Annotated in this window: 58 protein-coding genes (1 of these 58 running past the window's edge); 24 read left to right on the top strand and 34 right to left on the bottom strand. The window is 41.9% G+C overall.

Going from position 1 to position 57,671, the window contains the following annotated elements; translation table 11 throughout:
• Nucleotides 1-143, top strand: partial view of a hypothetical protein gene (locus ACMHKH_RS00290; RefSeq protein WP_413518685.1) — the end only. 247 nt of this gene lie to the left of the window's left edge; only the last 143 of its 390 coding nucleotides appear in the window; its start codon lies off the left edge, out of view; the stop codon is at nt 141-143.
• A 90-nt stretch (nt 144-233) separates the two neighbouring features.
• Entirely contained in the window at nt 234-686 is a 453-nt protein-coding gene (locus ACMHKH_RS00285) for an NINE protein (RefSeq protein ID WP_413518684.1), read from the top strand.
• 84 nt (nt 687-770) lie between these two features.
• Here the strand turns inward: ACMHKH_RS00285 and ACMHKH_RS00280 are convergent, their stop codons facing one another.
• Together ACMHKH_RS00280 and ACMHKH_RS00275 are read right to left on the bottom strand one after the other, a co-directional pair.
• The gene (locus ACMHKH_RS00280) at nt 771-1,052 is read right to left on the bottom strand and encodes a DUF503 domain-containing protein (RefSeq protein WP_413518683.1); all 282 of its coding nucleotides are present in this window, start codon (nt 1,050-1,052) and stop codon (nt 771-773) included.
• A 94-nt stretch (nt 1,053-1,146) separates the two neighbouring features.
• Nucleotides 1,147-1,515, bottom strand: a complete 369-nt coding sequence (locus ACMHKH_RS00275; RefSeq protein WP_413518682.1) for a hypothetical protein — start codon at nt 1,513-1,515, stop codon at nt 1,147-1,149.
• Between the two features lie 220 nt (nt 1,516-1,735).
• Between ACMHKH_RS00275 and ACMHKH_RS00270 the strand changes: the two genes are divergently transcribed.
• Entirely contained in the window at nt 1,736-1,945 is a 210-nt protein-coding gene (locus tag ACMHKH_RS00270; protein ID WP_413518681.1) for a hypothetical protein, read from the top strand.
• 26 nt (nt 1,946-1,971) lie between these two features.
• Here the strand turns inward: ACMHKH_RS00270 and ACMHKH_RS00265 are convergent, their stop codons facing one another.
• Together ACMHKH_RS00265 and ACMHKH_RS00260 are read right to left on the bottom strand one after the other, a co-directional pair.
• Nucleotides 1,972-2,592: a GNAT family N-acetyltransferase gene (locus ACMHKH_RS00265; RefSeq protein ID WP_413518680.1), complete on the bottom strand. Its 621-nt coding sequence runs from the start codon at nt 2,590-2,592 to the stop codon at nt 1,972-1,974.
• An 88-nt stretch (nt 2,593-2,680) separates the two neighbouring features.
• Nucleotides 2,681-4,318, bottom strand: coding sequence for an FAD-dependent oxidoreductase (locus ACMHKH_RS00260; RefSeq protein ID WP_413518679.1), 1,638 nt, complete (start codon nt 4,316-4,318; stop codon nt 2,681-2,683).
• Between the two features lie 261 nt (nt 4,319-4,579).
• Between ACMHKH_RS00260 and truD the strand changes: the two genes are divergently transcribed.
• Nucleotides 4,580-5,767, top strand: coding sequence for a tRNA pseudouridine(13) synthase TruD (gene truD, locus ACMHKH_RS00255; RefSeq protein WP_413518678.1), 1,188 nt, complete (start codon nt 4,580-4,582; stop codon nt 5,765-5,767).
• Between the two features lie 30 nt (nt 5,768-5,797).
• Here truD and ACMHKH_RS00250 read toward each other — a convergent pair whose 3' ends face one another.
• Both ACMHKH_RS00250 and ACMHKH_RS00245 read right to left on the bottom strand, forming a co-directional pair.
• On the bottom strand, nt 5,798-7,375 hold the full coding sequence (locus ACMHKH_RS00250) for a diguanylate cyclase (protein WP_413518677.1): 1,578 nt from the start codon (nt 7,373-7,375) through the stop codon (nt 5,798-5,800).
• A gap of 166 nt (nt 7,376-7,541) precedes the next feature.
• Complete coding sequence (locus ACMHKH_RS00245) at nt 7,542-8,423, bottom strand: PHP domain-containing protein (RefSeq protein ID WP_413518676.1); 882 nt, start codon at nt 8,421-8,423, stop codon at nt 7,542-7,544.
• Nucleotides 8,424-8,577: 154 nt separating this feature from the next.
• Between ACMHKH_RS00245 and ispZ the strand changes: the two genes are divergently transcribed.
• From ispZ to mnmD, 4 genes are all read left to right on the top strand, one after another.
• On the top strand, nt 8,578-9,129 hold the full coding sequence (ispZ, locus tag ACMHKH_RS00240) for a septation protein IspZ (RefSeq protein ID WP_413518675.1): 552 nt from the start codon (nt 8,578-8,580) through the stop codon (nt 9,127-9,129).
• 93 nt (nt 9,130-9,222) lie between these two features.
• Nucleotides 9,223-9,552: a YciI family protein gene (locus ACMHKH_RS00235; protein ID WP_413518674.1), complete on the top strand. Its 330-nt coding sequence runs from the start codon at nt 9,223-9,225 to the stop codon at nt 9,550-9,552.
• Nucleotides 9,549-10,058 (top strand): hypothetical protein, encoded by a 510-nt coding sequence (locus tag ACMHKH_RS00230; RefSeq protein WP_413518673.1) that lies wholly within the window; start codon nt 9,549-9,551, stop codon nt 10,056-10,058. Before ACMHKH_RS00235 ends, ACMHKH_RS00230 begins: the two co-directional genes overlap by 4 nt.
• A 65-nt stretch (nt 10,059-10,123) precedes the next feature.
• Nucleotides 10,124-12,208 (top strand): tRNA (5-methylaminomethyl-2-thiouridine)(34)-methyltransferase MnmD, encoded by a 2,085-nt coding sequence (gene mnmD, locus ACMHKH_RS00225; RefSeq protein ID WP_413518672.1) that lies wholly within the window; start codon nt 10,124-10,126, stop codon nt 12,206-12,208.
• 55 nt (nt 12,209-12,263) lie between these two features.
• On the opposite strand, the gene yiaA is transcribed toward mnmD, so the two are convergent.
• Nucleotides 12,264-12,824, bottom strand: coding sequence for an inner membrane protein YiaA (yiaA, locus tag ACMHKH_RS00220; RefSeq protein WP_413518671.1), 561 nt, complete (start codon nt 12,822-12,824; stop codon nt 12,264-12,266).
• Between the two features lie 148 nt (nt 12,825-12,972).
• Here yiaA and ACMHKH_RS00215 point away from each other — a divergent pair, with 148 nt between their 5' ends.
• Together ACMHKH_RS00215 and ACMHKH_RS00210 are read left to right on the top strand one after the other, a co-directional pair.
• Nucleotides 12,973-13,605, top strand: a complete 633-nt coding sequence (locus tag ACMHKH_RS00215; RefSeq protein ID WP_413518670.1) for a hypothetical protein — start codon at nt 12,973-12,975, stop codon at nt 13,603-13,605.
• Nucleotides 13,606-13,776: 171 nt separating this feature from the next.
• The gene (locus tag ACMHKH_RS00210; protein WP_413518669.1) at nt 13,777-14,397 is read left to right on the top strand and encodes a hypothetical protein; all 621 of its coding nucleotides are present in this window, start codon (nt 13,777-13,779) and stop codon (nt 14,395-14,397) included.
• Nucleotides 14,398-14,512: 115 nt separating this feature from the next.
• Here ACMHKH_RS00210 and ACMHKH_RS00205 read toward each other — a convergent pair whose 3' ends face one another.
• The 7 genes from ACMHKH_RS00205 to ffh form a co-directional block, all read right to left on the bottom strand.
• Nucleotides 14,513-15,190 carry a DUF4112 domain-containing protein gene (locus tag ACMHKH_RS00205; RefSeq protein ID WP_413518668.1) on the bottom strand — a complete coding sequence of 226 codons (678 nt, stop codon included), beginning with the start codon at nt 15,188-15,190 and terminating at the stop codon, nt 14,513-14,515.
• Nucleotides 15,183-16,100, bottom strand: a complete 918-nt coding sequence (gene ubiA, locus ACMHKH_RS00200; RefSeq protein WP_413518800.1) for a 4-hydroxybenzoate octaprenyltransferase — start codon at nt 16,098-16,100, stop codon at nt 15,183-15,185. Before ubiA ends, ACMHKH_RS00205 begins: the two co-directional genes overlap by 8 nt.
• A 90-nt stretch (nt 16,101-16,190) precedes the next feature.
• Nucleotides 16,191-16,430 (bottom strand): hypothetical protein, encoded by a 240-nt coding sequence (locus tag ACMHKH_RS00195; RefSeq protein ID WP_413518667.1) that lies wholly within the window; start codon nt 16,428-16,430, stop codon nt 16,191-16,193.
• A gap of 40 nt (nt 16,431-16,470) precedes the next feature.
• Nucleotides 16,471-17,400, bottom strand: a complete 930-nt coding sequence (locus ACMHKH_RS00190) for a class I SAM-dependent methyltransferase (protein WP_413518666.1) — start codon at nt 17,398-17,400, stop codon at nt 16,471-16,473.
• 67 nt (nt 17,401-17,467) lie between these two features.
• A complete protein-coding gene (locus ACMHKH_RS00185) occupies nt 17,468-18,310 on the bottom strand; it encodes an undecaprenyl-diphosphate phosphatase (protein WP_413518665.1) in 843 nt (280 codons plus the stop codon).
• A gap of 116 nt (nt 18,311-18,426) precedes the next feature.
• Nucleotides 18,427-19,110, bottom strand: coding sequence for a tRNA (adenosine(37)-N6)-threonylcarbamoyltransferase complex dimerization subunit type 1 TsaB (gene tsaB, locus ACMHKH_RS00180; RefSeq protein ID WP_413518664.1), 684 nt, complete (start codon nt 19,108-19,110; stop codon nt 18,427-18,429).
• A 210-nt stretch (nt 19,111-19,320) separates the two neighbouring features.
• Nucleotides 19,321-20,871, bottom strand: coding sequence for a signal recognition particle protein (ffh, locus tag ACMHKH_RS00175; protein WP_413518663.1), 1,551 nt, complete (start codon nt 20,869-20,871; stop codon nt 19,321-19,323).
• A gap of 233 nt (nt 20,872-21,104) precedes the next feature.
• Here ffh and ACMHKH_RS00170 point away from each other — a divergent pair, with 233 nt between their 5' ends.
• Complete coding sequence (locus ACMHKH_RS00170) at nt 21,105-21,911, top strand: inner membrane protein YpjD (protein WP_413518662.1); 807 nt, start codon at nt 21,105-21,107, stop codon at nt 21,909-21,911.
• Nucleotides 21,912-22,007: 96 nt separating this feature from the next.
• Here the strand turns inward: ACMHKH_RS00170 and purU are convergent, their stop codons facing one another.
• Nucleotides 22,008-22,931 (bottom strand): formyltetrahydrofolate deformylase, encoded by a 924-nt coding sequence (gene purU, locus ACMHKH_RS00165; protein ID WP_413518661.1) that lies wholly within the window; start codon nt 22,929-22,931, stop codon nt 22,008-22,010.
• Between the two features lie 191 nt (nt 22,932-23,122).
• Nucleotides 23,123-25,144, bottom strand: a complete 2,022-nt coding sequence (locus ACMHKH_RS00160; protein ID WP_413518660.1) for a hypothetical protein — start codon at nt 25,142-25,144, stop codon at nt 23,123-23,125.
• 483 nt (nt 25,145-25,627) lie between these two features.
• On the opposite strand from ACMHKH_RS00160, the gene rpmB reads away from it, so the two are divergent.
• Both rpmB and rpmG read left to right on the top strand, forming a co-directional pair.
• Nucleotides 25,628-25,864 (top strand): 50S ribosomal protein L28, encoded by a 237-nt coding sequence (rpmB, locus tag ACMHKH_RS00155; RefSeq protein ID WP_011280972.1) that lies wholly within the window; start codon nt 25,628-25,630, stop codon nt 25,862-25,864.
• 159 nt (nt 25,865-26,023) lie between these two features.
• Nucleotides 26,024-26,179 (top strand): 50S ribosomal protein L33, encoded by a 156-nt coding sequence (gene rpmG, locus ACMHKH_RS00150; protein ID WP_062533708.1) that lies wholly within the window; start codon nt 26,024-26,026, stop codon nt 26,177-26,179.
• 136 nt (nt 26,180-26,315) lie between these two features.
• Here the strand turns inward: rpmG and ACMHKH_RS00145 are convergent, their stop codons facing one another.
• The 12 genes from ACMHKH_RS00145 to ispH form a co-directional block, all read right to left on the bottom strand.
• Nucleotides 26,316-26,627, bottom strand: coding sequence for a hypothetical protein (locus tag ACMHKH_RS00145; protein ID WP_413518659.1), 312 nt, complete (start codon nt 26,625-26,627; stop codon nt 26,316-26,318).
• 200 nt (nt 26,628-26,827) lie between these two features.
• The gene (locus ACMHKH_RS00140) at nt 26,828-27,139 is read right to left on the bottom strand and encodes a hypothetical protein (protein ID WP_274903896.1); all 312 of its coding nucleotides are present in this window, start codon (nt 27,137-27,139) and stop codon (nt 26,828-26,830) included.
• 119 nt (nt 27,140-27,258) lie between these two features.
• The gene (locus ACMHKH_RS00135) at nt 27,259-27,594 is read right to left on the bottom strand and encodes a hypothetical protein (RefSeq protein WP_413518658.1); all 336 of its coding nucleotides are present in this window, start codon (nt 27,592-27,594) and stop codon (nt 27,259-27,261) included.
• A gap of 105 nt (nt 27,595-27,699) precedes the next feature.
• Complete coding sequence (rpe, locus tag ACMHKH_RS00130; RefSeq protein ID WP_413518657.1) at nt 27,700-28,389, bottom strand: ribulose-phosphate 3-epimerase; 690 nt, start codon at nt 28,387-28,389, stop codon at nt 27,700-27,702.
• Between the two features lie 161 nt (nt 28,390-28,550).
• Complete coding sequence (locus ACMHKH_RS00125; RefSeq protein ID WP_413518799.1) at nt 28,551-28,811, bottom strand: TIGR03643 family protein; 261 nt, start codon at nt 28,809-28,811, stop codon at nt 28,551-28,553.
• A 273-nt stretch (nt 28,812-29,084) separates the two neighbouring features.
• Nucleotides 29,085-29,975 carry an S-formylglutathione hydrolase gene (gene fghA / locus ACMHKH_RS00120; RefSeq protein WP_413518656.1) on the bottom strand — a complete coding sequence of 297 codons (891 nt, stop codon included), beginning with the start codon at nt 29,973-29,975 and terminating at the stop codon, nt 29,085-29,087.
• A gap of 83 nt (nt 29,976-30,058) precedes the next feature.
• Nucleotides 30,059-31,540, bottom strand: coding sequence for a C13 family peptidase (locus ACMHKH_RS00115; RefSeq protein WP_413518655.1), 1,482 nt, complete (start codon nt 31,538-31,540; stop codon nt 30,059-30,061).
• A gap of 330 nt (nt 31,541-31,870) precedes the next feature.
• Nucleotides 31,871-33,871, bottom strand: coding sequence for a molecular chaperone HtpG (htpG, locus tag ACMHKH_RS00110; RefSeq protein ID WP_413518654.1), 2,001 nt, complete (start codon nt 33,869-33,871; stop codon nt 31,871-31,873).
• 308 nt (nt 33,872-34,179) lie between these two features.
• Nucleotides 34,180-35,712 carry a catalase gene (locus ACMHKH_RS00105; protein WP_413518798.1) on the bottom strand — a complete coding sequence of 511 codons (1,533 nt, stop codon included), beginning with the start codon at nt 35,710-35,712 and terminating at the stop codon, nt 34,180-34,182.
• Between the two features lie 351 nt (nt 35,713-36,063).
• Entirely contained in the window at nt 36,064-36,879 is an 816-nt protein-coding gene (locus ACMHKH_RS00100) for a thioesterase family protein (RefSeq protein ID WP_413518653.1), read from the bottom strand.
• A gap of 59 nt (nt 36,880-36,938) precedes the next feature.
• Nucleotides 36,939-37,184: a hypothetical protein gene (locus ACMHKH_RS00095; RefSeq protein WP_413518652.1), complete on the bottom strand. Its 246-nt coding sequence runs from the start codon at nt 37,182-37,184 to the stop codon at nt 36,939-36,941.
• Nucleotides 37,185-37,226: 42 nt separating this feature from the next.
• Nucleotides 37,227-38,183, bottom strand: a complete 957-nt coding sequence (gene ispH / locus ACMHKH_RS00090) for a 4-hydroxy-3-methylbut-2-enyl diphosphate reductase (RefSeq protein ID WP_413518651.1) — start codon at nt 38,181-38,183, stop codon at nt 37,227-37,229.
• A 326-nt stretch (nt 38,184-38,509) separates the two neighbouring features.
• Between ispH and gmk the strand changes: the two genes are divergently transcribed.
• The 6 genes from gmk to ACMHKH_RS00060 all read left to right on the top strand — a co-directional run bounded on the left by gmk (nt 38,510) and on the right by ACMHKH_RS00060 (nt 46,324).
• Nucleotides 38,510-39,136: a guanylate kinase gene (gene gmk / locus ACMHKH_RS00085; protein WP_413518650.1), complete on the top strand. Its 627-nt coding sequence runs from the start codon at nt 38,510-38,512 to the stop codon at nt 39,134-39,136.
• 186 nt (nt 39,137-39,322) lie between these two features.
• Nucleotides 39,323-39,583, top strand: coding sequence for a DNA-directed RNA polymerase subunit omega (gene rpoZ / locus ACMHKH_RS00080; protein WP_079692496.1), 261 nt, complete (start codon nt 39,323-39,325; stop codon nt 39,581-39,583).
• Between the two features lie 374 nt (nt 39,584-39,957).
• Nucleotides 39,958-42,144, top strand: coding sequence for a RelA/SpoT family protein (locus ACMHKH_RS00075; RefSeq protein WP_413518649.1), 2,187 nt, complete (start codon nt 39,958-39,960; stop codon nt 42,142-42,144).
• A gap of 98 nt (nt 42,145-42,242) precedes the next feature.
• Entirely contained in the window at nt 42,243-42,623 is a 381-nt protein-coding gene (locus tag ACMHKH_RS00070; protein ID WP_413518648.1) for a RidA family protein, read from the top strand.
• A 128-nt stretch (nt 42,624-42,751) separates the two neighbouring features.
• Nucleotides 42,752-45,049: a primosomal protein N' gene (locus tag ACMHKH_RS00065; RefSeq protein WP_413518647.1), complete on the top strand. Its 2,298-nt coding sequence runs from the start codon at nt 42,752-42,754 to the stop codon at nt 45,047-45,049.
• 105 nt (nt 45,050-45,154) lie between these two features.
• A complete protein-coding gene (locus ACMHKH_RS00060) occupies nt 45,155-46,324 on the top strand; it encodes a cation diffusion facilitator family transporter (RefSeq protein WP_413518646.1) in 1,170 nt (389 codons plus the stop codon).
• Nucleotides 46,325-46,360: 36 nt separating this feature from the next.
• Here ACMHKH_RS00060 and ACMHKH_RS00055 read toward each other — a convergent pair whose 3' ends face one another.
• Nucleotides 46,361-46,660 (bottom strand): hypothetical protein, encoded by a 300-nt coding sequence (locus ACMHKH_RS00055; protein WP_413518645.1) that lies wholly within the window; start codon nt 46,658-46,660, stop codon nt 46,361-46,363.
• Nucleotides 46,661-46,900: 240 nt separating this feature from the next.
• Here ACMHKH_RS00055 and ACMHKH_RS00050 point away from each other — a divergent pair, with 240 nt between their 5' ends.
• Together ACMHKH_RS00050 and ACMHKH_RS00045 are read left to right on the top strand one after the other, a co-directional pair.
• Nucleotides 46,901-47,605 (top strand): hypothetical protein, encoded by a 705-nt coding sequence (locus ACMHKH_RS00050; RefSeq protein ID WP_413518644.1) that lies wholly within the window; start codon nt 46,901-46,903, stop codon nt 47,603-47,605.
• 77 nt (nt 47,606-47,682) lie between these two features.
• Nucleotides 47,683-49,569 (top strand): monovalent cation:proton antiporter-2 (CPA2) family protein, encoded by a 1,887-nt coding sequence (locus ACMHKH_RS00045; RefSeq protein ID WP_413518643.1) that lies wholly within the window; start codon nt 47,683-47,685, stop codon nt 49,567-49,569.
• A 13-nt stretch (nt 49,570-49,582) separates the two neighbouring features.
• On the opposite strand, the gene ACMHKH_RS00040 is transcribed toward ACMHKH_RS00045, so the two are convergent.
• Entirely contained in the window at nt 49,583-50,512 is a 930-nt protein-coding gene (locus ACMHKH_RS00040) for a DUF2628 domain-containing protein (RefSeq protein WP_413518642.1), read from the bottom strand.
• A 219-nt stretch (nt 50,513-50,731) separates the two neighbouring features.
• On the opposite strand from ACMHKH_RS00040, the gene trmB reads away from it, so the two are divergent.
• The 3 genes from trmB (at nt 50,732) to ACMHKH_RS00025 (ending at nt 54,854) form a co-directional block, all read left to right on the top strand.
• Nucleotides 50,732-51,586 (top strand): tRNA (guanosine(46)-N7)-methyltransferase TrmB, encoded by an 855-nt coding sequence (gene trmB, locus ACMHKH_RS00035; protein WP_413518641.1) that lies wholly within the window; start codon nt 50,732-50,734, stop codon nt 51,584-51,586.
• A gap of 1,048 nt (nt 51,587-52,634) precedes the next feature.
• Nucleotides 52,635-53,693 carry a recombinase RecA gene (gene recA / locus ACMHKH_RS00030; protein ID WP_413518640.1) on the top strand — a complete coding sequence of 353 codons (1,059 nt, stop codon included), beginning with the start codon at nt 52,635-52,637 and terminating at the stop codon, nt 53,691-53,693.
• 39 nt (nt 53,694-53,732) lie between these two features.
• Nucleotides 53,733-54,854 (top strand): regulatory protein RecX, encoded by a 1,122-nt coding sequence (locus tag ACMHKH_RS00025; protein WP_413518639.1) that lies wholly within the window; start codon nt 53,733-53,735, stop codon nt 54,852-54,854.
• A 113-nt stretch (nt 54,855-54,967) separates the two neighbouring features.
• Here the strand turns inward: ACMHKH_RS00025 and ACMHKH_RS00020 are convergent, their stop codons facing one another.
• From ACMHKH_RS00020 to folP, 4 genes are all read right to left on the bottom strand, one after another.
• On the bottom strand, nt 54,968-55,702 hold the full coding sequence (locus ACMHKH_RS00020) for a YidB family protein (RefSeq protein WP_413518638.1): 735 nt from the start codon (nt 55,700-55,702) through the stop codon (nt 54,968-54,970).
• 180 nt (nt 55,703-55,882) lie between these two features.
• On the bottom strand, nt 55,883-56,341 hold the full coding sequence (locus ACMHKH_RS00015) for a hypothetical protein (RefSeq protein ID WP_413518637.1): 459 nt from the start codon (nt 56,339-56,341) through the stop codon (nt 55,883-55,885).
• Between the two features lie 85 nt (nt 56,342-56,426).
• On the bottom strand, nt 56,427-56,708 hold the full coding sequence (locus tag ACMHKH_RS00010; protein WP_413518636.1) for a succinate dehydrogenase assembly factor 2: 282 nt from the start codon (nt 56,706-56,708) through the stop codon (nt 56,427-56,429).
• A gap of 33 nt (nt 56,709-56,741) precedes the next feature.
• Complete coding sequence (gene folP, locus ACMHKH_RS00005) at nt 56,742-57,638, bottom strand: dihydropteroate synthase (RefSeq protein ID WP_413518635.1); 897 nt, start codon at nt 57,636-57,638, stop codon at nt 56,742-56,744.
• Nucleotides 57,639-57,671 lie beyond the last annotated feature (33 nt).

The following is a 57,671-nucleotide window of genomic DNA, read 5'->3' as shown; positions in this document are numbered from 1 at the left end:
AAGAAATTGGGGAACATGAAGAGTCCGGAGGGATCGAAATGATAGGTGTCATCATCATTATCTGCATTGGTATTTACTTTATGTCTAAGAATGATGACATTAACTATCTTTTACAGCATGTTGTAGGTCTATTTTCAAGATAAAGCAATTAGCTCTGTATTTCCTAGAAATTGCATATTTATTTAGTTAAAACGTTATAGATAACATCTAAAAATTTAAGAAACGGAAAATATATGGCCATTATTGATTGTCCTGAATGCACACACAAAATTAGCGACCAAAGCGTCTCTTGTACTAACTGTGGGTTCCCAACTTCTAAAATGAAGTTTTTAATTAAATGTCCTGAATGCTCTGAGTCTATTAGTAATCAAAGTGCCTCTTGTACTCATTGTGGCTTTCCTATTGCTAAACCTGCACCGTTTAAAGCTGTCCCACCTCCTCTGCCGACTCAAAACCGTACTAATATCGTACGGGTAAATAGAAATAGGAAAAGTAAAGGTGCTGCCATACTGCTTGCTTTATTCTTAGGAAGTTTTGGCATACATAAGTTTTATTTAGATCAGGTTTTCTGGGGTATTTTGTATTTATTATTCTGTTGGACATTTATACCAGCGATAATCTCTCTTTTCGAAGCAATCATACTATTATTCATGAATGAGTCCGAATTCAATAAACGATTTGGCTAGCAATCTTAATTTATTTAAAAAAAAGCTTAATATTACAGCTATAGATATTAAATCTATCTTTATGAACTTATAACGCTACCCAACCTAAATAAACTCTCTCTCAATATTCATCACCCGCGCATCTACCGTCCGCTCTATCTTCTCTTCGATTTGACTGCATTGCGATTCCACCTCACGTTTAGAAAGCCCGACGATCACAAACGTCCACTCGCTAGCATCATGCCGATCACGTTCACCGCTCTCACAGACCGCGACACTTGGCGTATTACCAAAGCGTGCATGCAAACCGCCCATACGCTGGCGCTTTTCTTTCAACGAGCCACAACCAGGTAGAGAAAAAGTAAGCGTCAGGATGCCGATATGCATTTCATGCTCCTTGCTAAAACATGCTTTCCAAAATCTTTAATTTCTTAGAGTTAATAAATCGTTGCTAAAGCTAAAAACACTGACGACCTAGCTTTTAATTACCCAACACCCACTCATCATTGACCTGATAAACTTTAAAATTCGTCTTATTGGTACGGCTAGTACCCGCAATCGTCTGCGTAATGTCCGCCGTACACATATAGGTATTATCACCTTCGGTAGTATCACAATTTATATTCTCAACGCCTTCAAGCTTTGGCATCATGCCTTCCATCATACCGCTCATGGCTTTTGCCATTTCATCGTTGCCAGCATTCGCTACCGCATCATCCATTATGCTATTGGCTTGCTCGTATTGTGCTTCGATTAAGCCTTCAACCACGCTTTCAGAAGGCGCATTAGAACACGCAGCAAATAATGGAGTTAGCAACACTATTAACGCTAATTTCTTTAAATTTTTCATGGCATTCTCAATATATTTAGAAAGTTATTGTGTCTATAAAGTTACTTGAACTATACAGATTTATTGCTAATAACCCAACTTAATTCCATGTTATTTACGCTTCTTTAAAACTACCCTCTTATGTTTCTAACAATTTATGAAATTTAAGATAGGCATAATTCAGACAGCACAATCCTGATGCTGCTATGATGTGCTTAATAATAATGGTTGCGAGATAATCATGTGGCAGGCATATTTTTTTATATTACCGATTGGGCTTGGCATTTTAACCTTGGTTGTCAGTTTGATATTTTTATTTGCCTATATCACCTCTAATGACAATGCCACCCGCTTACCAGCATTTAAATGGTTTAAGCGCCTAATTGTGGTGGCATTTTTACTGCTGAGTACGGGACTGTTTATGACTTTTAAACACTTTTGGGGTCAATAAAGCTAGCCTTTGAATATTCAATATTTTTAATGAACCATTTTTTCTAATTCTAACAACTCTAAATCCTGACGCTTCGGCTCGCCATTATTACCATCATTTGGAAACGGCATTTTATTGCCATTTAGCTGATAACCGCGGCGCTGATAATAAGACAGTAGCTCAGGACGATGACTTAAAATAGACATGGTCAAACGAGCCGGATTTTTATCAGTTGCTTGTCCATCTGATTGCAGATGGCGCTGAGCAAAAGTTTCTGCGGCCTGTAATATCTGGTGACCAACGCCTCGCCCTTGTAGCTCAGGATGGACGGCGAACATACCGATATAAGCTTTTTTAGCAGCAGCATTAACTTGCATATCAACCCCGATACAGCCTAATAGCTCACCCGTTTCTTCTCCATCACGCTCGCCTGTTGATGTCTTTGGATAAACAAAAAGATAATGGGTAGGATTGTCAATGGTACGAGCCAGCTCATCTTGAGTAATACGAATACCACCGACCAAATCTGCTTCATTGGTCCAGCCTTCTGTCTGACGATAGCAGAGATTTAATAACTGCTCTAGTGCGTCAATATCTTCAATTTTAGCTTGGCGTAAAAATACGCTGTCTTTATTAATATCGTCGTTATTAGTATGGTCTTTATTCATATTATTTCTCCTATTCTTATGCCTAGATTAAAAAGCTGACCTAAATGAATAGCTCAGCTTTAATAGTAATATTTATCTGCTTTTAGTACTAGCGCGATAGTACCTGCGCTTGCTCGATAATATCAAAGCCTGCGTTAATTTGTGCGCGCGTTGGGGCATGACCTTGGCGCAACAGCTCAGAGAATGCAACAAGTTCTTTATCACGTCCGAGTGAGCTTGCGGCACTAGCGCGCGTGTCTTCACCCTCGTCATCGAAGTAGTATTCGATATAGTTAAAGCTGTCAGGCGAGCCTAGTAAAACGCCATGATCTGGCGTCGCAGCGTGTCCACTATAGCGCAGACTTTTGCCGTATTGCATGGTCCAAAAGAAAGGAATACGCTCCGCTAGCGAGTTGACGCTATCATCGTTTAATATCGCTGCTGCCGTGACCATGCCATGTTGCAATGCCACGCGCCAATGCTCAATACGCATGCGCCCCAGTTTACTAGGCGCTTTGGCGATATCTCCAAGCGCATAAACGCCATCACGCAGTTGCAGATGCTCATCGACTTGTACGCCATCTGGATGATTGGTATCCTGTAATATCTCGATACGCGGTGCAACACCAGTGCCTAAAATCACAATATCTGCGTCTATTTGCTCACCATTCGCTAATATGACGCCCTTAACTTGTGAGAAGTTCTCTTCGTTATTATTAGTAGTATCTTTAGCTGCTGTGATTTCAGAAACGCTAGCATTAAATACAAACTCAATACCATTTTCTTTATGCAACTTAATCAACGCATTACTAACTGTTTCTGAGACGATATTGCCCATCACTCGATGGTCTTGACCGATGACAGTGATAGAAGCAGTGGTACCCGACTGCGCTAATGCCGACGCAACCTCCATACCGATAAATCCGGTGCCGACAATGACCACGCGCTGATCATGACTAGCAGCTTTGATTAATTTAGCATCATCCATACTACGCAGCGTATAGACACCATCAAGGGTCGCGCCTTTAATAGGTGGAATCTTGGGTTCAGCGCCGGTTGCCACGACTAAGAAATCTGCTGTCTGTTTGTCATCCTTACCGCTCTCATCTTTAATGACAATGCTACGCTCATTAGGCAACAATTCACTGACGGTCTGATTTAAACGCAGCTCAATATCGTGTTTACTCGCCCAATCTGCACCGCCCAGTAATAGCTTTTCTTCTGGCATACTACCTGCCAAAAATGCTTTGGATAATAATGGACGATTATAAGGGGCTTTGTCCTCAGCGTTTACCAAGGTAATCTTACCGCCATAGCCAGTATTGCGTAGCTGATGGGCAGTCATAAAACCTGCACCGCCGCCGCCAACAATAATAGTATGGGTGCCAGCTAGTTTATCCGCTTCGATAGGCTTATTTATTTTAACGGAGGTATCAACGGTCAAGCTGTCGCCATTATCGGTGATTTGATATTGGGTCAAGCCTTCTGTCGCTAATGGTTCTAGTAGCGACCCGTCGCTGCTATCAAAAGTTGCATGATGCCAAGGACAAATGACTCGATTACCACAACGCAAACCGTCGCCTAAATTCGCCCCAGCATGCGGGCATTTGCCATCAAAAGCATGAAACGTGCTGTCGTCTCGGGTGATTAAAATGATACTATCGTCATCTTGCTTGTAGGACTTCATACCACCACTGGCAATATCCGCTTTATCAATGGTAATTGTATTTATCGCTGCATTGCTCATAAGTCGTCCTTAACGTTATAATGATTGCTGATTAAATGAGGTTGTGGCAGTCAAAAGATATCAATATTTAAAATCACTGATACGAATGACATGGAATTATTAAGGTGCAATAAAACCCTCTGCATTGATAGTAGCAAGCACACTAAAATTATGCTGTTCTTTTGTATATTGACCGCGTTGCAAAACGTAATTTCTCACTGTTTAATCTAATATTCTTACTATTTCCCTCCAAAATATATAAACAACATAAAAGACTGCTTTATGACTTTTCAAGATAATGACATTACCGCCGCTACTGATACTGCCAATTTACCGCAACCTATACAACAGCCTTTAAAGCGTGCGATCTATAAAGCTCATACCACAGATTTTGTCGTTAATGAGTTGCTACCATTAGAGTTTACTGGTGAGGGCGAGCATCTATGGTTACATATCCAAAAATCAGGAATGAACACCGCTTATCTTGCCAAATTATTATCTGAATGGGCGGAGATTCCATTACGCGATGTTGGTTATTCGGGGCTAAAAGACCGTCATGCACTGACGACACAGTGGTTTAGCCTGCGCATACCAAAGAAGCAATTACCAGACTCTGAATTTGCACCCGTAGATATTAGCACCAATGAGTCGGTCACTATCCTTGAGCAGCAATGGCACAATAAAAAGCTCAATCGCGGTACCCACCGTGCCAATCAATTTATCATTACCTTACGTGATATTGAGTTTGCAGATGTTGAAGCTTCTTTATCAATGCAAGCGCCAGCGCCTGAACAATTACTATCTGCCAAGCAAGCCGTCGAGCAACATTTAACAACTATTAGTCAAAGTGGCGTGCCCAATTATTTTGGTCCACAGCGTTTTGGTCGCAGTGGCAATAATATTAGAGAAGCCTTGTCATTATTTACGCGTCCCGTACCTGAAGCTCGTCCGCAGCCTAATAAAAGCAAGCGTAAACGCATACCTCGTGAGCAAAATACCATGGAGCTGTCGGCAGCGCGTAGTTTGATATTTAATGAGATATTGGCAGCGCGTGTCCGTGATGGAAGTTGGAATACCGGACTTGATGGCGAGGTGTTTAATTTGGCTGGCTCAGGTTCTATATTTAGCAGCGATGAGATAGATGAGACGTTAAGAATACGACTTAGAAGCGGCGACATTCACCCTACTGCCGTACTTTGGGGCACGGATAATGAGAAAGTCAGCGGCAAAGCGGCAGCCATAGAAGCTGATATCGTAGCGCAAAACCCATTATTAACTCAGCTAGCTACAGGTCTAGAACAGCGTGATATCAAAGCTCAAAGGCGAGCGCTGCGCTTGCCGATTGAGGCACTCAGTTGGGAGTGGCAGGATAAAGAAGATGGGCAGATATTGGTGTTAAACTTTACCTTGGCCACTGGTAGTTTTGCGACCAGCGTCTTAGCTAGCTTGGTGCAAGAGCTAAATACATAGCTATTTATTGCTAAAACTACTTGCCGTTACCTAGCCAATGGCATACAGCGATGCTATGGTCGTTTTTTCTGCTGCGAGTAACTCATTGGCACTGACGACTCGATTGCGTCCACGATCCTTGGCTTCATACAGCGCTTTATCTGCAATACAGATTAAACGCTGACAGATATCGGCAGGCAATTGCGCATCGGCAATTGCGGTAGCGGCGCGTTTACTTCTATGAACAATTCTACGTTGTGAGCTGTTTTGTTTTAAGTTATTTTTTTGCAACTTTTTCATAGAGGAGCTGGCTTTTTGCATATTTTCTTTTCGCAAACTGGCTTTTTGTGTCTTTTCTGTTTGCAAATTATCTTTTTCTAAGCTATCTAGAGGCTGTGTGCGCTGTTCTAACTCAGCAGTTCGATACTCACTTTGAATATGAGCACGCTCCTTATGCGTCAAGGTATAAAGCCCTAAGCTTGCCGTGACATTAAAATCTTTGTTGTTGTCGCTACTGATAACATGATTGGCAATATCTCGGCGCAATTGCTCGGCAAGCGTCATAGCAACATCGTGCGAGGTATCTGGCAGTACAATTAAAAACTCCTCACCGCCATAACGACTAACAATCGCCTCTTCTGTCAATGATGCTAATAAAGTCTGCGCAACCTCGGACAATACCTGATCGCCCACATCATGACCATAGTTGTCATTGATATTTTTAAACCAATCTAAATCCAACAGTATGACACTAAAATCTTGCTCATCATTCATTGATACAAGCGCTTGCTGCATCTGCGTCAAGCCATAGCGGCGATTTTTTAGCTGCGTCAACTCATCATGATTGGCGTACTGCATAATTTCAGCTTTACTGTTATCTAATATGAGCAGTAGCGTACGAAACATATAAATGATAAAAATTGCTTTTGGCAATGACATATAGATATGGGTGCTGCGCCAAAAAAACGCGGAAGAAAAGCGCACTTGATTAAAATTATCCCAGCTAAGCGTACCATTTTGAAATATGGATGCAGAGATGGCGTTTTCGATCGCTGATATTTCGCTATAGGTTAAATAACTATAGGTATCTAGAGGGAAAGAAGTAATCGTCATTTGGCGTAGATTGGGAATAGTAAAGCCAAAATAAGGAATTAAGGTGACTAGAAAAATCAGCACAGTGTGCGCTAAAAAAGCCTTCCATACATAGCGTCGCCGTATAAGCATCATGCCGAGCATCGCCCCACCAACCAGCGAGACTCCAGACACCAGACTACTATGACCCATGACCACAATAATCACGGCTATATAAATACTATAGAGAGTGACTAAAATTATCTGCCATTGATACAGCGAGCTCTCATATTTCCTAATGGGTGATGCACGGCTGACCATCCATAAAAAGAACAGTCCAAGTAGCGTAATCCCTATCCATAAAGGATATAGCAGTTCCATATCGACGTAGGAGCCATAAGTCTCCCTACGATACCAAACAAACAAACACCAAACCCAATGCGAAGTGATTTCCATCAACACAAACAATGCTAGTAGCAGTGCTCTATCAGCAGCTTGCCACTCGAAAATCACTCGCGAGAGGTTTCTGTAGCCTAGATGAGAAATCGAGAAAGCCATAATGGGCTACCGCAAAGAATGAGAGTGATGGAGCCAAAACTAGAGTCGTCTATTTAGTACCACGGCTGACACTAAATTTGAGTCTATAATTCAGTGTGGCAATTTTTCACTTATTTATCAATCCGTTTAACTGATTCTTCGGTCAATAAATTCAGCCTTTAATTACTTAAGATAACGCCGCAAAAGACTGCCAGACACCTTGCTGTTCAGGATGCATGTTGGGCACATCACCCAAACGTCGCCACGGCATATTGCTACCGTGAAAGTCGCTCCCTATCGAGGCGGCAAGATTGTGCTCAGCGATACTACGGTCAACCATTCTACGCGTACTGACAGGCTCGCTATTAGCCGGTAACTCGCAAGCATCGCCGCCAAGCTGGGCAAACTCTTCAATTAACTTACGCACGCGCGTTGCTGACAGCTGATAACGGGTTGGGTGTGCCAGCACCGCTTTGCCGCCGCACGCCTGTATCAGCTCAATACCGTGCTGCATGGTCAGCGCCTCAATCGCTACATAAGCAGGTTTGTTATCCGCCAGATATTTATCAAAGGCTTTTTGTACAGTCTTAACCTCGCCGCGCTCAAACAATACTTGCCCAATATGAGCACGCCCGACTGCTTGCGGATTGTTACCCGCTTTTGCAAGAACGGCTTGCCAAAGCTCGTCGTAATCAATCGTTAATAATTCGCTCAATTTTTCAGTAATACGCTGACCGCGAGTCGCGCGGCTGTCTTGCAGCTGCTGTAGCGTAGCGTGCATTTTTTCACGATCGGTAAAATCAAGCCCAAGTACGTGGATGATTTTATTAGTAGATTTATTTTTACCGTAGCCACCACTTAAAGTATGCTCACAGCTAATTTCTACACCATTGATAAGGGTGATATCACATGCTTCAGCCGCGGCGCGTGCCTCATCGATACCAAGCAAGGTATCATGATCTGTCAGAGCTAATACATTAATACCAGCGCTATGGGCGCGTTGTACGACTTCTGCCGGTGCATAAGTGCCATCAGAGCAAGTACTGTGGCAATGTAAATCGATTTTCATAAAGCGAGCCTTAAGGTTTTGAATATTTTTGATTTAAATAAGGTTAAAAGCGTCAAAGCAGCTCATATCAGAGGATTATAACGTTGATTGCTTTTTTTTGACGCGGTAGACGTGTAAACTAGCGCATACGTTTTGGTTGGACATTTTATTTGCTATGAAAGCCTTATTAGACTTCATTCCCTTAATCGCATTTTTTATTGCCGCTCGTTACAATGGTATTTTGGCGGCAGCAGGCGCATTGCTCGTCGCGACTATTATCGTTTACGCGATTCACTTTGTGCGTCAAAAAGGCAAGTTCGACAAACAACAATGGGTTGTTTTATTGTTGACCATCGTTTTTTGCGGTGGCACCTTGCTACTACGTGACGATATTTATCTGCGCTGGAAATCGCCGATTATTAATGGGATTTTTGCGCTCACGCTATTGGTCAGTGCTGCCATTAATAAGCCTTTGATCAAACTGGCGATGAAAGATATGTTTGTGCTCACCATGAGTGGCTGGAAAAAACTGACCGTTGCTTGGGCATTGTTTTTTGCCATGATGGCAGTGCTACATTATATCACGGCATTTACCATGTCAGATGAAGCTTGGATCAACTTTAAAACTTACGGCTGGATTCCAATTATGTTGGCCTTCGTGGTTGCGCAGTTTTTACTATTGAAAAAACACCTGAATCCAGCATTAACTGACAAATCCGTTAAATAAAAAACTAATACAATCAGCGCTTACGTTAAGATAAGCGCTGGTTTTTATATAGTAATTATAACGCCTTATCTTCTTATTAATTGAGGAAGCAGCATGTCCTTATTTGCCATTATCGGTCACGACGTAGCAGGCAGTAGCGCCCAACGTCAGCTGACACGCGCAGAGCATATTGAACGCTTACAAGTCTTAGATCGTGAACAGCGCTTGGTTATCGCTGGTCCAACGCCCATCGAGCACGGCAAAAATGAGATGTCAGGCAGCCTAATTATTGCTGATTTCGACTCTTTAACTGCGGCTCAAGAGTGGGCAAGTACTGAGCCTTATCTGCGTGACGGTGTTTATAGCCATGTTGATATCAAGCCATTTGTGCAAGCATTACCAGTAGCAAATGCAAGTTTAATAGCTGAGGTAGCATCATCGTGATTCAGCGATTACTCTCATCAGACAGCTATAGCCATAAGACTGGTCTTACAAGCGCCGTGTTTGCGAGCACCATATTAATGACTGCCATGTCAGTACAGGCGGCACCTACACCTGCTACCGAATCTGAACCCTCAATAGGAATTGTGCCAGCACTAATTGCAGCCAATAATGCTTCTCAAACGACAGATACTCAAACAGCTGCCTCTCAAACAACCGCTCCTGTCACAGATACGACTAGCACAGCAAAACCTACTACCGATATTACTAATACTTTAGCCGCGCAGTTGCAACCATCCAATAAAGCCTTATCCGCTGCCAATCAAGAGTTACTCAGTCGTAATGCCCAACTACAACGCCAAGTAAATGATTTGCAAACTCAAGCTAACGTTTTGGTTTATGAAAGCAAAGGTCAACTATTTTTATATGGTGCTTTTACAGTTTTGATTAGTTTATTGGTTGGTATTTTTATTTCTTGGCTAGTATTTGTCCGCCGTGAACGTTGGTAACCTCATGTTTATTGATGTTTGCTTGATTACTGTTTGCTTAATTACAGTCTAATTGATAAATACCTATGTCAAAACTTGCCTCTACCTTTGCCGATAACAGTAAAAGCACAACTCCCACACACCTTATCTTCCCTGCTAACATTGAGTGGCAAACTGATGATACTGGTAATAAAGTACCAGTATCAGGTGAGTTTGGCGATGTGTATTTTTCGCACGCTGATGGCTTGGCAGAATCGCGGCACGTGTTTTTGCAGAATAACCAACTTCCAGAGCGTTTAGCAAACCTTGCGGCAAAGCAATGCTTTGCCATCGCAGAACTGGGTTTTGGTACAGGACTCAATTTACTCGCCACTTGGCAGCTGTGGCGACAGCTTCGATCAATACACCCACATTTAGCAAGCGCTCGTTTGCATTTTATCACCACTGAAAAGCATCCAATTTCCCTTAGCGACTTAACACAGATACTTGGTTTATGGGCACAGCGTGCACCAGAGTTAGCAGTCTTAATTGAGCAGCTTTTGGCCAGCTACCCACCACTGATTGCCGGTTGTCATCGTCTCAATTTTATTGAGGACAATCTAACCCTTGATATCTGGTTGGGTGATGCAAGTGCTAGCTTAGCTAACTTAGGGTTTGAGCGCGCGATTAAGCGCCCTTATATTGATGCATGGTTTTTAGATGGTTTTGCGCCTTCATGCAATGAGACATTGTGGGCTGAAAGTATTTTTAGCCAGATGCAGCGCTCATCACGTGCTGGTACAACTGCCGCCACCTATAGCTGTGCTGGTATCGTCAAACGTGGTTTGCAGTCGCAAGGATTTATGATTAAAAAGGTAAAAGGTTTTGGGCGTAAGCGAGAGATGCTGACAGCTGTGATGAGCGAGATGTCATCTCTAGATGAGCCTATTTCAGACTTATCTAATGAAAGCACTCCTAATCATATAGTCGTTATAGGCGCTGGCGTGGCAGGGCTAATGACTGCAAGGACGCTAGCCAATCGCGGTATTAAGATCACTATTTTAGATAAAGGCGCACCCTTATCTGGCGCATCTGGCAATCCGCGCGCCCTTCTCGCCCCAAATATGACGCCTATTCATCATGTCTATGAGCACCTACATACTATTGGTTATTTATATAGTGGCAGACTCTATCGCTACTTTAATACGCAAGCCGCTGTACGAAAAACACCGCTGATACTTGAGCAGACTGCTACGCTAGATTTATTGGTAAAAACCAATATTGGCAGAGAGCAAATTGCCGATTATCCAAACTCGATGGCAACAACTATTAGTCCTGAACAGGCAAGAGAACTTAGTGGTTTAAAAAATAAAGATTTGACCGATAACTTGTATTTACCGCAGGCGGGTTTGGTCAATCCACAAGCTTTAAAGACGGTTATTCTTACCCATCCAAATATCATTTACCAGCAGCTTAATATCACTGCAATTAAAGAAAATACAGATGGTATTACTGTCACAGGTAATAAGGTTGATGAGAATGGCAGCCACGCCGCTTCGACTATAACAGCTGACCATGTTGTAATTTGCGCCGCTTATGAAAGTCATCAGTTGGACAAACGTATCGTTCAGTGCCGTACTATCCGTGGTCAGCTATCTTGGTTTACCCCAACTGCTGAACAATTGGCTAAACTACCTAGAATTCCACTTAAATATAGTGGTTACTGCGCGTCATTTATCGGGCAAAGCGGTGATGCAACATTGAACACGATTAGCGAAAATCAGCCGCAGTTTTTACTTGGCGCAAGCTTTGTCGATGGCGATGCACATATAGATATTCGCAGTGAAGAAAACCAGCAGAATTATGATAAATTGCTTGAAGATTTCCCTGAATTGAGTAGTGTGTTGCCAAGTGATATCAGTACATGGCAAGCGCGTGCTGGCATTCGCACCCAAACGATTGACTATCATCCCCTAGTCGGTCTGCTGGCACAAAGCAAGCGTTTATGGACCTTGTCAGCGATGGGCGCAAAAGGTTATGCGTTAGCACCGATATGTGCTGAGGCGTTAGCGGATATGATGTTAGGCTGCTTTACACCGTTATCTACCACTATACTTGCGCGCCTATCTCCCAATCGGGCGCGGCTACATAAAGCGGGTAATAATGTAGGCAATAAAGTAAGTGAACTATAAGATAAATTAGCAATACAATAAATGAGCTATCGAGCTAACTTCTATCAGAATATTCTTATCCTTCCTTCTCGTCATGACTCTCTATACGAGATTTAACCGCACCAAATAATGACTTTCCCGAGTCTGATTTTTGCATCGGTATTCTACTCACACTTTCATCATTTATACCCGTTGATGGCGCAGTCAATGCGAGAATTTGTGCCGTATCACGGGTGTTTTTCTGAATAGTGACCGCTGCAAATAAGCTCATTGTAAATGCCATCATATAAAAGCCTTTTTCACTGAGAGTTAAACCTGCAGCATTCAAAAGGCCAAGCGCTATTAAAATAACTGATACTGCTAGAGCAGCCCAACTGATAAAGTAATAAAGGTTGGTCGTTGGAATACCTTCTGCACGGTCTCTAAGGGTCTTTTGTAGACTAATAGCAGCGTATAAACCGAGAGCCAAGATAGCAAAATAATAGCCTTTTTCGTTCAGTAGCATACTTTCTGCATTCCATAAGCCAAATAGATACGCCAGCACACCAACCAACATAACTGCCCAAGAAGTTCCTACATAAGCGCTCGTCGGTTTATAGGCGACTAGCTGACTCTTAGTAATCGTGTCATTATTCATCATCATCCTTAATTATAATTAGGCAAATACTTGATAGTAATATAATTTTTATCGACCGCTGTTTTGCCTTAACATAACACAAGCGTGTTATATTGTAATCTAAAATTATTTTTAAAATAAATAGCATTCTTAATGACAGAGTCCTAACATGTCTTTTTTTACCTTACTCATTTTACTTAGCCTTATTCTCATTGTGCCCATCATTTTTGTAATGAGAGAGAAGTCTAAGACCACGCAAACGGAATCTACGCAGCGTCATCAAGAGTACTTAGCATCTGCAAGTATAATAGCTAACCAGTCTCAAACAAATACAGCATCAATAGAAAAGCTAAATAATGAACAAGGTAATGAGCTTTGTGTCATTCATTTCTCAGCAAACCATTCCTTTATCAAGCTGCTCTATAACGAGCAAGTACCTAAAACCTTTAGGGCGACGATGGATGATATAGGGCAGCAATATGAGTCAACTCATCACGATCAAATCACTGAATCACAACTATTTACCCTCAATAAGCTCATTGCCACACGTATTCCAGAGTTGATTGCCGACTATCTTAGCCTCGATCAAAATTATGCAAAAACTGTCATTATTGATACCGACAAACAAAATACCAGCTATGATATGGTGTTAGCGCAACTAAACTTGATTTTGGATTTCTCGCAAAAGCTTAATACCCAAAGCCAAAGCGGTGTTGTTGACAAGCTCCTTGCCAGCCGCCGATATTTAGATGATGTCTATCAAGAAAGTGGCATGGCAGCCGATAATTTAAAGATAAAGTGAGCATCTTATATCTTTGACTATCTGCCATAGATGAGAAGATACAGGAATGTTGGCGGCGCAAATGTTGGTTATTAGCTTTGATACTTAAAAGTATGTGCTCACTCATGGTAGATTGTTGCATTTAGTTTATTATGCTTAAATAAAACCCTGTTAATGGATAGCCATCTTATTATGAAAACTCTTTCCTCTACCTTTGTAAAATCAAAACCATACTTCCAAGCCGTATCTGCTATTTTTTTAAGTCTATCATTACTAAGTGCCTGTCAAAAAACACCAGAGCCTGAAACAGTTAATGAGACAGCCTCTGAAGCGACAACTCAAACGACGCCCGTGACTTCTAACATTAATGCGCCTACTAACACCGATGATATCAATACCAGTACGCCTGCTGCGAATCCAGAACAAGATGTGAGCTTAACGGAGCTAGAAGACAGTCTTGGCACAACAGATAGCTCAATCAATGACCCTGCTCCAGCGCCCAATCCAGAGCAAGCTATTAAAGGCGCCCAAATTACGGACGTTAAATATCGAAGTGCTGCAGGTGAATCATTATCGGTCATTTTTGAAACCTCGGCAGCAGGTATGCTTAATGCTATCGTTACCTTACCGAATAAACCAAAAATGACTTTGAGCGCGCCTGAAGGTCAAGGAAACAATCCTACTTATCGCTCAACCGATGGTAGTATTCAATTGGTCAGTCATGCTGGTGGCGGCACTATCGATTTTATTCAAAATAGTAAGATGACAAGCTTTGACGCCATTAGCGCGGACGCAGAAGTAATTACCGAATAAGCTTTATAAGCATAAAATCATGTCGTAAAGGTAGTGAAAATGGTAATAAAAAGGCGGCACACGTTGATATCGTTGCTGCCTTTTTTATTGCCGTTTTAACTCATTTTTCCGTTATCTAACCAAACCCCGTTGTCTTACCAAACAAACTCACTAGCCAGCTTATCACTGACCACAAACCCCAACCGATAATAACTATCACAATCAGCCCCAACATATCAGGAATATGTAAATACAGCCAAGCAACTACTGGATTACGCCAAAAGAAACCAAAGCGACTCTGCTGCTGCCTATCTTCCAGTGATTGATGCAAAAATGGTCGATCCATATGCATGGTTTCGGTGATGCCGTATTCATCGTGGAGATGTTCGTGCACGATACCCAATGTTTTACGACTGGGACGAATAAAAATATCTAATATTGTTCCAATACCCGGTACGATACCAACCACCATATCAATCAGTGCTAGCCTAACAGCTGGCGTCATTTTATGCGCGGGTACACCCAATTGAAGACCCAATACAAACGCATAACTGGTTAGCGCCAAGCCTGCCAAATCCCCTGCTAAGGGAATGGTTGAAAGTGCCGCATCTGCGCCCATGCCTTGCTTGGTAAAAGGAATACGCACCAGAGAATCCATGGTATTGGCGAACTTTGCCAATTTACGCTCCGTCTCAATAACCTGCTGGCGTGTTAGCCCATGTTCAGCCAATCTTGCCTCATAATCTACGATAGATAGATTGGAAGCACCCTTTTTTTTCGCTTTTAACCTTGAGAGCTTCTTGAAGTTATCCATTAAAAGTCGTCCATATACAAGCGATGGCTATAAGAGCAAAGACGTAACGTCCTACCCAGATATTGGCCAAAAACGCTTGGAAACAAGCCAAAGCATTACGACTGGCACAGGCGCTGTTTTGCTTGGCAAACATCATGGCTACTAACGCCAGTGCAAATATTGGCGTTATACCTAAACTGGTCGAGGCAAAATAATGCCACATCACCGCGCCCATAATAAGTAAAAATAACGTCTGTAGTATCGAGATAATAATTAAATCATAGCGACCAAATAATATCGCTGTTGATTTGACCCCTATTTTTAAATCATCCTCACGGTCAGCCATCGCATACTGGGTATCATAAGCCACTGTCCAGCACATATAGGCGAGGAACAATAACCAACACCAGATATCAGGTGCGCCTTGTATCGCCACATATGCCATCGGTATCGCCCAACCAAAAGCTGCTGCTAAAAACACTTGAGGCAAATGCGTATAGCGTTTCATAAACGGATAGATAAATGCCAATATAACGGCACCAAACGACCAGTAAAATACTCGAATAGGTAAAAAGAGTAGCAAACTGGCACTTAATAATACTAACACTACAAATGCGGCAATGGCCTCTTTACCAGAAAGACGTCCATCAGCAAGCGGTCGACCTTTAGTACGACTGACATGACCATCGACTTTGCGATCTGCAAAGTCATTAATCGCACAGCCTGCCGCCCGCATAAAAATTGCCCCTAAAGCAAATATCACAAATATCTTAAGACTTGGCAGACCCGCTGTCGCACCCTGCTGCTGTGCCTGCCCCATCGCAGCGAATAACACGCCCCATAATGTCGGCCACAGTAGCAGCTCAATACCAACCGGTTTATCAAAGCGTGTCAGCTGAATGTAGGCTTGTAGTTTGTCGTTAAATGTCATGGCGTTTTTATTATCATTGATAGAAAATTTTGCATGAGGGTTTGAGTGCATAGAAGTTTAATGCGTGCTTCTTTTATAATATAAAAGGCGCTAAACTTGCTGCCACATCTTATTTGCTTCAACCAGTGATATTTCAGGATATTGCTTGCGTAGGGCTTTAATCGCAGCAGCCTTCTCTTTTTGTGCTGCTTGCTGACGCAAAAACGCTAACTGCTCTTTAGGATTACTTAATTCTTTTAGACGTGCTTCAAGTCGCAAAATTCTGGTACGCAGCATAATATTGATTAACAATAAAGCCGCGCCCATTACCCAAATTATTAATACAGACATTCCCTGCTCCTAAATTTACAAGCTGTCTTATTTGATATCATTAAATAAAATAACCGTCAAAACGCACCGCTTCATTACTCCAGCTCTCACTTGGTTGTAGTTGAGCAAGCAACGGTGCAAACTGTGGACGCTTTACAATCACCCGCCCTTGTTTTTGACCATTTTGACTGACTATTGCTAGCGCAGATTGTAGTAATTGCTGCTCTTCATCTAGCGTTGGCGGACGCGCCAATTGATGTAATGCTTGCATATGCTTGCCGACTTTCGCGCCCTTGCCCGTTTTGCTATCTTGGTAGCTATCTTCTGGAAACATAGGGTCAAAATATATCACATCAACAGCTTGCTCATTATCAGTATCTACAGGGTTATTAAATTTGGCAAAATTAATACTTTCAAAATAGCTTAGCGCATCAGTATTAATAATTTGCAAACGTGACATCAGCTTCTGCCAATTTGGCAGTACACTCATACGCAGCTGTTCTGTAAGTAACAATAACGCCATCAATGGTTGCTGCTCAAGCATGGTAACTTGGGCGCCAGTACTTGCGAGTATCAGACTGTCATGACCAAACCCAGCAGTTGCATCAATAACCTTGCTATCTGCTGTAATTTTTGCCGCTTGCAGTAATAATTCAGATTTGCGTCCCGCACTCACCACACGTCGCTGCAATTTATCCCATTCGGGAGCAACGCTCAAGCCATCACTTAACCATGAAAGCTTATTTTTTTCATCCAACAGCAAGATAGGTTGGGTAGCTGTCTGGCTTAATTGCTGACGACATTTTTGATTTAATTTGACTCTTATTAGTTCGATATTTAGAATAATGGGTAGCGTATGCTCATCTATCAGCGTTTGCAGGCTCTCGACTTGACTTGCCTGCGACTCACTAACATAAAGTAGTTGGCAGTTTATAACAGTGCTCGGTATTTGGCTAAGTTCTTGGCTCGCTACTTGCTTTATATCGGTCATGACTGCCATTCCTTTCTCATACTTACACCATCATGAATTGCTATCAAAAACTATTCCATTATAAAGCTTAGCCTGCCATTTGATAACCAAAACCCCAAGCGGCTATTAAGACCAACACACCAGTGATAATACGCAACCATGCAAAAACCTTAAAGTCACGACGGCTGACCCAAGCGACCAATAAGCGAATACAAAGTAAGGCGACGATAAATGAAACAACAGTGCCAATGCCTAGCACCAACCAATCTTCGCTACTGGTCAAAACGTCGCGATGCTTAATAAAATCTAGTAGGGCCGCACCAATGATGACCGGAATACCCAAAAAGAAGGAAAACTCAGCGGAAGCTTTACGTGAAACCCCAAGCCACAGGGCACCAATAATCGTAGCTCCTGAGCGTGATGTACCCGGTATTAACGCCAAACATTGCAGCAACCCTATCATTAAAGCTGTTTTTAGGCTAACGTCTTCTGCTTCTTCTGCAATAATGGCTTTCGGGCGATTTTCAACATAAAATATAAGCAAACCGCCGATAATTAGCATAATCGCCACGACAATGGGATTAAATAAATAGGCTTTAATCTCGTCAGCAAAAGTAAAACCAACAATCATCACCGGAATAGTCGCGACAATTAAGCTGAGTCCAAGTTGGCGTGGATTACTCATACCTTCTGCTTTACCAGTCAGCAACCCCATCAATGCTTGCCAGAGTCTGCCCCAGTAATCATAAATGACCGCTAAAATAGCGCCAAACTGCACCACTACGACAAACAAATCGACTTTTTCTTTTGTCCAAAAGCCCATCAAATCAGCAGATAAAATCAAATATCCGGTGCTAGAGATGGGTAAAAACTCAGTGATACCTTCAACGATACCCATGATGACAGCTTGAATTAATAAAACGATATCCACGATGGCTTTCCTAAACACAGACCTATTGTCTGCTTGAGAGTGTTTTTAAAGTATTTTTTAGAGTAGCGTTGATATTTTAAATAGCGCTGATAGTAGCTGACAACAGCTTATAATAGTTACGCCTTACCTTGCTCTTTCAACGTTTTCCATGCCTGATTGCGTAGATATTTTGGTAGAGCTTGCGCAGCTTCCGTTCCACCATTGACCATAAACTGAGCAACGCCGAGTTGCCCTATCACAGCAGCATCGGGATGAATATCAGCATGGATTATCTGAGCATCATGGAGGATTAATAGACCAGCGCCATTACCAACAATAGGAATATTGAGCGCCGTCTGGCTATCATAATCAAGTAACTGCTCGGCATCTGCGCCATTGTCTTGATTAACGAGCTGCATAATATTGTTTATTACTGCATATCGCCCAAAATATACTTGCTGCATACGTGCATCAAGCGCACTATATACTTCGCCTAGACCATGCTGTTGATACGCCGCTTGCGCAATTGCTTGTAAACTTGAAACACCAACACAAGGAATATCATGCGCCACTGATAACGCTTGCACCACTGCCGTATTAATTCGTATACCGCTAAAGGCACCGGGACCTCGGTTAAAGATAAGGGCTTGTATATCAGCCAGTTTTAGCTGGACCTCAGATAATGCCGCGTCAATCATCGGTAAGATTTGCTGCGTTTGCTGGCGCTGACCCGTCTCAGTATGACTCGATAACACCTGACCACTGCTATCCAAAATTGCGATCGAACACTGATCAAACACGGTATCCATTGCTAAAAACATTATCACCTCGGCTTATTTGCTTGCCATTATAAAACAGCGCCTATCATAGCATTTAGGATGGATTAATTGACCGACTTTCTATATTTTTCATAATTTTTAATAGTTTCTTTATAAAAGTTTACTCAAGCAGTTAAAACATAAAAAAACCTCAAAGCCCATTTAGTTTGAGGTTTTTATGAAAAAATTTGTGCTAATAGCAGTAATTATTATTTAAAAACGTTTTTTGAAACTCTTAGGTGCTTGGCCTTGTAGCTCTTGCATCTGTTTTTGCATCTCGTCGCTGCTTGGCATACTATTTGGGTCAAGTCCCATCTGCTTTGCCATTTGCTGCGGATTCACATCTTTGACGCCGCCTTGCTGACCACCACCACCAAATAATGGGCCACCGCCGCCGCCACCTGCTCCGCCGCCACCCATCAATCCTTGCATCGATTTCATCATTTTACTGATGCCTTCAGGCTTAGAAATCATTTTCATCATTTTTGCCATTTGTTTATGCTGCTTGAGCAAACGATTGACGTCTTGAATCTCACGACCTGAGCCAGCTGCGATACGGCGCTTACGGCTTGGGTTAATCTTATCGGGATTTTTGCGCTCAAATGGGGTCATCGAATTAATCAATGCTTCCATTTCACGTACTTTTTCTTCAGGCTTAGCGTCTTCAACGGCTTTTTGCATATCCGAGCCGCCCATACCTGGCATTTTATCTAAGAAGCCTGCCATGCCGCCCATGCTTTTCATTTGCTGAAACTGGGTCAATAGATCTTCAAGGTCGAACTCGCCGCCCTTTTGCATCTTTTTCGCCATTTTCTCCGCTTTATCACGGTCAATCTTTTGCTCAACTTCTTCGACCAGACTCAGGACGTCACCCATACCCAGAATACGCTGAGCGATACGCTCAGGATGGAACAGCTCTAGGGCGTCAAGTTTTTCACCGCGACCCAAGAACTTAATCGGTTTACCGGTGATAGCACGTACAGATAATGCCGCACCGCCGCGAGCATCACCGTCAGTCTTGGTCAAAATAACGCCCGTTAATGGTAGCGCATCGTTAAATGCTTTGGCAGTGTTTGCCGCATCCTGACCAGTCATCGCATCAACGACAAATAAAGTTTCAGAAGGATTGACCGCAGCGGTAAGCGCCTTGATTTCATCCATCATGGTTTCATCGATAGCCAGACGACCCGCCGTATCAATAATCAAGATATCTTGATATTGGATTTTGGCTTCTTCGATAGCACGTAAGGCGATATCAATTGGGTTTTCGTCGCTACTTGAATTGACGAACTTGGCGTTCACTTGACCTGCCACTTGCTCAAGCTGGGCAATCGCCGCTGGACGGTAGACGTCAGCTGAGACTAACATGACTTTTTTCTTATGGCGCTCTTGTAAAAACTTTGCCAATTTACCGGCAGTCGTCGTTTTACCTGCACCTTGCAGACCTGCCAGCAGATAAACAACTGGCGGCTTACCCGTCATCTCAAGCTGCTGATTGGCACTGCCCATCATTTCGGTCAGCTCGTCATGGACGATTTTGACAAATGCTTGTCCTGGCGCCAACTCTTTAAGTACCTCTGCACCAAGCGCTTGCTCTTTCACACGCTTTACAAAATCACGGGTGACCGGCAATGCCACATCGGCTTCTAGCAGCGCCATACGTACTTCGCGTAAAGTGTCTTTGATATTGTCTTCGGTTAATTGACCTGTACCTGCGATATTGCGCAGGCTCGACGATAATCGTTCTGTTAAAGTATCAAACATAAATAACTCTCAGTTAAAATAATTCTGGATTCAGCTTAACTCTTCATAAATTAAAGAGCTGATAAATAATATTTGAGTATGCGATGGCAGGCTTTGAAGCTCAATTACCAAGCATTTATCAGGAATACATAAGATGGTGCTCAATTAAGTGCCATTTTATGATAAATTGGGTGATTATTCTAATAATACCACTTTAGCATGAAATTAAGCGCGTATTTTGCGCGCATTATGAGATGAGGTTTTTTATCTTGCAACTTGCATTCTTACTTGCTGCGATGGCTTACTTCTTAGTCAGCATTCATATTGGTTGGGCGCTGATTCAAGATAAACCTATCCATAAAGGCGCAAGCTTAGGCTTGTTGTTTGTGGGTATGCTCGCACATGCAGCGCTGCTCTATCCGCACGTAGTCACCCTTTATGGGCTAAATTTCAATCTTTTTAATACTATCAGCTTAATCAGTTTATTCTTCTTGTTTTTTTACGTCATGTTTTCTCTGTATCGACCAATTGTTAGTCTTGGAATATTGGCAGCACCGACCGCTTTGGTAGGTATGCTAATCGGTTATGTTGGGCGTGCGCCTTATCGCCCAATCACCGATATCAGCATGGGACTTGAGGCTCATATCATATTATCGCTTGCGGCGTATTGTGTGCTGCTCATGGCGGCAGTACAAGCGCTGTTTTTACACCAACAAATACGTGAGCTGAAGCATCAGTCTATTCACCGCTTTTGGGTCAATAAATTGCCGTCTCTTCAAAGTATGGAGAGCTTATTATTCGATATGTTATTGGTAGGATTTATTCTGCTGAGTATTGCATTAGGTATTGGTTTTATTTATGTAAAAGACTTGCTGGCGCAGCATCTTGTCCATAAAACAGCCTTTAGCATTCTATCATGGCTGCTATTTGGCGCCTTACTTATCGGTAATTGGCGAGCTGGGTGGCGTGGCAAACGAGCCGCTAATATGACCATTTATGCTTTTATTCTATTAGCCATTGGTTTCGTTGGTAGCAAGTTTGTACTAGAGATGCTGTTATAAAAACAGCGCTACAGTAGCAATATAGAAAAAAGCCGCGAGTATTAAATGATAATACTCGCGGCTTTTTTCTTAATTTGAAATCGCCTTGATAAAAAGCTAATTAAATACCACGGTTTTATTCCCCGCGACAATCACCCGATTTTGTACATGCCAGTTTACTGCGCGTGCCAATACATTGCGCTCGATATCACGACCAATAGCTCGCAACTCGGTGACGCCTTGACGATGGGTGACGCGGTGCACATCTTGCTCGATAATAGGTCCTTGATCAAGCTCAGCGGTCACGTAATGCGCCGTTGCTCCAATAAGCTTGACGCCTTTATCATAAGCCTGACGATAAGGATCAGCACCGACGAACGCTGGCAAGAATGAATGATGAATATTGATAATCTGCATCGGCCAACGCTTGACAAAATCTGATGACAATATTTGCATATAGCGGGCTAATACCAATAAATCATTGCCTGTCATTAATTCATGAATCTGTTCTTCTGCTGCTACCTTATTGTCTTTGGTCACTGGCACATAATGAAAGGTGATGCCAAAATTTTCGACGGCTTGACGTAACTCTTCATGATTACTGATAACAGAAGTAATCTGACAATCAAGCAATCCGCGCTGATGACGCCACAGTAAATCTAATAAAGCATGATCAAATTTAGATACCAAGATACCAACTTTGGTCTTAATCGCATTGTCATGTAAGCGCCACTCCATATTGTGCCGTTTGGCAACCGTATGCGCAAAACTGGCCTCAAAGTTATCAATAATCTCGCTCAATCCTGCTAAGGCAAACTCTAAACGCATAAAGTATTGACCGCCTTCATGAGCAGTTGAATACTGATCTAGCGTAATGATGTTGCCGCCATAACGATGAATAAACTCCGATACCGCTTGTACGATACCGGCTTGGTCACGGCATTTAATTAACAATGTGGCTGTAGCAGTAATAGCGGGAATCTCTTTAGCTGCCACTTGAAGTGACGTTTTTGGTGAAGCAATCGTTGCAGTGTCTGACATAGCGCGCCCAATTAAAAATAAAACTTGCTGCTAACTTTAAATACTGCCAGCAGTATAGAAAACTAACTATTCTAATCGTTTTTGCAAAACTTTGCTGATTGAGTTGGTTGTTTTTAATTATTGAAATTATAAATACAAAAACCCTCAACTTTGAGTTGAGGGTTTTATTTCATTAACTTAATAGTCTTAAATTATAATACAGCGATAATTTCAGTGGTAGTTTTACTGTTCGGTGCAGGCGTAGTAACGGTCAATCTAATCTCATCACCTACGCTACAGTTCTGTGATCTGATCGTGTACGTTTTATCAGCATCATTTTGATTATTTCCAAGTATGTTGTTGTTATCAGGAGTAGACAAATTCACCAGCATTGGCACTGTTAAAATATTACTGAAGATACCTTCACTCGCTATCTGCGCTGTACAATTGAGACTACCACTACCACCTGTCTTATCTATTGCCTGTATGCGAACCGTCGTATTTGAGGGCATAGATATTTTTTTAATGCCTAAATTACCGCTACCATTCATAGTAAACGTTTTTAGCTTAGTTCCATTAGCATCTGCTACTATATTATTAAGAGTAGGGTTAAAAATAGGCGTAGTATCGGCAAACCCAACAACAAACTGAGTAAAAATTATACCTGTGGTTGACGGTAGTTTAAATTCATTACTGTCGAAAGTGCCATTTTCGTTTTCATCAAGGAAAATACCGTTACCGTTAATCTGTTGAGTATTAGTCCCTGTGGTATAAGCCAGTACCGTAACCCGTCTATCATTAGGGAGTACGCCTGTAGTATTTAATGTTACGCTACAGCGACCATTACTCACAACGCAAGAGTTAGCCGACAAGGTTCCGCCTTCTGCGACAAAACGTATCGTAGAACCATTTACGAAGCTATTTGGTGTGTTGGGTGATGTATCTCGTGCAATGACATTCAATGTGGTGGAGTCATTTAAGCGGCTAACAGCCATAGTAGAGGTGTTAGTAGCTGTAGCAGCTAGTACATTTTTGGTAGGTACTACTGTAAAACCAGCTTGCGTAGGTACACTACTTATTACTTCAATATTTGTCACTTCGGCAGTCACATCCACTCTACTAATCAAGGTCGCTCTGACTGTTATATCAGTTGCTGTTGTGTTGCCTGCGTATAATGGCACTGTGATGCGGCCAGCACTGTCGGTAGTGAGGGTAAGTGTTTGTTGATTTCCACGGCTACCTATCCCAAAATCATTGGGTGCATTTAACAGCTCAACTTTCACCCGCTCATTAGCAAATGGTGTACCCTCAGCGCTCACGATAAACTCAATGTTACGTACTGAAGGTAATGTACTGCCTAGAGCGCCTATTACCACAGTGTTAGCACATTGATCATTACCTGCACTACTTGCAGAAGAATTAGGGAAGTTTGGTGTGTTACCAGAGATACATCTGATACTTAAAGCACCAAGATCTGTACTTTTACCAATAGTCACTGGTAAACGAATAGTCGCGCCACTTTCTTCTATAGAAGCGACAATCGTTTGATTGCCTTCACATACCCCAGCATTATAAGTAGCTCTAAAGCCTAGAATATTAGTCACTGCGTTGCTAACGCTGCCACAAGTGGCCGCAAAACTCACTGTTATACCCGTTTGAGATTCCATGTTACCAGAGCTTTTGACTAAGCCTGTGATGTCCGTAGACCCGCCAAAAGGTAATGTGCTTTGCGCTAATCTAACCTCATCAAAAATTAAGTTAGCACTTTGTAGCGAAAAGAAATAATCAGAGGATATAACTTCAACTCCTTCAGAATTTGCCTTAGCAGACAATAAATAACTACCAGAGTCTAATACGCTAACCGCTTTTAGGGTCATAGTCGCTATACCGTCAGCATTGGTCAATACTGTACCATTAGTATTGCCAAACTTTACTGATGATATCGGCGCATCAGTACCAAAAGTTACTAGCGCACCACTGACAGGCTGACCTCTACTATTAGTGACTTTTACGCTTGCTGTTGCCCCTGAGCTAGTCAGGATGCGAGTTGTACTTCCTGAATTATCACTAATGCTAACGCTACTAACATTAAGTGCTTGTATAGGGCCAGAGTTATCAAATGGTGGAGCAATGATATCCGTGCCATCTCCACCACCACAACCTGCTAAAGCCAAGGCACAGGATAAAGAGGTAAGCTGAAATAACTTAAAAGCAGGTAATGAGGAATATGACATTCTTGGAGCTCCGCAGCAGCAGTAATTTATCTGATTAAATGTACGTAATCATTACGTAGCCTCATATCAGCTTGGTAAAGATACATAGACTTACAATAATAGCAGTTATATTAACAGATTGTATTAAATTTATGACTGCAACTTTACTGACTTTTTTTATAACTTACAACTAAAAAGTGAATCCTTATTATTAAATAATCAATCACATAGACTGCTTAATTCAAGGTATAATAGCTACCGTTTAAACCAACAACTACTACAAAAATATTTGAGTATTCATTACTTTTATGGTATAAATGTCGGCTTTAAAATTTTCTGAATTGATTTACCTGTTATTTGCCTTTAATGACAGTAAATCAGCTCAACCTTCATATAGTTTTGTTTGGTGCAAAGCTGCCGCTTGCTGTGTCCATGCCGCAAATACGTGCAACTTGCCCAGACTGGTATGAGAAAACCTCATACTTCATAGATCAGGAGTTCGCCATGTCTAGAGTTTGCCAAGTGACTGGAAAGCGCCCTATGGTGGGTAATAATGTTTCGCACGCAAACAACAAAACCCGTCGTCGCTTTCTACCAAACCTTCATAACCATCGTTTTTGGGTAGAGTCGGAAAATCGTTTTGTACGTCTACGTGTGTCTACCAAAGGTATGCGCATCATTGACAAACTGGGTATCGATAAAGTGCTAGTAGATTTACGCGCACAAGGTCAAAAAGTATAAGTGACTATTGGCAGTTTCATTAGCTAATATAATTGTTAATTAGACTGCTTTTAAGCGATATGTTTGTGAAACTCATATTTATGTCATAGACATGTCGCCACTTAACACTTTAGATTACTACCTATCGATTGAAGACCGCTCATTTACAGGAAAGCTATCATGAGAGATAAAATTAAATTAGTATCAACCGCTGGTACTGGGTATTATTACACCACTACTAAAAACAAGCGCACTATGCCTGGCAAAATGGAAATGAAGAAATTCGATCCAAAAATTCGCCAACATGTGCTCTTTAAAGAAGCAAAAATCAAATAATTGCTGTTATATATAGAATACATTTTTATAAATACTTTCTGTATATAAGCTATTTAAACAAAAAAAAGGGTTTATCAATTGATAAACCCTTTTTTTTATTGCTTAATGTTTTATATTCTACTGCTTGCTTATAACTTTAACTATAATGCGTCGGCTCTTTATCATAAACATGGGCATGCCATTGGCTCATCTGCTTTTGCATAATCACTTGAATCGCCGCATGAATCATATGCTGACCAATCGCTTGCGTATCAGTGCCGAGTATCTCTTTTAGTTTATCAGAAAAATCAATGGTCATCAGTGGCGCATCATCTTGTTCAGCGTCACGTAAGAGCAATTTGCCGTCGTCTGCTTCTACCAGTTCAAGAGTCGTCTCTTTTGCAAACCCTGCAAACTGATCGGTACTGTCATTATCTACTTCGATCTCATTATCGATATCGTATGGCATTTATTGTATCCTTATTATCCCGTTTACCGCTGTAAAAAACGTGTTGCTTCATTTCCTAAAGCCACCATCTTACAGTCATGCGGGCAAAACTATCTTATTCATACAATGGACGCTTTGAGACGATAATTCAAGAGCCATTCTGCAAGTCTTTGACAGAATCTAGCTTTAGCGTTGATGATTTTATAAAAAGCTACCAACGATTAACGCCAGTAACGCAGCTTTGCCAAGGTAAATAAGAAAGCAACAAACATACCAAGATAGTAGACTAATTTAAGCTCAAGAGTAGGATCACGATATTTAAACGGTAGCGCCACAGTGGCAGTCGCGGTTGGCAATATCAACAACATCAGTAGCCAGTTCTCAAACACATGCAACCAGCCTTGTAAGTCAGTACCATGTCGCAGTGACGATAGTCCTAGCAGCAGACAGCCAATAATTAAGCTGGTAAATAAACCATTCGGTAAGTCTTTTGGATAAATGATATTGGCAATATTGGTCGGTACTATTCTCATGTAAAATTCCAGTCAAGCTTAGAGAGCATGACTTAACGATTAAAAAGCATCTCAAAAAGAGCTTAAAGAAAATTGCAATACTCTATATATTAAGCAACTTTATCTTTGCTCATATAGGTTTAACTGTAAGTACCCATTAACCAGAGCATCGATATACAAGAGGTTAAATATCCTAAGCTAATGGCGTTCCAGGTGGCGATATCCATACCTTTAACCTTATTCAGTATGAGTGAACCGATCCAAAATAAGAAAGGAACACCGATCATAAACGCCGGCACTATCACCACAGCATGGCGTAATACTTCACCTGTATCATCACCCACCATTAAGCGAAAACCATAACCTGCTAAGCTTAGAATAAGCGCAAACATGGCTAAGCCAATAGTAATACCCTTAGGCACCAAGCTACGTGGTTGCAAATCTTGGTTTTGATGTTCTACATTTTGTATATTCATATGGCACCTTTAGCTGACACGTTGCTTAATATAATCAGTCATATAACGGCTATCAATAGTATATGACGCTCATATTTACTAGTAGATATCTTACTATATGGGGCATTACTCTCCATTTGCCAAGGCAAGCTCTACGCGCATTGCATCGATAGCTGATTTATAGTCTTTTTGATTGAATATTGCAGAACCTGCAACGAACATATCAGCCCCTGCTTCGGCAATGGCGCGAATATTACTGGCCTTGATACCACCATCGACTTCCAATCTAATGGGACGACCGCTAGTAATGATACGCTGACGGACTTGGCGAACCTTGTCTAGCGTCCCTTCAATAAATGACTGACCACCGTAGCCTGGATTGACGCTCATCAGTAGGATTTGGTCAACCTTGTCCATCACGTAATCCAAATAATGCAGCGGCGTTGCTGGATTTAGTACCAAACCACACTCAGCCCCACCATCTTTAATCAGCTGTAAAGAGCGATTAATATGCGAGCTGGCTTCAGGATGAAAGGTAATAATACTCGCACCTGCCTCCAAAAACTGCTCAATCATACTATCAACAGGACTCACCATCAGATGCACGTCAATTGGCGCATCAATCCCATAATCACGCAGCGCCTTACAAATCATACTACCAAAGGTCAAATTGGGCACATAATGATTGTCCATCACATCAAAATGAATGACATCAGCACCCGATTCCAACACTCGCTCAACCTCTTCACCAAGTCTGGCAAAATCAGCAGATAAAATAGAAGGTGCGATTAGATATGGCTTAGAAGGACTGATCATAATTGAGCTACCTAATTTGTATTTGACTAAGGGTTTAATAAAATGTGCAGACCAAGCAGATAAAACGCATTTCTATTATAGCGGAAAATCAGGATTTATAATGGCTGCTAGGTATCGATATTACAGTTACACTTATCAGCTGTAGACAGGCAGATACATAACTAGCGCTGTTTATATTGGGTTTTACAATAAGCGCGACCGACGACAAAACCTCGCATCGATTCGTGTTTGGTAGCACGGCTGCTCACCCGCTTTCGCCATAAGCGAAAAGACGATGGTTTTAGCTCTTGACGCATCAGCTTAATGACACCCGCTTCATTGAGACCATAGCTATGCTCTATCGCCTCAAACGTCGTTCTATCTTCCCACGCCATCTCTATCACACGTGAGCGCTGAGCGGCGCTCAGTTCTCTCTCGTGCACGTCATTTACTGACTGTTCGATACATTCAATTACTTTACTAATATTGGTTTCACTATCATCTATATCGATAAGAGTGCGCTGCTTATTTTTCAAAGCTGCTTCCATATCTGCTTGCATAGTGGCAAGTGTAGATTTATGAATAGTAGAATCTCCGTGCTTATCAGCTGCTAAATTTTTGTTGAATTCAGATGCGGTTAAATCTTGATAACTTGCCATAAATCTGACCTTTTAAACATAAAATACTATAGTAAATAAATAATTTACAGTAAGAATTTAGCTAAGCTGCGCCTTGCGCCAGTGATGTTCGATATGATCGTTAATAACGCTTTGAATAAAGTAATAGCTATGGTCGTGACCGGCTTGATAACGCAAGGTTAATGGCTGATTAGCGCTTGTACAGGCTTGCTGTAATTTAGAGGTTTGTAGCTGACCATCAGCTAAAAACTCATCAGTTGCGCCTTGATCAACCAAGATACTTGAGTACTGCTGACCAACTTTTTCAATAACTTTCGACGCGTCTGCTTGTAACCATAAAGCTTTATCTTCACCGAAATATTCTGTATAAGCGGCTTGCCCCCATGCCGACTCACTAGCAGCACACACAGGCGATAACGCTGAGACACTCACAAACTTACCTGGGAACTTAAAGCCCAGTAATAATGCTCCGTGACCGCCCATCGAGTGCCCAGTAATACCGATACTATGAATCGGAAACTCTGAGCGTAACAAGTCATACAGCTCATCGACAATGTAGCTTTGCATATTGAAGTTTTCTGCCCAAGGCGCTTGCGTCGCATCCACATAATAGCTTGCACCTTGACCGACAAAATAACGCTCATCGTTTGCCACTTCACTGCCTTCACTAGTTCTAGGAGAAGTGTCCGGTGCGATAAATATCATCCCAAGCTCGCTACATTTTTGTTGAAAATGCGCTTTATGGGTGACGTTATCCGCATTACAAGTAAGACCTGATAAGTATAAAATCGCCGGACAACGCTGCCCTATTAAGGCTTCATCAGGCAGATAAATACTAAAGGTCATCGGCGTCTTAGTAGCAGTAGATTGATGACTATAATAATGTTGCTCACCATCAAAGCAGCGATTGACACTTTTTTGCGTGAGCTGCGTGTTGGCTGAGAGACTGTGATTATAAGAATTATTCATAAGTATTATCCTTTGTATCTAAGATAAAATAATAATGATTTAAACAAGCATTAAATTAATAAAATTCAAAATGAGATAAAAATTTAGTTTGTAGAGTTCTCATCATTTACAACTGTATCTGCGCCGGCATCTGGTAAAACATTGATCGTCGTTGTCGTACTAGGATTATCTGTAATGCTAGCAAGCGGCGGTCGGGTTTTATCAAATAATACTTGCTCAAATGCAGGCAAGGCGGTTTCCATCAAACTACCGATGACCATTTGTGGCTCTGATGGCTCAAAACCCATATAAAGCTCGCGCTCTTTTACGCGATAAGCAGCGTCTTTAAAGGCAGCAGAAAAACTGGTATTTTCCCGTAAGCTTTCAGCAAAGAATGCTTGACCAAAATAAGTCATCTCAGCGCTATTTGTACAGCCAAATGACATCTTGTCTGCTGCCGAAGCAGTAATCACCACCGTAGTCGGTGACGCCAATTCATCAATAAACGAGCCTGAATAACACGCCGATACTACGATAACTCGCCAGCGAATACCTGAGGCATCTAACGCCTCTCGCAGCCATGTTGCATCCAGATTATCCATCTCAAGCGGTGGATTGGATAAGTGGACAAAATCTTGATCACCATGCGAGGATAGTGTCATAAAAAGCACGTCTTCATCAGCATTCATCTGCTGACCAATTCTTTTTAAACTCCGTAAGATACTGGTCTTAGTAGCAATCGGCTCATCTAACCAAGTATAGGTATTATTAATCAAGGCAAGCGAATGTCCGCTAGTGCCAAAACGCACATCAAATAACTCACGTACTTTATTAATCTCAGAGCGAAAGACGTTTTGATCAGAGAATCCTGCTACGCCCATAAAGTACCAATCGCTTTTGCCTGGCACACTAGGATCTATACGAGCAAGCGCTTCTTGCAATAAACGCGGCTGCTCATACAATGCCGCTTCCTCTAACACCGGCTCTACTGGTATCTGCTTAAATATTGGCTGGTCAGCGACGTTACGCTGCCAAATCGTCAATAATGCTACCGCCCCGATAATGACGATAACCCGTTCCCACCAAGGTATACGCAAGCGGCGAGAAAATATCCATAGTAATGCCAAGGTCTGCCATAAAAACAGCACCAAAAATAGCATAGGTAAAAACGAATAGCTCCAATCGGGTAACCAGCTATAGCTGCCCAAAAACTGTACCAAACTTTGTAGTAATGCAGACAAGGTATCGGCAACCAACCACAGTACCACTGGCACAAACACCAACGCTTGATTACCAGCGCGCCGTGCTAGAATAATACCGCCGAGTAGAATAATCATCGGCCAGATTAGATAGCTGACCAATCCTTGCTCATTGAAAATACTGCCGTCTGGAGCGGCTAACCAAGAAAATAGGACGTTGCTACCAAGCGCCAATAGCGCGAACACTGCAAACTGAATAAAGGTGGGTTTAACCCAAGAGAACGCCCTTGTTGAGCCTACTAGCATCCACAAGGTTGCAATAATATTGGCAGCGAAATTGAGCGAGAAACGCTGCAGCGAGACGGTTTTTAACGACGCAAGTGACAAAGACTTAAACCTCTAGCCAGTCGAGAGAAATGAAAAATCAATGATAAAATATTTTGATATTGATGCCGCTTACTGTCTTTTATTTAACTATTTATATGGCATACGAAAATCAGTTTTATATTTAATTCACTATGAAATGGATATAAGAGACGGATAGCGCACATCGATATTATTGATTAATATTTTAGCTCGCTAATCTATCGCGATTGTAACGGATTGTCGGTCAAGAGCATAAGGCTGAATTGTAAAATTCACTTAAAAACTCATTAAAAAAAGGAGGTCTTAGATTTAAGACCTCCTTTTATATTAAATTATATCAAACACTAAACATTATCTCATCAATAGCTCATTGACGCGTCTGAGATAAGCGGCTGGATCTTCTAATTGACCGCCATCTGCTAGCAATGCTTGGTCAAAAATCACTTGTGCTAGCTTATCAAAATCTTCGGCAGACTGCTCACTACTCTCAAGCTTTTTAATGATTGGATGATCAGGATTAATCTCTAATGTAGGCTTGCTTTCTGGCACATCCTGTCCCATTTGCTTAAGCATTTGAATCATCTGTGGCGATAGTTCACCTTCACCAACGACCAAGCAAGCTGGACTATCAACCAAACGCGTAGATACTTTGACATCTTTGGCACGCTCGCCCAGTGCTGTTTTGAGCTTATCAACGACTGGCTTTAGGGTTTCTTGTGCTTTTTCAGCTTCGGCCTTTTCGGCTTCATCCTGCAAGTCGCCTAAATCAACCGCACCTTTGGCGATATTCTGTAGCGGCGTCCCATCAAATGAGGTTAAGAAATTCATCGCCCATTCATCAACACGACTGGTCATCAAAATAACTTCGATGCCTTTTTTCTTAAATAGCTCTAATTGTGGACTATTTTTTGCTGCTGCTAAATTATCAGCCGTTAAGTAATAAATAGCTTTTTGACCGTCTTTCATACGCGCTTTATAATCTTCAAAACTGGTCGTTTCACCATCTTGAGTACTGGTCGCATAACGAAGCAATTTGGCAATACGTTCTTGATTGCCCATGTCTTCGCCAACGCCTTCTTTAATGACGTCACCGAACTCAGCGTAGAACTGCACGAATTTTTCTTGCTTATCCGTATCTTCACTGTTGGCAAGGCTTGCCAATAAAGTCAAAATACGACGGGCGTTACCATCACGGATAGATTTAACATCGCGCGACTCTTGTAAGATTTCGCGGCTAACGTTTAGTGGCAAGTCTGCTGAATCAATAACGCCTTTAACAAAACGCAGGTACATTGGCAGTAACTGCTCAGCTTCGTCCATAATAAAGACGCGCTTCACATAAAGCTTTAAGCCATGCTGCTGGTCACGAGTATATAAATCGACAGGTGCTTTTTTTGGAATATACAACAGCTGTGTATACTGCACACGGCCTTCAACACGGTTATGCGTCCAAGTCAGCGGTGCATCCATGTCATAGGTAATGTTTTTATAAAAATCGACATACTCTTCATCTTCAATCTCAGAGGCGCTACGAGTCCATAATGCACTGGCTTTATTAATGGTTTCCCATTCGTCAGTCAATACCATTTGTCCATTGGCAGGTGTGTCGCTACCCTCTTCAACCTCATCTTCTTGCCAAACTTCTTTACGCATCTGAATTGGCAGACTGATATGGTCAGAATATTTATTCACTAACTGCTTAATTTTGCCACGGTCTAAGTAGCTGTCTTCACCTTCAGAATATTGTTCTTTTAAATGCAAAGTGATAGCGGTACCGCGAGTTTCTTTGGTGATAGGTTCAACGGTAAAGCTGCCGGTGCCATCAGATACCCAGCGCACGCCATTTTCAGCCGGCTCGCCTGCCTTGCGGGTTTCAACGCTAATCGTATCGGCAACAATGAAGCCGGAATAAAAACCAACCCCAAACTGGCCGATTAACTGACCTTCTTGCTTTTGTGATTCAGAGAGTTTGTCTAAAAATGCTTTAGTACCTGATTTGGCAATCGTACCTAAGTTTTCAATCGCATCGGCTTCGTTCATACCAATGCCATTATCGGTAAAGGTAATGGTTTTAGCCTCTTCATCAACGGCAATACGAATACGCAGCTCGCCATCGTCTTCGTACAAGCTGTCATCATTGGTGGCTTCAAAACGCAATTTATCACAAGCGTCAGAAGCGTTTGATACCAATTCACGTACGAAAATATCGGAATTAGAATATAGCGAGTGCGTCACTAAGTGCAATAATTGAGCTACTTCTGCTTCAAAGGTATGTTTTTTTAATTCTGGGCTGCTTTTATTAACATTGATGCTATCAATTTTTTGGTTATCAACTGGGGCTTGTTCACTCATAAAAACTCCTTTAATTTATGCTAAAAATTTATTATCAAATAGTGGCACTGAAACCAAACTTACTCAAATGAATATGAGAGAAGCGTAATTTTGAATACCGCTAAGCTGTTTATACTAATAGGGGCGCGGAATAAAATTTCAAGCTTAAAACCTTGATTCCATAAAAAACACCGCCCTAGTTTCCTAAGGCGGTGTCATTGGATAAGCAATGTATAAGCAATTTATTTAAATGGAATTTACCAAATAAATACTAGTAGCTGTACCTAATAGCACATTTACTAACTGTATTTAAGAGCTGAGTTTAATAACTACAGACAGCTAGGTAAATGACGAGCAGGGTCTGAATCACGCGCTGCCATTGCATCTTCAACGCTTAATCCTAATGCTTTGGCAACGCCTGCGCCATAAGCGGCATCACACCAGTTACAGTTACGAATATGACGATACTGAATAAAGTCGGGTACGCCCGCTAAGTTATTGGCCGTATTATCAAACACTATCTGCTGCTGCTCAGGACTCATTAAGTTAAACAATGCGCGAGGTTGGCTAAAGTAATCGCTATCGTCTTCACGGAAGTCATAATGCGCCGCATAGCCGTCAATTTTCAATGGCGGTTCAGCATAATCAGGCTGTTCTTGCCATTGGCTAAAGCTGTTTGGCTCATAGTGTGGGCGACTACCGTAGTTGTCATCGACACGACCTTGACCATCCCGATGATTGCTCATCACAGGGCAGCGTGGTTTATTCACTGGAATTTGCTGATGATTCACCCCGACACGGTAACGCTGGGCATCGGCGTAATTTACCAAGCGGTTTTGTAGCATTTTATCAGGAGATACGCTGATACCGGGTACTAGGTTACTTGGGGCAAAAGCTGCTTGCTCAACATCGACAAAGTAATTGTCAGAGTTTTTATTCAACTCAAACTCGCCAACTTCAATCAGCGGATAATCACCTTTTGGCCAGACTTTGGTCAAATCAAACGGATGATATGGGACGGTATCTGCCTCAGCTTCTGGCATGATTTGTACATACATTTTCCATTTAGGAAAATCGCCATTTTCGATGGCATCATACAAATCTTTTTGATGGCTTTCGCGATCCATACCAACGATATCTGCTGCTTCGGCATCGGTTAAGTTTTTGATGCCTTGCTGAGTACGAAAATGGAATTTTACCCAAAAACGCTCATTGGCGGTATTCCAAAAACTATAGGTATGCGAGCCAAAGCCGTGCATATTTCTATAGGATGCTGGAAGACCGCGATCACTCATAACGATGGTAACTTGATGCAAAGCTTCTGGTAGCAGAGTCCAGAAATCCCAGTTATTGGTCGCTGAGCGCATGTTAGTACGTGGGTCACGCTTGACTGCTTTGTTTAAATCTGGAAATTTACGCGGGTCACGTAAGAAGAATACTGGGGTATTGTTACCTACCATATCCCAGTTGCCTTCTTCAGTATAAAACTTTAACGCAAAGCCGCGAATATCACGCTCGGCATCAGCGGCACCACGCTCGCCTGCGACGGTACTAAAGCGCGCAAACATTTCAGTTTGTTTACCAACTTCACTGAAGATGTTGGCACGGGTATATTGTGTAATGTCATGGGTAACGGTAAACGTACCAAAGGCACCAGAGCCTTTGGCATGCATACGGCGCTCTGGAATCACTTCACGAGCAAAGTTAGCGAGCTTTTCATTTAACCAGATATCTTGTGCTAATAATGGACCACGCTTACCTGCTGTGAGACTGTTTTGATTGTCTGCTACTGGTGCGCCATTGCCCATCGTCAATTGGGTCGGTGCGTAAGGACATTTTTTATCGCTCATGTCGTTGCTCATATCATTGCTCATAAAACATACTCCTTTGAATAACAAATGGATTAAAATACAAAACCTATTCTGAATACGCTTCTATTAACATATCCAAAATAAAGGTCATTTTTTCTGAAAAACGGCTGTTTTTATTCATAGTAACCTATCTGTGCACTCATGCTGCTGTGCTTGCTGTCTTGTTAATTACCATTACAACTGATTAGCATTGATTTGTATAATTAATTAACTACATGCTTTGGTTTTATTTTTCAGGATTACTATTTTCAATTTATCCAAATAGCTTAAATTTAATAGCTTTTATTCATAGAGTAATTTCTGATAAAACAATAAGAGATGCCTACTAAATAATGTTCAGCTTTAGCGCGACATCGGGCGGATGGTCAAAATCTGCTCACTGCGACCAAAAGGTCCTTGAATATCATGCAGTATCGCACTGCTAACACCGATACCATCAGCGCCATATTGCTGCACAGCTTCAATACCCAACCAGCGACCTTGCGGCGCGCGGTGCATATGAATTTGTAAATCAGTATTGGGGAACATCCACTCTAACTCAGACAATCCCAATCCAAGCCTTGGTACCACACCATTAGCGGTGTCGACCATGCCTAACAAGTGCACCATATCATCAGTGTGCTTGCCCTCTACCATGTCAAGATCGTTGGTTATCCATACCATACCTTTGCCGGGACGACGACCTGGTTCGGCGACTAGACGTACGCTTTCGATAAAACCACCTGGCCAACCGCTCATCTCATCCCAAACCGGCAACTCTTCAGGCTTATGAATGGATTTTTGATCCTCAAGCCCTGCAATCTCACTGGTATCTTGGGTCATCAAACGCCATGCCCGCGCGATGATCGCATCACGACCGCGACTACTCATCACTGCTTCAATCAGCTCAATGGTCTTACCGGGGCGAATACAACGGGTGGTAATCGTAAAGTCATCAAGCGGTATTAACCCTAAAATATCTAAGCTGATACGAACAAGACGCATATTTTCTTGTGGCACATAGCATTTTAGCTCAGCCGTGAGCAGGCCTGTCGCTGGTGCCATATGCTGTTCATGGTCATTCCAAGCGCCTTGGGCGTGCTTAGTTGGCTGATAATAAGCAACACTACTGCCATCCGCTTGCTGCTCACGTTTGATAAAATGGTAATAAGCTGACATGGACGTCCTTCTATTCTTTTTAAAATATATTAACGAGGTATAAAATAAGTTTTATTCATTTAGCGTATAAGGGTTTGTTTTTGCAGCGTCAACAGCGTACGACTTTTAGCCATAATGAATAGCAAGAAAAGCATAATGGCAATAAGGATGCCATATACCAGACTGTAATCTCTCAGAAACTGGCTTGCATTTAGCACCAGCATCCCTATCAGAATGACAATCGTAAATGTATTAATTTTCAATTGCTTATTAATCTCATCAAGGCTAGCTTCTGCCAACACAAATTTTCTTTTCTGTTTTTTCATTTCAATTAACCTATCTAACGCTATAGACGAAACCTGCTTATTTTATTTGCCGACTTGCGTCATCGGAATACGCAATGCTTTCGGCAAACTAAAAGTGACATTTTCCTCAATGCCTGATAGCTCACTTGGTAAATTTCCACCCCAATCTTGCAGCTGCTGCAATACTTCTTGAATTAATACCTCAGGTGCTGACGCTCCAGCAGTCACACCTACACTTTGGATACCATCGAACCAGCTTTTATTCATTTCAGTGGCATTATCAATCAAATAAGCACGGCAATTCATACGCTCAGCCAATTCACGCAAGCGATTAGAGTTTGATGAGTTTGGCGAGCCAACGACCAATACGACTTCGCAGCGACCGGCTAAATCTTTAACCGCATCTTGGCGATTTTGGGTGGCATAACAGATATCGTCTTTGCGAGGACCTTGAATGCTTGGGAATTTATCACGCAGCGCATCGATAACGCGTGCAGTATCATCCATAGATAGCGTGGTTTGAGTGACAAATGCTAAACGCTCGTCATTCTGTACAATCAAAGCATCAACATCGGCTTCGTTTTCAACCAGATGAATCTGTCCACCATGACGATGGTTAAAGCGCCCCATCGTACCTTCAACTTCAGGATGCCCAGCATGTCCAATCAATATCGCATCCATACCCTCTTGTGCAAATTTGGCGACTTCGATATGTACTTTGGTTACTAACGGGCAAGTGGCATCAAATACCGTCAAATCACGGCGCTCTGCCTCATCTTCGACAGCTTTTGAGACCCCATGAGCAGAAAAAATAACAATAGAACCATCCGGCACTTCATGCAACTCTTCAACAAACACAGCGCCGCGGTTGGCCAAATCTGAGACCACGAATTTATTATGTACCACTTCATGACGGACATAAATGGGTGGCGCAAAACGTAACAGCGCTTCGTTGACAATCGCAATCGCGCGATCCACACCAGCACAAAATCCACGTGGATTGGCAAGATAAATTTGCATAAGAAGACCTATCATTAGATAATTTATATAAAAGCCTAGGCTTAAAACCTGCTTAAAATTTAAGCCACCAAAGCTTTCATTCAAAAGTTGGATAAAATCGATACTCTACTTTAGCATAATTTGCTTTTAAAGCAGTTTATAATAAGATATTGATTATGATTCCTACCGCCATACTTGATGGCGTTTTTTATTTTTACTAGTCTTTAGCTATTTATTTAGATAGCACTTACGAGTCTATTAAAAGGTTAGTCAGTGGCACATACTCTACTAGCCTAGATCTCTTTAAGGCATATTCCATTAGCAGACACTTCATTAGGACAAACTGTATGACAGGTTCACTATTTATTATTACCGCCGCTTCTGGTACTGGCAAGACATCATTGGTTAAGCAGCTACTAGCCACCACCAATGATTTGACTGTCAGTGTCTCACATACCACTCGCGATCCGCGTCCAGGTGAGATTGACGGTCATCATTATCATTTTACTGATACGCATCGTTTTGTGACGGCAATTGGCGAAAATAAGTTTTTAGAACACGCTGAGGTGTTTGGCAATTATTACGGCACTTCAGAACAAAGCGTACGCACGCAACTGGACGCTGGCGTTGATGTAATTTTGGAGATTGACTGGCAAGGCGCGCTGCAAGTCAAAAAAATCTTTACCGATGCCATTATGATTTTTATTCTACCGCCGAGTATCGCGACGTTACGCCAACGTTTATCAACGCGTGGGCAGGATAGCATGGAAGTAATCGAGAAACGTTTGGCAGGTGCTGTCAATGAAATGGCACAATATGTGCATTTTGACTATGTCATTATCAATGACAGCTTTGAGGTTGCTTTGACAGAGCTTAAAGCCATTATCGTTGCCGATAGACAGACCCTAAAGCGCCAACAGCAGCGCTATCAACGTACAATTACCAATCTACTTAGCAACCAAGTAGACGAATAAATTAAGCATTGAGCTAACTTAACACTTCATCTGGCAAATAGTTATCAGTAGACAAGTAAAAAGCAATTACGCCTACAGGCAAAAAATGCTACAATGTCTAGCTATCACCCTTTATATTTTTGATATTATTTTTATTGAGTGCCGCGCTATGTTGGCGGCTCATAAAAACAACCGAGGTAGCTATTTATGGCACGAGTGACGATTGAAGATTGTTTGGATAATGTTGATAATCGCTTTGAGCTGGTTTTGGTCGCAAGCAAGCGCGCCCGTCAGTTAGCCAAAGGTATTGCTGAGCCACTAGTTGATGTCGATAACGACAAACCGACAGTATTGGCATTGCGCGAAATTGCTGCTGGCAAAATCACCCGCGATATCCTAAATCAGCCTGAGCATAATTTTGCTACTAGCTCAATGGATTTAGCTTTATCAGGCGATCATAGTTTTTAATAAACCGCACGGATAAAGTCTATGATATAAAAACTAAAGCATTTAACAGCTTTATAAAATACATAGACAGATTGACTGATGATAGAGACCACAGCATAGGCTGTGGTTTTTTGGTTGTAATGATACTAAATTTACTGCTTTAGTAACCGTTTGGTACTTAAAACTTACCATTTAGTGAGAGTTTCCCTATTTTTACAGTGTGTACTCGCTTAGCAGTTGACATTGACAGCGATTTACGATTAATTAGAGGGTGGTTTACGCATTTTCCCGCTTTACTCTTAAGCTTTTTATTAATAGCTCAGCACTTATTCAGCCATTCTTTACCTCTATACGCCATCAGTCAAACAGGTAAAAGAACATAGGATCCTGACTTTATGATTCAAACCTTGCCCAAATTCAGTCATCCTTTGGTCGATGACGCTCAATATAATCTACTGCGCTCAGTAGGTTATCTCACGGTCGCTGAACGCCGTGATATCGTTGATGCCTGTGAGTTCGGTGATGTTGCACATATCAAAGACAAGCGTAAATCAGGGGAGCCTTATATTACGCATCCGATTGCGGTCGCTGAGATACTGGCAGGCTTTCGCTTGGATCGAGATACCATTATTGCGGCGATCCTTCATGATACGGTCGAAGATACTGAAGTCAGTGACGAGCAAATTGAGCAGCGCTACGGCAAAATAGTCGCTAGATTAGTTGATGGCGTGACCAAACTGAAATCGTCGACCCATAATAAACAAGAGAATAAAGCCGCAACCTTTCATAAAATCCTAACCGCTACCCTCGCAGACCCTAGGGTACTGATTATAAAGCTTGCTGACCGCCTGCATAATATGTCAACGCTAGATGCCGTACGCCCCGAAAAGCAACGTACTACCGCGCAAGAAACCTTAGATTTCTATGTGCCGTTTGCGCGCTTGATGGGTCTCAATGATATTGCTGATTATATTGAAGTGCTTTGTTATCGCAATCTTGATTCTGAGATGTATAACAAAATCTCTGATAAGCTACTACAACACGGTCTTGGGCGTAACTTCCAAAGAGAAGCTATTCATCGCTATTTAAGTATTGTTCTAAATAATCTTGACCTTAATGGCATGGTTAAAGTTTTAGACAATCGGGTAGTTATTTTCCGTCAATTCTTCCGTAATCGCGGCGAAATCAATGCGCTGTTACGCCATTATGCGTTTGAAATTGTGCTCGACAATATCGAAGCTTGCGATAAACTTGCTTATTATCTGATTAAAAAATATCAAATCGCGGATACCCATATCGCAGACAATATTCGTAGACCCTTGCCTGGTGGCAATCAATCGCTGACACTTATCTATGAGCGTGACAACGATTTTGTCAAAGTGACGATTTTGACTAAGCAGATGCAAAGTGCCGCAAGGCTTGGCGTCATCGGCGCAGAACACGCCTCAGATGTCAGTCAGTCAGTCATTCAAGCATCGTTACGCAATATGAAAGACTTGGTCGATGAAGACAACTTAAATGAAGGCAGCTCCGACTTTTCAGCGGCTGTCTCTACCATTAATGAGTTAATGGATTATCTACATTCTAGCAAAATTATTTGCTACAGCCCGCAAGGTCGCGCTTATGAGCTGCCGCAAGGAGCAACTGCGCTAGACTTTGCCTATGCTGTCGGTCCTATGGTCGGCAATGTCGCGGTTGGCGCCAATATCGACAATAAGCCCGCTAAGCTTGGAACGGTGGTTAATAATGGACAACTGGTTGAAATCGAAGTCAACACTCATTCTGAGCCAAAAGCCGAATGGCTTGGGTTTGTGGTCACCAATAAAGCCCGCGTAGAGATTTTGCGTTGGTTTAAAGACTTATCAGCGGCTGATAAACAGCACCACGGCATGCAAGCCTTAGACCGAGCGCTAAAAACCTATCAGAAAAGCCTTGATGACCTAAGCGATAGTGACTGGAAAAATCTCACTGAATGGCGTGGATTGACTGAAAAAGAGGCGCTATTTGAGCAAATAAGCTCAGGAACGCTATTGCCACAGCTTATCGTCACCCGATTATTTAGCGATGAGGTTTGTGATATCCAATCGCAAGAGCGTGTTGATGATATGACCCAGCCACAGCAGCTGATTGTCAATGCTTCAGGCGTTGAGCTTGATTTTGCCAACTGCTGTCATCCTATTTATGGCGACCCTATCGTTGGTCATTTATCTCGTCATGGGCTTGTCGTTCATCGGCATAAATGCTTTTCACTTGACGACATCCGTAAAGACAATCCTTACCAAGTTATCCAATTGCGCTGGCGCAATGATAAATCTATTAAACAAATTGATTCAGAAGAACAGGGCAACAAAATTCGTTTTCCTGCCTATCTTAAATTGTCTGTAGCGCTGAGTGATGAGCAAATCAGTGAAGTGATTTACCATCTGCGGCAGTTAAATATAGGCGTCGAAAAGGTAGATGTGCGTAGCAGCGATACTATTATTCATATTGTCGTTCGTAGTCGCAATCACTTAGCTCAAGGTATTCGTGAGCTACGCTCACTACTTGGTTTCCCAAATATCATGCGTTTATATCAGTTATAATTATTGACTGTAGATTATTACAGACTTCAAAAATTTAATAGTTTTTAATAAACAGCAAAATTCAAAATAGTATACTCGAAATAATATAAGGAAAGCATATGACTCGTCAAACCATTCAGACCGATAAAGCCCCTGCCGCCGTTGGCACTTATTCGCAAGCCGTAAAAGTAGGCAACACAGTTTATGTCTCAGGTCAGTTAGGTTTCGATCCTACTACGATGGAATTAAAGGAAGGTTTTGAAGCACAAGCTAAGCAAGTATTTGAGAATATCAAAGCTATCTGTGAAGCAGCTGGTGGCAGCTTGAATGACGTGGTCAAATTCAATGTGTCATTAACCGACTTGAATGATTTTGCAGCATTAAACGAAGTATTTATGGCAAATTTAACGGAGCCATATCCTGCCCGCGCTGCCGTGCAAGTAGCAGCATTGCCTAAAGGTGGTGTGGTTGAGATTGAGTCTATTCTATATATCAAATAATTCTGATATTTCATCTTGCTTAAATAGTCATACTTTAAATCGCACTACTATAAGCTTAGCTTCATGCTAAGCTTATTCGTCTCTCCATTTTCATTTCACATTAACCTAATCAAATTGCGAAGCCTTTTATGTTGGTACAAGTTGCTCTACCCGTGCCCCTTTATCGGGTATTTGACTATAGCTTACCGTCCGATACAAGTGCTTTGCCACATAATAGATCAATACAAATACCGCAAATTGGCAGTCGTGTTGAGGTCTCATTTGGTCGTCAGACTTTAATCGGTATCGTAGTCGCTCATATTGCTCAAGTTGATAGTAGCGTACCTATTAACAAGCTTAAACCCATTAAGAAATGCCTAGATGCTGAGCCTATTTTAGATGACAGTATGCTAAAACTCGCCTATTGGCTAGCGCGCTACTATCACTATCCACTTGGGGATGTACTAGCCGTTATATTGCCTACCTTAGTACGTCAAGGTAAACCACTGGATTTACTCATTACCCACTGGCGTATCTTACCCCATATCACTGATGACGACTTTCGTGCCAATGCAAAAAAACAAAAGCAGCAATTTGATATGCTAAAGCTACATGGTGAGCATGGTGCAAGTGAAGATATATTGCTCTTAGAAGGTATGCAGCGTCCATTTCTAAAAGCACTTGAAGATAAAGGTTTGATTGAGCGTTATATCGAACCAAAACAAGCACCTGCTCCTGTTAAATTGGCAAAAATGCCCCTTGACCTCAATGATGAGCAGCAGCTTGCTGTCGATGCCATTATTACTGCCCATAAAAACCAATGCTATAAGGGCTTTTTATTAAATGGTATTACAGGTAGTGGTAAGACAGAGGTCTATTTACAAGCGATGCAGGCAGTATTAGAAGCTGGTAAGCAAGTGCTGATTTTGGTACCTGAGATTGGACTTACCCCGCAGACGCGTGCGCGTTTCGCCAGTCGCTTTGCCGCTCATATCGTCTTGCTACATTCAGGCATGAATAACACCCACCGCTTACAAGGCTGGCAAGATTGCCGTACTGGTCATGCACAAATCATTATCGGTACGCGCTCATCCGTACTATATCCGTTTGAAGATTTAGGCTTAATCGTCGTTGATGAAGCGCATGATGGCTCTTATAAGCAGCAGGATACCTTGCGTTATCATGCCGCTGATGTCGCATTATACCGAGGACTACAAGCTAAGATACCTGTTGTACTTGGTACGGCTACCCCTTCTCTTGAGCATTTGAAGCTAGTCGATGATGACAAACTGGTAGAGTATCAATTGTCAACGCGCCCTGGTAATGCGCAGCTTGCAACGATACAGCTCATTGATGCACGCCTGCAAAGCACCCACCAGCAAACGAAGGACAACGGCGCACGCTATGATACCGGACTGACCGATGCACTTATCGGCGCAATACGCCAAACGCTAGAAGCTGGTGATCAGGTATTGATATTCTTAAACCGTCGCGGCTATGCGCCAGTGCTATTGTGCGAAGCTTGTGGTTGGCAGGCAGATTGTCCGCGTTGTGATGCCCATTTAACCGTTCATTATAATAGTCAGTCGCAACATAGCTCATACTCAAGTCATTCTTATTTAAAATGCCACCACTGTGATTGGCAAGCCTATATTCCAACGATATGCCCTGATTGCGGTAGTCAAAATTTAGATGCCAAAGGTATGGGCACCACAAGGCTAAGCGAAAATTTGCATGCTATCTTTGCCAACCCGCAAACCAGTAAACAGCTTTATCCGATTATTCAAATCGATCGCGATACTACTAGGCGTAAAGATAGCTGGGAGAATATCTATCAGCGTATCAATGAAGGCACGCCTGCGATATTAGTCGGTACGCAAATGGTTGCTAAAGGTCATCATTTTCCCAATGTCACGCTCGTTTGCTTACCCAATGCTGACCGCGGCTTTTTGTCCGCAGACTTTCGCTCACCAGAGCGTACTGCGCAATTGATGATTCAAGTAGCAGGGCGTGCCGGACGCGGTGATAAAGTCGGACGCGTCTTGATTCAAACGCTGCAACCAGACAATGAGTTATTACTAAAGCTGGTCAAAGATGGTTATTTATCTTTTGCGCGCCAACTATTACAAGAGCGCAAAATGATGGGATTACCGCCGCAAAGTCACGCCGCACTGATACGTTGTGAAGGTAAAACCCTTGTTGCCACTACGCAAGCCCTTAAAGACGCCATAGCTATTCTGCCAACAGGACATAATCTGGCTGTTCTGGGTCCTATCGATGCGCCCATGAGTAAAAAGAACAGCCGCTACCATGCTCAGCTGTTGCTATTGGCTAAAGATCGGCAGCAATTACACTATGTATTAAACCAATGGTGGCAGCCTGTACTTGCTCTGCCAAGCGTCAAATATCTTAAGCTTACTTTGGATATCGATCCTGTTGGTTGGTAACGCTTAATGATTATTTATTAGCCACTAAGAATGAGATATATTATTTCACAGCGTTTAATGCCATTATAAAAATCCATTTCACTTTCTATCGCCCTGAGTGTTGTTATGAATCAAAACCATCCAAACTCTGAACAACACAATCATCCTCATCATGGTGAGTCAACTGATGAGCATAAACACGTTCATCAAAATGAAAGTAATCATAACTCCACAGATAGTCATCACAATCATGATCATGATGACCATCTTGAACAAACTATCGCAGCACGTGATACCAAAGGCTATCAGCGCACGCTACTTATAAGTTTTGTGATTATTACTGGCTATATGTTTGTTGAAGCAATCGGTGGCTGGCTTACCGGTAGTTTGGCATTGTTGTCTGACGCCGGTCATATGCTAAGTGATTCGATAGCGCTTGGTGCTACCTTGATGGCTTTTAAAATAGGTGAAAAAGCCGCAACGCACCAAAAAACCTACGGTTATAAGCGTTTTGAGATAGTGGTCGCATCGGTTAATGGTGCGACCCTCGTCATTATTGCGCTGATGATTTTTTATGAGGCGATCAAGCGTATTAACTCTCCACCTGAAATTGCCACCCAAGGTATGCTCATCGTTGCTACTATCGGTATGCTTGTCAACATCCTAGTCGCTTGGATGATGCATCGAGGCAGTCAAGGTGGTGATGCTCATAATCACAGCCATGCTTCGAATGCCGATAAAAATCTTGACACTAAACAACCTGTTAATCTCAATATGCAAAGTGCCTACTTGCATGTATTAAGTGACTTAATGGGTTCGGTTGCTGCTATTATTGCCGCGCTATTAATGATGAGTTTTGGTTGGATATGGGCAGATGCAGCCGCTTCAGTGATAGTGGCGATATTGATTTTGTTTAGTGGTTATCGCGTGGTACGTGATTCTCTGCATATCTTAATGGAAGGCACGCCAGCAAATATATCTTTGCTTGATATTGAACAAAAACTACTTGCTCATCCGCAAGTGCAAACCGTACACGACCTACATGTATGGAGTATTACCAGCGGGTTAAACGCTTTATCTTGTCATGTAATCGTTGATGGCGATATGAGTATTCATGAGTCGAGTTTACTGATTGCCAGTTTAGAGCAAAGCTTACTTACGCTTGGTATCCATCATGCTACTATACAAATAGAAAGCCCATTACATGCGCAAATAAATGCTCATAGCAACGCCCTAGTCTGCGATATCTCAGAGCAGGCAGTTGAGGGTAATAATCATATTGGTCACAACCATTAAAAATATAAATGTAATCATAAATCTATACATCGCCAATTATTGGTTAGATCTAATTAAATCATAAAAATAACATAATATGAGCCACAATAACCATACGGCAATACTTATCCAAATACCTAATCCCATCCCTAGCAATGTGATTCGAATCCAAAAATCTAATGCGCCATCCATGATATGCGGTAGATAAGCGGGTCCCATGTTTGATGCCATTACTAGCCAAAGTCCAACAGTAAGTGCTAATCCCGTACCGACAATGTTTAAGGCTATCTTGCCAATATTTTTTAATAAACTGCGCTGATTAGATATAATGGACGTATTTTCTAAATTATCATTCATAGGCAATCCTTTTTTTTCGTTTTGGCTATATTCAATGCCATATCCCGTACTTAACAATGAGTAAATATAGCAAAATGAAATATCACCATAGTCTATATATCAATATCACACTGACTTTTATCAATGTAATCACATGTTAAAAATGATGAGAAATTTAGCCTCGCTGTCATATTTTTAATATAAATTCTGTATACTGAAAACTGAGACGCCCACCTTGCCACCAATGGATCACCTTCTGCCATGTCTAGACGCTCAGCGCCATTTATCGCCCCAAGCCATATCGATGACCCGACTTCAACAGATGGCAAAAAACACGCCAAAGTTTTGTTATCAACGCTGCAAGAAGATATTGCCAGCTTTCGAGATGCGCAGTTTCCACCTGATATTTTACGCCAAATTCGTGACATGCCTATTTATGAAGGTAATTTAGCTGAGGTGCAAGCCTATCAGCAACGCTGGAACAATTTACTTGAGCGCGCGATGGCATTTTATCCTGCTGCTAATCTGCCGCCTGACCACCTGCCATTACCTGCCAGTCTTGAGATACCGCAGTTTATTTATCATGTACAGCGACTACACTTAACGAAGACGCGTGCCAAAGAATCTAAAAGCTTCGGCTCGGTCGGTGCGCTCACAGACAAGTGCGGTGATTATAGCGCTGATGACATTGAGCGCATGACGGCGGTCTTTGAGCATGATGACGAGGCACGTTTAGTCGCACATCGTGAATTTATTGATCTGCGCGCTTATGTATTTTGCCGTGATAATAAAGGTGAGATGTTAGAGCCTGAACGGGTACGCTTTTATCGTACCGGACTTATCGTCCATGCCCTACCCGATTTTAAAATCGTCGACAGTCGGCAAACACCGCGTAAGCGACGTAACGATGCTTATAACAATCCGTTAGCAGATAATGGCATGTGGAAGATTTATCGCAAAAAATAAATCATGCTAAAATCTTTGTTATTATTTTTGTAGTTCCGCTTTACTGCTTATTTTATCGTTATTGCTAAGGATTCCAGATGCTCGCTGCCGCCGCCGGCTCACCAAACTTAATGTTACAAGCGACCATATTCTTGGGAGCAGCCCTGCTCTTTGTACCCCTTGGTAAACGTTTTGGTATTGCGACGGTTTTAGGTTATCTGATCACAGGACTGATATTGGGTCCAAGCGTGTTAGATGTAGCAGGCGACGCTGAGAGCTTATTACATTTCTCTGAGTTTGGCGTAGTGATGCTGCTGTTTATCATCGGGCTTGAGCTGCAGCCATCAAGGCTCTGGGCATTACGTCGTTCGATATTTGTGTTGGGCGGTCTGCAAGTTGGTCTAACTGGCACGCTATTAATGTGGCTGCTACATCAGATTTTTGGCTTGCAGCTTGATACTGCTTTTATCGTCGGCTTTGGTCTTGCTCTCTCGTCCACTGCATTTGTCTTACAAATTCTGACTGAAAAACAACAGCTTTCGAGCACCCATGGTCGTGAAGCTTTTACGATTTTGTTATTCCAAGATATTGCTGTTATCCCTTTATTAGCCGTTATTCCATTTTTATCAGGAGTACGTGAACAAAGCTATGATTTGCTTTATTTTGGTAAAGTTTTTGCGGTTTTTGCTGGGCTTATCTTTGCCAGTCGCTATGTGGTACGACCATTTTTTAAATTTGTCGCCTTAAGTGGTGCGTCAGAATTACTCACCGCCGTGGCGTTATTTATTGTGATGGGTGTGTCAATTTTGATGGGTCAAATCGGTCTGTCGATGGCACTAGGCGCATTTTTAACCGGCGTATTGCTAGCGGATTCTGAATATCGTCATGAGCTTGAAGCCAGTATTGAGCCGTTTAAAGGATTGCTATTGGGGCTGTTCTTTATGTCCGTTGGTATGCTGACCGATGTAAAATTAATATTAGCTAAGCCCATCTTTATCATTGGCTGTGCAATGGCACTAATGTTTATCAAGTTCGGTGTGATTACAGCAATTGCAAAAATCTCTGGTAATCGCTGGCCGACCAGTATTAGGTTAGGTGTGACACTTGCTCAAGGTGGTGAATTTGCTTTTGTATTATTTAGCGTAGCAACAGCACAAAATGTCTTGCGACCTGAGCTTGCCAATACCTTAAACCTTGTCGTAACTATCTCTATGGCACTAACGCCCTTGGCATTTTTATTATTAGAAAAAATCGGTGAGCCGTTATTTGCTAAGAGCAAGCCAAGTCGCGAGTACGATACGATTCCAGACCATGAGCATCAAGTGATTATTGCGGGTTTTGGGCGTGTTGGTCAGATTATCGGTCGTGTGCTACGCATGCACAATATCGAGTTTACAGCGATTGAGCGCTCTGCAAACCGCGTCGATTTCGTCCGTAAGTTTGGTAATCAAGTCTATTATGGCGATCCAAAGAATCCCGAAATATTACGGGCAGCAGGTATCAAAAAAGCGCGGATATTTATTTTGGCCATTGATGATTTAGAACGTTCTATCACCACCGCTCAATACTTGCGCAAAAACTATCCAGATTTGGTTGTCTTAGCTCGCGCTCGTGATCGCCAGCATTATTACCGTTTACGCGAGGTCGGCGTCCGTCATATTTGGCGTGAGACTTATTTAACGTCTTTAGATATGTCACGTGAGTCTCTACAGCTACTCGGTATCTCACCCGAAAAGGCGCGAGAAACAGTACGAACTTTCCGCGACTATGATGATGATTTGATTGAGCGCCAACAAGCAATCTATGATGATGAAGCCAGTATGATTGAATCAGCACAATCAGCGATGGCCGAGCTTGAGAGCTTATTTGATGAAGATATTGATAAAGCCCGTAGAATGGATTTGAGCGATTTTTATGATGCGCTAAAAAACCCAACTATACCTGTCGATGCTAAAGATAATATTGCGACTGACCCTAAGCACTAATGATGATAAAGCCCTAATCCGCATTACAATTATCAGGCGCTTGCCTCTTATTTAATGAACTGATGCACTCCCAATTATTACTGTTTGGCAGATGATAAAATACTAGTGTCTGGTCATTGAGATAACGTATAGGGAACTGCACGTTTTGAATGGTAGCAATGACCGCACAATCCGTTTGTGAAACCCCAGCTGCACTATCTTTAATCTCAATACGTACCTGCTCGCTATCCGTGTCTATGAGCATATTTAGTGGACATTGTCCTGTCTGACTATACGCTAGCGCCACATTATTTTGCGTGGTTTTGACGGTATCATAAGCATCAAACAGTACTTCGTTTTCTTTCGGTTTGGCGATAATAGGTAAAAACTGTACTTTAATCACCATCAAAGCAAAAGCAAAAAATCCAAAGCCCATTGCTAAACCAAAGATGCTCACCCCGCCCTCTCGGCGCAAATGCTCTTGCTGCAAGTGCTCATCTTGCGGATAGTCATTAATCGCATCGGCAATCTCACGCCGTGCCATCCGGTAATAATAAGCGTCTGTCCAGCGCGCCACCATAAACGACCAAAACAGCCAAATCAGCGCGGCAATCCCAATCCTTATTGGCATATGATACATATTAGCGATAAAAGGCATAGCCAAAAATTCAACCGCTACCAAGACCAGCGCGACATTAAGTTGGATAAATGACCATCCCGCCACGCTATAGACGATTGCATCCATATAACGCTTGCGATACAGCAGCCAAGGAAAGGTCACAAAAAACGCTGCCCAATGCCATTTAGGAGACAAGTAGCCTTGCTGATCAAATTGCTCAAAGCGTTTCAGATAATAGCGCTGGCTACGATGACCAATAAACCATTTATCCAGCTGTGTACGCTTGGCAGCCGTCAGTTTTTCTTGGTAAAAAGGGGGCGGCGAATCCGTCTCGATAAATAACATAGTGATAAGCCCTACTTGCTATTAAGAAAACATTTAATGATCTGTCGTTATTATATGATAACGCTAATAACATGGCATGAGCTAGAGAAACACTCGATAAATAACGTATATCAATGGTAAATGCGTCAAAATTATTAAAAAAGCATTGTTCATTCACAGCCGTCAACATTTCACTTATAATAAGCGCACCCTACCCATTTATTAAGCCTTGTTAATCCTATGAGTCAACATCCTAATATTATTACCAACATCGACGCTAGCATTGACGCCAGCAGCCCTATCGATGAACAAACACCTCTTAACGTCGATGCCAATTCGGCTATCGAAAATGAAACTGTCGACACAGATGTAACGTCTGAAGACAGTAAGCATATTCGTATCGTTAACACCTTTATGAAACGTCGTACACATATGAATAAAAATGCTGAGTTAGCATTAACGGCGCCTGAGTTTGCTCATTATTTGGTCAATAATAGCTTTGGTGACGGCAACCTCGATGGCATTGACGATTTGCGTGCGCTATTTGCTGATTTGCCAAATGGTAGTGAGGCGCCCTTAACCCTTGAGATTGGCTTTGGTCTTGGTGACTCATTTATCGAGATGGCAGCAGCTGAGCCAAACCGCAATTTCGTGGGTATTGAAGTGCACGAACCAGGTATCGGTAAATGCGCCTATATGGCAGGTACGCAGAATTTGAATAATGTCAAAATCATCAACGGTGATGCCATCCAATTACTCAAGCAACTACCAGAAAACCATATTGATCGCATCCAGCTTTACTTCCCTGACCCATGGCAAAAAAAGCGCCATTACAAACGCCGTTTCGTCAGTGCTGAACGCATGGCGATTGTGACTCGTAGCTTAAAACAAGGTGGCTGGTTCCATACAGCAACCGACTGGGAGCATTATGCCTTTTGGATGGTTGAAGTTTTAGACGGTTTTACTGGTTTAACCAATCAAGCCGGCGCTGGCAACTTCACTGACCGCCCTGACTTTCGTCCAATGACAAAGTTTGAGCGCCGCGGTATAAATAGTGGGCATGGTGTTTGGGATTTAATCTACCTCAAAGACTAATATCAAACCTATAACCTATAACCTTAGTTTGTCCTACAGTGGCTAAGATACCTATCCGTATCTTAGCCATTTTTTTATCGCTGTATTCTAGTCATTTTATAGTTATCAGTGCTCAAACCACTAATTCAGAAAGTTTGATTACTTTTGAGAGCTTACTGTCATAACCTACAATGACAATCAAAGGTACTTATATCCAAAAGAATCTATCACTTTTTATGTGAAACATAGGCATCGTGAACATTAAATACAGCAAAATTTAAACTTGCAAAATCAGAAACAACCAAATTTTCAGAGTTATGGGATAATTCTTATCTGCCCAATCATTGATGTTATAAGGGCTTGGTGAGTTCTCCACATAAGCTGTGGATAACCCTGTGTATAAGTCGCTACTTGACAAGCAATTCCTTAGATAGCTTAAAGGCTTAGGTAAAATCGTTCATTTTTTGTACGATTTAAAAAGATATTAAAATCAACAACTTGCATTAAATATTGAACTAAAATAATTTTTTTATAATATTTTTAATATTAATTTAATCTGATTTAATGTTTCACACTCGCCAGATAAATTTTATTTATTTATTGGGGACAACTCCCCGATCTATTGACAATAGATACAATTATGAGGTTCAAATATAAACCATAATTCTCAAAACTCCATACAAATATTATTGTTTTCCTAGACGACATCTATTGTCGCCTAGTATCTCGCTATACTCATAACAAGCCTTGGATTTTGTTATAATCACCTTATCTAATAAACAATGACATAAAGTCAAATTAAGTTATAAACTGATAAGAAAAATCGCAATAGCTATAAACCTTATTATTATTTATGAACTTTTTTTCGCTTTTATCAGCATTCAATTTTACTGTATAGTAGAGTAATATATCTGATATTACGACCTACAAGACTTATCTCATCGCTTACTTTAACCTTGCTTAAAAATGCTACCAGCCATAATGACATGGTCACGGCTATTATTAAACAAGCCTCTTTTAATAGTTATAAAACTTATTCTTATAAATAATTGATAACAAGGAGTCCTACATGGACGAAAATAAAGCCAAAGCCCTAAAAGCTGCATTAGCTCAAATCGAAAAGCAGTTTGGTAAAAATACCATTATGCATTTGGGTGATGATTCAGCAGCACTTGATGTTGATGTTGTGTCGACTGGCTCATTGGGTTTAGATATTGCCCTTGGTATTGGCGGTCTGCCAAAAGGTCGTATCGTTGAGATTTACGGCCCTGAAAGCTCCGGTAAAACGACCATGACTTTGCAAGCGATTGCAGAGTGCCAAAAACAAGGCGGGGTTTGTGCCTTTATCGATGCTGAACACGCACTAGATCCAGTATATGCACGCAAGCTTGGCGTGAATACGGATGACTTATTGCTGTCACAGCCTGATAATGGCGAGCAAGCGCTCGAGATTACCGATATGTTAGTGCGTTCAGGTGCCATCGATATGATCGTGATTGACTCGGTCGCAGCTTTGACGCCGCGTGCTGAGATTGAAGGCGAGATGGGCGATTCACATATGGGTCTGCAAGCCCGCCTGATGAGCCAAGCCTTACGTAAAATTACCGGTAACGCTAAACGCTCAAACTGTATGGTATTGTTTATTAACCAGATTCGTATGAAAATCGGTGTGATGTTCGGTAGCCCTGAGACCACAACTGGTGGTAATGCGCTTAAATTCTACGCCTCTGTCCGTATGGATATTCGCCGTATTGGTGCAGTCAAAAATGGCGATGAAATCATCGGTAACCAAACCCGTGTCAAAGTCATTAAAAACAAAATGGCACCACCATTTCGTCAAGCTGAATTTGAAATTACTTACGGTGAAGGTACTAACCATTTAGCGGAGGTGATTGATTTGGGTGTTGAGATTGGTGCGGTTGGTAAAGCAGGCTCTTGGTACAGCTATGGCGATGAAAAAATCGGTCAAGGTAAAGCCAACTCTGTACTGTTCTTAAAAGAAAATCCTGCTATTGCTGAAGAGATAGAAGCCAAAATCCGTGCTGAAAAACTTGGTACAAAAGACGATAGCAAAGTCGCAGTGGTAGATAAAGCAGATGAAGAACAAGCCGCTGAAGCTGTACAATAACGATTTTCTGGTGAGTATTATCCGTTACTATGATGTCTTATGAAAATTAAAACGTTGGCTGAAATACTCGCTGAGTCGGATACCGATTCAGCGAGTTCTACGCATAAAAATAAGAAATCCATTGAACAACATTCATCTGATAGGTACTCATATAAAGACAAACCTAAAAACACCAGAAAAACTGGCAAACACGCCCAGCATTTCAATAACCATGATTTAAATGAGAACCTTTTAGTAGATAATCATACTACTTTTACGGTAGATTCGACTGCTGCCTCTTCTTCTTTAAAAACCTCATCCAAATCCAAAAAACGTAAAAAACGCTTTCATCCAGCGGCCTCTTTTACAGCTGAGCCTACTGATGCGCCTGCTTATAAACCGACTGCTGCACAAAGTATCAAAGAGATGCTCGCAGAAGTTAAAAACTGTGCTGATGATAATGAAGAATATAGCACCTCTATTAATGACACTGGCGTTGACTCACATTTAATAAACTCCATACAAGCGTTTGAATCGACTACTACTCATCACAGTGAAATAAGTGACCAAAACAGCCAAATCGATAATTTACCAGCGGCTCTAAAGGCGTATTTGCGTACACCTGAACAGCGGCAAGCTGAAGTGGATGCGATAAAAGCAGAAAGCCGCTTACGCTGGTTGGCGTTTTATTATCTGTCACGTCGCGAGTATGGCAAGGCTGAGCTGAGGCAAAAACTGCTAGATAAAGAGCAAGAGGCGGACAAAATCGATGCCCTACTCGATGAGTTCGAAGAGAAAGGCTATCAAAGTGATTACCGCACCACGTTAATGCTGATTCGAGAAAACATCCGTAAAGGACGTGGTAGAGGAAGGATTAAACAGGAGTTTTACCGTAAGAAGATAGATATGCCTGATAATATCGACGAGCTTATCGATATGGCAAACGCCGAGTCCGATGAGTTTAGTGAATTTATCGATAACAGCGCAGACAACTTGGCCGAAGGCATAGACTGGCTCAAGTTAGCAGTGAGCGCGCGTACTAAAAAATATGGCGATACCATACCTATCGAACAAAAAGATAAAGCAAAGCAGCTACGTTTTTTACAGTATCGCGGCTTTAATAGTGATATCTGCTTTGAAGCATTAAACTATACCTTAGATACTTTGGATGAACGTTTTTAGGGGTTTATTAATTTTAATCCTAGGCGATAGCATTTACTGCCATATTCTAGACACAAAAAAGAGCACATAAATGTGCTCTTTTTCTATTTTTAACAGTATAAATGATAACCTGACTATTTTAACGTCCCTAGACGGCTTGATAGCTGAATAATGATTTGATCAATTTCATCATTAGCTTCAGGTTCATGGTCCAAATTACCATTTGGCGTCAACTGGTTCATGACTTCAGGTAACAGTTCAGCCAACCCTTGACGTACTTCTACCTCATTAGCACCTGTATGAGTTGCGACCTGCTGAATTTCACTCTCATCAAATAGACGACTGATATCATTAGGATCAAGGTTATCATTAAGCTCATTATTACTTAACCAAGAGCGCGCTTGGGTTTCATAACCCATACCGGTAATTTTCGACAAAGCCCCACTTAAGCCACCATTGCGTTTTATCCAACTTAATACCATAGGCATGAGGGCAGCGATTAGCATACCTTTACCACCGAAGCCGCCTCTTGTAGTCTGACCCCCGAGTACGCTACCTAAAATATCACCAAGTCCGCCAGTACCAGCACTCATATTGCCGCCACGTTGCCTACTTCCTGTTAAATCGCCACCTGTTAGGCCACCGATGATGTCATCTAAGCCAAAACCATTGTCTGCTGAGCGGCGCTCATACTGCTGTGGATTATAACCAGCAGACTGGTTACTGCCGCCAAGTACGCTACCCAATATATCACCAAGTCCGCCGGTGCGACGTGGGTTGATACGTTGATTGACTGGGTTACGCTGTGTATCCTCTGGATCCATCGCGCTACGTGCTACTTGACTGACTAAATTCCCTAGTAGACTCATAAATTTATCCTTTTTATTATAATTAAATGTTTCGTGACAACACTTTGATATAGCAATCACGATGCATTCTAATATAGCAAATCTCTTTGTTGAGCTAGATAGACATTTTGTTATGACATGTAGTGAATCGTTGATGATGCCAAGATAAGTCAGATAGCAGATTGTAATCACCAATCCTATCTAGATATGTTTACTCGCCGTCATATTTGCTAATACAATAAGCTTTCGCCACTCTTCAGCATTGACCTGATCGCGGAATACAGCGATAGATAAAGGACTTTGATGAGGCTCAACGATATCAAAATCAAAACAGATAACCCATCGAGACTGAGTGACTGCCTTTAGCTGTGCTTGCCACAAGGCATCTCCGCGACCCATACGTATCATTAACTGCCAATCACGATAAATATCTTTACCAAGTGGCGGCTGACTTATATGCAATATAATTGGGCGTGATAATGCTAAATAGCCGATAACAGCCACACTGACAATTAATATAAGAACATATTGCCATAAAGACAATGAAGCCAGCACTGCCAATAATATGATGATACCGCTCAGAGCAATGTAAAACAGTATCTGTAGATAGCTTACTGGATTGATAACGGTATCAATACGTAGCGAGGTCAATACTGTCATAGTCGGCTACCAAGGCATATTTTTGTCTAAAAAATACTTAATACGGCAATCACAATCGAAAACTTAGAGGTAACCATTTAAACTATTAACTCAAGCTTTTACTATGACGCCATGTTTTAATCTTATTGACCAAATCCCACATAGTGTCGTCGTCTGGACGACTTTGATTGGTAAAGTAATCCAATAAATCAGGATCTTCGTGAGTTAGCATTGCTGCAAAAGTTACTTGTTCAGCAGCTTCAGCCGTCAAATACAACTCCTTAATGTAAGGCTCAAAATAAAAGTCCAATTCTTTCAGACCGCGACGGGCTTGATAAATAATACGGCGCTGCTCATTGGTAGGCTCTGGCTGAGTAATATTCGTCATAAAGGTATTCTCATAGGTTTAAATGATACTAAATTATTTTTTTTGATAAGCAGACAGTTGCTGCCATAATGCCACAGCTTGCTGCATCATAGCGACATTATGCGTACGAATAATACTAACGCCCTGTTGTAGCGCAAAAATACCAGCAGCAGTACCTACCGTATCACGCTCGAATGGTTGGGTTGTAGCAAGCGTCGGAACACCTGTTTTGGTCAGTACTTCCGCTAAAAAACGCTTGCGCGAAATACCGAACATCATTGGCAGCCCAAGTGTTTGCAAACTTGTCAGCTGGCTTAGTAACGCCAGATGATGCTCATAGTTTTTAGCAAAACCAAAACCTGGATCAATAATGATATTTTTGCGCTTAACACCATGGTTTATCACTTCATCGATACGAGCTGCTAGCTCGGTATTGACATTGTTAATCACATCGTCATACTGTGCTAGATTATTCATTGTCGTTGGCTCACCGCGCATATGCATCAGCATAACCGGTATATCAAGCTTGGCTGCCATATCAGGCGCCCCCTCTCGCTTAAGCGCCCGTACATCATTCCAAATATCAGCACCTGCATCAAATGCTGCCTGTATGACTTCAGGATTGCTGGTATCAATAGATAGCCATATATCATTGCCTAGCTGCTGCCTAATCGCTGTTACGACAGGAACGACTCGCTTTATTTCTTCGTCAGTCGCCACAGCATCAGCATTTGGTCGGGTAGACTCTCCACCAATATCGATAATAGTCGCACCCGCCTCTATCATTCCCTGACAGTGAGCAACCGCTTTATCTATCGCATTAAACTGCCCACCATCTGAAAATGAATCTGGTGTGACATTCAAAATACCCATAATATGAGGCTGCGATAAATCTAAATCTTTATCGCGACTGGTTACCGTATAAGTAGGTAAAGGTTGGAATAATGACATGACCCATCCAATATATAAAACATTAAAAAAACT

This window comes from Psychrobacter glacincola, from assembly GCF_965118485.1.
In the GTDB taxonomy this organism is placed as follows: domain Bacteria; phylum Pseudomonadota; class Gammaproteobacteria; order Pseudomonadales; family Moraxellaceae; genus Psychrobacter; species Psychrobacter glacincola_D.
Note: the sequence above shows the minus strand (reverse complement) of the source record. Positions and strands in the feature narration are given on the sequence as shown.

What these genes read in the sequence shown, in the direction of transcription:
- ACMHKH_RS00285 (WP_413518684.1), top strand. Translation starts at nt 234, where the DNA reads ATGGCCATTATTGATTGTCCTGAATGCACACACAAAATTAGCGACCAA.
- ACMHKH_RS00280 (WP_413518683.1), bottom strand. Translation starts at nt 1,052, where the DNA reads ATGCATATCGGCATCCTGACGCTTACTTTTTCTCTACCTGGTTGTGGC.
- ACMHKH_RS00275 (WP_413518682.1), bottom strand. Translation starts at nt 1,515, where the DNA reads ATGAAAAATTTAAAGAAATTAGCGTTAATAGTGTTGCTAACTCCATTA.
- ACMHKH_RS00270 (WP_413518681.1), top strand. Translation starts at nt 1,736, where the DNA reads ATGTGGCAGGCATATTTTTTTATATTACCGATTGGGCTTGGCATTTTA.
- ACMHKH_RS00265 (WP_413518680.1), bottom strand. Translation starts at nt 2,592, where the DNA reads ATGAATAAAGACCATACTAATAACGACGATATTAATAAAGACAGCGTA.
- ACMHKH_RS00260 (WP_413518679.1), bottom strand. Translation starts at nt 4,318, where the DNA reads ATGAGCAATGCAGCGATAAATACAATTACCATTGATAAAGCGGATATT.
- truD (WP_413518678.1), top strand. Translation starts at nt 4,580, where the DNA reads ATGACTTTTCAAGATAATGACATTACCGCCGCTACTGATACTGCCAAT.
- ACMHKH_RS00250 (WP_413518677.1), bottom strand. Translation starts at nt 7,375, where the DNA reads ATGGCTTTCTCGATTTCTCATCTAGGCTACAGAAACCTCTCGCGAGTG.
- ACMHKH_RS00245 (WP_413518676.1), bottom strand. Translation starts at nt 8,423, where the DNA reads ATGAAAATCGATTTACATTGCCACAGTACTTGCTCTGATGGCACTTAT.
- ispZ (WP_413518675.1), top strand. Translation starts at nt 8,578, where the DNA reads ATGAAAGCCTTATTAGACTTCATTCCCTTAATCGCATTTTTTATTGCC.
- ACMHKH_RS00235 (WP_413518674.1), top strand. Translation starts at nt 9,223, where the DNA reads ATGTCCTTATTTGCCATTATCGGTCACGACGTAGCAGGCAGTAGCGCC.
- mnmD (WP_413518672.1), top strand. Translation starts at nt 10,124, where the DNA reads ATGTCAAAACTTGCCTCTACCTTTGCCGATAACAGTAAAAGCACAACT.
- yiaA (WP_413518671.1), bottom strand. Translation starts at nt 12,824, where the DNA reads ATGAATAATGACACGATTACTAAGAGTCAGCTAGTCGCCTATAAACCG.
- ACMHKH_RS00215 (WP_413518670.1), top strand. Translation starts at nt 12,973, where the DNA reads ATGTCTTTTTTTACCTTACTCATTTTACTTAGCCTTATTCTCATTGTG.
- ACMHKH_RS00210 (WP_413518669.1), top strand. Translation starts at nt 13,777, where the DNA reads ATGAAAACTCTTTCCTCTACCTTTGTAAAATCAAAACCATACTTCCAA.
- ACMHKH_RS00205 (WP_413518668.1), bottom strand. Translation starts at nt 15,190, where the DNA reads ATGGATAACTTCAAGAAGCTCTCAAGGTTAAAAGCGAAAAAAAAGGGT.
- ubiA (WP_413518800.1), bottom strand. Translation starts at nt 16,100, where the DNA reads ATGACATTTAACGACAAACTACAAGCCTACATTCAGCTGACACGCTTT.
- ACMHKH_RS00195 (WP_413518667.1), bottom strand. Translation starts at nt 16,430, where the DNA reads ATGTCTGTATTAATAATTTGGGTAATGGGCGCGGCTTTATTGTTAATC.
- ACMHKH_RS00190 (WP_413518666.1), bottom strand. Translation starts at nt 17,400, where the DNA reads ATGACCGATATAAAGCAAGTAGCGAGCCAAGAACTTAGCCAAATACCG.
- tsaB (WP_413518664.1), bottom strand. Translation starts at nt 19,110, where the DNA reads ATGTTTTTAGCAATGGATACCGTGTTTGATCAGTGTTCGATCGCAATT.
- ffh (WP_413518663.1), bottom strand. Translation starts at nt 20,871, where the DNA reads ATGTTTGATACTTTAACAGAACGATTATCGTCGAGCCTGCGCAATATC.
- ACMHKH_RS00170 (WP_413518662.1), top strand. Translation starts at nt 21,105, where the DNA reads ATGAGGTTTTTTATCTTGCAACTTGCATTCTTACTTGCTGCGATGGCT.
- purU (WP_413518661.1), bottom strand. Translation starts at nt 22,931, where the DNA reads ATGTCAGACACTGCAACGATTGCTTCACCAAAAACGTCACTTCAAGTG.
- ACMHKH_RS00160 (WP_413518660.1), bottom strand. Translation starts at nt 25,144, where the DNA reads ATGTCATATTCCTCATTACCTGCTTTTAAGTTATTTCAGCTTACCTCT.
- rpmB (WP_011280972.1), top strand. Translation starts at nt 25,628, where the DNA reads ATGTCTAGAGTTTGCCAAGTGACTGGAAAGCGCCCTATGGTGGGTAAT.
- rpmG (WP_062533708.1), top strand. Translation starts at nt 26,024, where the DNA reads ATGAGAGATAAAATTAAATTAGTATCAACCGCTGGTACTGGGTATTAT.
- ACMHKH_RS00145 (WP_413518659.1), bottom strand. Translation starts at nt 26,627, where the DNA reads ATGCCATACGATATCGATAATGAGATCGAAGTAGATAATGACAGTACC.
- ACMHKH_RS00140 (WP_274903896.1), bottom strand. Translation starts at nt 27,139, where the DNA reads ATGAGAATAGTACCGACCAATATTGCCAATATCATTTATCCAAAAGAC.
- ACMHKH_RS00135 (WP_413518658.1), bottom strand. Translation starts at nt 27,594, where the DNA reads ATGAATATACAAAATGTAGAACATCAAAACCAAGATTTGCAACCACGT.
- rpe (WP_413518657.1), bottom strand. Translation starts at nt 28,389, where the DNA reads ATGATCAGTCCTTCTAAGCCATATCTAATCGCACCTTCTATTTTATCT.
- fghA (WP_413518656.1), bottom strand. Translation starts at nt 29,975, where the DNA reads ATGAATAATTCTTATAATCACAGTCTCTCAGCCAACACGCAGCTCACG.
- htpG (WP_413518654.1), bottom strand. Translation starts at nt 33,871, where the DNA reads ATGAGTGAACAAGCCCCAGTTGATAACCAAAAAATTGATAGCATCAAT.
- ACMHKH_RS00105 (WP_413518798.1), bottom strand. Translation starts at nt 35,712, where the DNA reads ATGAGCAACGACATGAGCGATAAAAAATGTCCTTACGCACCGACCCAA.
- ACMHKH_RS00100 (WP_413518653.1), bottom strand. Translation starts at nt 36,879, where the DNA reads ATGTCAGCTTATTACCATTTTATCAAACGTGAGCAGCAAGCGGATGGC.
- ACMHKH_RS00095 (WP_413518652.1), bottom strand. Translation starts at nt 37,184, where the DNA reads ATGAAAAAACAGAAAAGAAAATTTGTGTTGGCAGAAGCTAGCCTTGAT.
- ispH (WP_413518651.1), bottom strand. Translation starts at nt 38,183, where the DNA reads ATGCAAATTTATCTTGCCAATCCACGTGGATTTTGTGCTGGTGTGGAT.
- gmk (WP_413518650.1), top strand. Translation starts at nt 38,510, where the DNA reads ATGACAGGTTCACTATTTATTATTACCGCCGCTTCTGGTACTGGCAAG.
- rpoZ (WP_079692496.1), top strand. Translation starts at nt 39,323, where the DNA reads ATGGCACGAGTGACGATTGAAGATTGTTTGGATAATGTTGATAATCGC.
- ACMHKH_RS00075 (WP_413518649.1), top strand. Translation starts at nt 39,958, where the DNA reads ATGATTCAAACCTTGCCCAAATTCAGTCATCCTTTGGTCGATGACGCT.
- ACMHKH_RS00070 (WP_413518648.1), top strand. Translation starts at nt 42,243, where the DNA reads ATGACTCGTCAAACCATTCAGACCGATAAAGCCCCTGCCGCCGTTGGC.
- ACMHKH_RS00065 (WP_413518647.1), top strand. Translation starts at nt 42,752, where the DNA reads ATGTTGGTACAAGTTGCTCTACCCGTGCCCCTTTATCGGGTATTTGAC.
- ACMHKH_RS00060 (WP_413518646.1), top strand. Translation starts at nt 45,155, where the DNA reads ATGAATCAAAACCATCCAAACTCTGAACAACACAATCATCCTCATCAT.
- ACMHKH_RS00055 (WP_413518645.1), bottom strand. Translation starts at nt 46,660, where the DNA reads ATGAATGATAATTTAGAAAATACGTCCATTATATCTAATCAGCGCAGT.
- ACMHKH_RS00050 (WP_413518644.1), top strand. Translation starts at nt 46,901, where the DNA reads ATGTCTAGACGCTCAGCGCCATTTATCGCCCCAAGCCATATCGATGAC.
- ACMHKH_RS00045 (WP_413518643.1), top strand. Translation starts at nt 47,683, where the DNA reads ATGCTCGCTGCCGCCGCCGGCTCACCAAACTTAATGTTACAAGCGACC.
- ACMHKH_RS00040 (WP_413518642.1), bottom strand. Translation starts at nt 50,512, where the DNA reads ATGTTATTTATCGAGACGGATTCGCCGCCCCCTTTTTACCAAGAAAAA.
- trmB (WP_413518641.1), top strand. Translation starts at nt 50,732, where the DNA reads ATGAGTCAACATCCTAATATTATTACCAACATCGACGCTAGCATTGAC.
- recA (WP_413518640.1), top strand. Translation starts at nt 52,635, where the DNA reads ATGGACGAAAATAAAGCCAAAGCCCTAAAAGCTGCATTAGCTCAAATC.
- ACMHKH_RS00025 (WP_413518639.1), top strand. Translation starts at nt 53,733, where the DNA reads ATGAAAATTAAAACGTTGGCTGAAATACTCGCTGAGTCGGATACCGAT.
- ACMHKH_RS00020 (WP_413518638.1), bottom strand. Translation starts at nt 55,702, where the DNA reads ATGAGTCTACTAGGGAATTTAGTCAGTCAAGTAGCACGTAGCGCGATG.
- ACMHKH_RS00015 (WP_413518637.1), bottom strand. Translation starts at nt 56,341, where the DNA reads ATGACAGTATTGACCTCGCTACGTATTGATACCGTTATCAATCCAGTA.
- ACMHKH_RS00010 (WP_413518636.1), bottom strand. Translation starts at nt 56,708, where the DNA reads ATGACGAATATTACTCAGCCAGAGCCTACCAATGAGCAGCGCCGTATT.
- folP (WP_413518635.1), bottom strand. Translation starts at nt 57,638, where the DNA reads ATGTCATTATTCCAACCTTTACCTACTTATACGGTAACCAGTCGCGAT.